The sequence below is a fragment of the Mesorhizobium sp. GW821-FHT07A06 genome, from assembly GCF_059419085.1.
Genome location: NZ_JBWKRC010000016.1, coordinates 115,344 through 166,772 on the forward strand (window position 1 = coordinate 115,344; position 51,429 = coordinate 166,772).

A 51,429-nucleotide genomic window follows, 5' to 3' on the forward strand; every position below is an offset into this window, starting at 1 on the left:
GCGGATGCCCATTCCGGCCTCGTGCTGATGGCGTTCCAGCCCAAGCCGGTGCGTGACCGGATGATCGCCGAATGCCTGATGCTGATGCGCGAGCCGCCGGACCCGACGACGCTCGCCGCCGAACTCGACGCGGTGCGGGAGCGCGGCGCCATCATCCATGAGAGCCGCGACATCATCGGCGTGACCGACGTCGTCTGTCCGATCATCGCCGGCGACGGGCGCGCCGTGGCCTGCGTGACGGTGGCGGCGGTCAGCCGGCGCAGCGCCGCGCCCAATTTCGAGGCCATGCTGGCGCGGCTGAAGCTCGCTTGCGCCGAGATCGCGCATGAGCTTGGAGGGTAGGGGGCTCAGCCCGCGACGATGATGTCGCGCGGCGTGCGCGACAGCACCTGCGCACCGGTCGCGGTGACAAGCACATTGTCGATGATGCGGGCGCCAAGGCCCTCGGCGCCGATATAGACCGGCGGCTCGATGGTGACCACCATGCCGGCCTTCAGAATATGCGGGCTGTCGCCGATCATGTGCAGCGGCTCGGCCCAGCTCGGCGGAAAGCCCGGCCCCAGCGCATAGCCGGACGTGTGGACGCGGCAGGCTTCGAGCCCGGCCTCGCCGATGACGGCGCGAGCCGCCTGGTGCGGCACGGTTGCCGGCACGCCGTCGCGAATGGCCGCGATCATGGCGTCGCCGGCGCGCAGCACGATGTCGTGCAGTTCGGCCATGCGCGGCGTCGGCTTGCCCAGCGCGAAATTGCGGCCGATGGTGGCTGTGTAGCGGTTGAAGGTGGCGCCGAATTCGATGTTGCCGAAATCGCCATGTTCAAGCCGGCGCGCGGTCGGCGCGCCGTGGCTGTAGGCGGAGCGCGGGCCGGAGACGAGGTTGATCGGGCTGGCGGCGATGCCGCTGCCGTTGCGCAGCAAGGTCTCGTGGATGCCGCCGGCCAGCGCCAGTTCCGACAGGCCCGCCGCGAGCTCGCCGGCAAAATGCTCCATGCCAAGGTCGGCAAGGGCCGCCGCGCGCCTGATATAGCCGATCTCGACCGACGACTTCACCAGCTTCAGGCCGGCGATCAGTTCGGTCGCCTCGGTGAGCAGTGCATCGCCGATGACGGCGCGAAGGCCGAGATAATGATGTGGGTGAAGATAGTAGGCTGGCACTTCAAGGCCGACGCGCCTGCCGAGCACGCCGTGGCGCCGCGCCATGCCGGCGAAGGCCGCGACCGGATCCTCGTTCTCGCCGCCGCCATAGCCTTGTACCTCGCCGGCAAGGGCGTCCGTCTCGAATTCATGCACCTCGCCCTGGCGTGTCAGCACGACGAGCGGCTCGTCACGCGCGCCGACCAGCAGGCATTGGAATTCCTGGTAGCTCTTGGCGTCGCTGCCGGTCAGCCAATGGATGGAGGCGGGGTGGACGGCAACCAGCCAGTCGAGGTCGCGTGCGGCCATGGCGGCGCGCACGCGCGCCAGCCGGTCGGCGAATTCGGCGGCGGTGAAATCGTGTTTCGACATCAGTCTCGCGTCACCGCCATCGCCTCGATCTCGATCAGCAGGTTCTCGAAGGCAAAGCCGGCGACGCGGATCGCGGTCACCGCCGGACCAGGCTCGGGGTAGAATTCGCGCTGCACGCGGGCAATCACCGCGCGCGTCGCCTCGATCCCGGCCCAGCTGCCTTCGGCATGATAGTAGATATAGAGCTTGGCGACGTCGCTTTCGTCGAGCCTGCCTTCGGCCAGCGTGCGGCGGATGAACTCGAAGACGTTGCGGGTCTGCGTCTCCATGTCGTCGCCGACGGCCTGCGCCTTGTCGTCGGCCGAGATCTGGCCGCCGATGAAGGCGAGCCCGCCGATCTTCCAGCCTTGCGTGAACTGGGTGTTGGGAATGCTCCAGTCCCAATGGTTGGCCGGCTGCAGGCGCTGCTTGTCGTCGCCGAGCATGCCGATGCCCTCGACCTGGATCAGTTCGTCGGGATCGCCCATGCCCTGGACGCGCAGTCCGGCACCGGCCGCCGAAGGCACCGACATGTAGCGGCGGCGCACATTGGTCATCTTCTCCCAGTAGTCGGTGACCTCGCGGCCCTCGCCGAAAAAGCGGAAATAGGTGTTCTGGCGCATCAGGCTGTGGCGATCGCCGCCGCCCGACCGCAGCATGGTGTCGAGGTTGCGGAAGGCCTCGTCGGTCTGCACCTCGATATCGCCGAGCCCGAGCACATTGCCTTCGGCATCGAGCGAGCGCTGGCCGCCGACAAACAGCATGTCGCCGACCTTCCAGCCATGGACGAAGGGCAGCTCTCTGCGCCAGCGCCAGTGACCCGGCGGGTCGAGCTGTTCGCGCTTGCCGCCGACCACCACCCAGGCGTCGACCATCAGCAGCGCGCCCTCGCGGTCGAGGCTGCAGCGGATTTCCGTGGTGGTCGGGCCGGGGGCGGCGAAACAGCCGGCGCGCACGGCATCGAGTTCGTCGAGGAAGGCGCCGACGGCATCGGCCTCGCAACTGAAATAGATGTTGTGCTTGACCACATCGGCCATGCCGGCGCCGGCCTGGGCGAGAAGGGCCGCCAGCCGGTCGAAAATGACGCGCGCCTGACCCGTTATGCCGGTTGCAACGATATTGCCGCTGGCGTCCGTCGCCATCAGCCCGCCGATGAAGACCAGATCACCGGCGCGGACGGCCTGCGGCGCCGATCCCTCGATATCGCTGAATGTCTGCATCCGCACCACGTATCCTCCCGCCGATTTTCTACTTACTTACCTGCAAGTCAGTATTCCGTCAAATGCTGGGGATGCCGCAAAGCTTCGGCGTCCAAGGCCAACGCATTTGGCTATGATGGAAGGCATGGACGAGACCGACACCAGACAGGCGATCAAGGATACGGCGCTGGAGCTTCTGGTGCGCCACGGCTATCGCGGCACCAGCTTCGGGGATATTTCGGCGGCGCTCGGCACGACCCGCGCCAACATCCACTATCATTTCGGCAACAAGCAGGCGCTCGTCGACGAGGTGCTTGGCGACTACATGCAGGAGACGCTGAGCGGCTTGCGCGCGGTCTGGTCGGCGCAAGGATCCAGCCTCTCGGATCAGGTCGAGGCGATGATCGCCTACAGCCGCGCGCGTTTCAGCCATTTCAATCCGACCGGCACCGAAGGGCGCGGCTGGAGCCTGATCTCGCGGCTGCGCCAGGATGCCGATCTGCTGGGCGACCGCGGCCGGCAGATGCTCGGCCATTTCGGCGTCGAGCTCTCGGCGCTGTTCGCGGAGGCGCTGTCATCGGCGGGTCGGCGCGGCGAGCTTGCGCCCAATGTGGTGCCGGCCGACGCCGCGCTGCTGTTCGCGGTGATAGCCGACAATGCCGCGCCGATCACGCTTGCCGAGGGCGGTTTCGAGCGGCTGGAGCGGACCTATCGCAGCTTGCGGCAGATGATCGAGAACCGGCCCTGAACGATTCAAGGTACGGCTCTATCCGCTTGTTTATCCCCAGCTAATCTCGCCCGACTCGAGACGGGTGCGAAATTCCTCCAGCTCGGCATCGGCAATGCCGGCGATCTCGGCCTCGGCCGGGTAGCTGCCGGCGGCGACCTCCTTGCGAAAGCCTGACAGCGCCGCGACGCGGGCTTCGCGGACGGCCTTGTGGAGGGCGGCCAGATTGCCCCAGGCGCGGGCGTGGCGGGGCAGGCGGGCGCTTTCGCCTGATATGTCCGAGGTGAACAGGAACACCACATCGGCTGATGGACCGGACCCCAGCGAGACCGTGACCAGCCCGGTGCGGCGGTTGATCTCGGCCATGACCTCGGCTGGAATGATCTCGCATTCGACGGCGAAGGCGCCGGCATCTTCCAGCCGGCGGAAGCGGTCCCACAATTCGAGCGCCTCGGTGGCGGTCTTGCCGACGGCGCGGATGCCGCCGACCCAGGTCGATTTGCGCGGCACGAAGCCGAGATGGCCCATCACCGGGATCTGCTCGTTGGCGAGCATGCGCACGGTCTCATGGCCGCGTCCGGTGATGACGGCGTCGGCGCCGGTCGTGATCGCGCTGAAAGCGGTGCGCAGGATCTCGTCCGATGTCACCGCGTCGGCGAAGCCGAGGGCGGCGGTGACGAAGACACGGCGCGAGCCTTCACGCACGCGCGCCACATTGGCGGCACGGCAGACGACCATCTCGATGCCGGCGGCCTCCGCCGCCGCGGCCTCGTCCGCCGTCTCGGCCGTCACCTGCGCGACGTGCCCGCCGCTGCCCTTCAGCGCCCGCAGGCTGGCGACGGTTGCGGAGCGCTCGACCTCGCGGCCGCCGAAGTCGAAGATGCGGGGCATGTCAGCCTTTCAGCTTCTTCGCGTAGTAGTCGGGCGCGACAACGCCGGGCTTGGAGAACCAGGCCGGCACGTCGACGCCGGAATAGATGAGGATGTTGCCCCAGGGGTCGAAGGCGCCGGTGCGCACGATGACCTTGGCCTTTCTGGCCATCTCGCCGAGGATGGTCTCGTGCGTGGTCGTCTCGAAATCGGCGTCGGGAAACAGGCGCTTGAGCTTCGCCAGCAGCGGCGCGTTGTGCACCGGCAGCGTGTCGGCATAGCCGACGCGCTCGGCGATCAGGTTCGCCGCGATCGGGCCGAGCACCGTTTCCAGGTCCGGCACGTCGGGCGAGATGGCGAGATCGATGCGCCAGGCGCTCGACGGGATCGGAAAGCCCGCGTCGCAGACGATCATCAGATCGCCGTGGCCCATCGAGGCGATGGCGTGCGACAGTTCGGCGTTGAGCAGGCGGTTCCGGTTCATCTCTTTTCCTTCCGTGTTATTTCTGGGGCCATGTCGTCTTGAGGGCTTCGGCGAACAGCGCGTCGGCCTGACCACGTTCGGGCAGGCCGGGGATGACGCCGAGCCTTGTGCAGGCTATGCCGCCGCATACGACGCCGAAGCGCACGGCGTCGACAATGTCGCGGCCCTCGGCCAGCGCCACGGCGAAGCCTGAGTTGAACGCGTCGCCGGCGCCGGTGGTGTCGACCACCTCGACCGGCACGGCCGGCACCATGATGTCGAGTTCGTCGGTGAGGATGAGCGCGCCGCTGCGGCCGAGCGTCACCACGACGTTGCGCACGCCACGGCGTCGCAGTTCGCCGGCCAGTTCGCGTGACGAGCGCGGATCGTCGGCGGGCAGGCCAAGCAGGATGCGCAATTCGCTTTCGTTCGGGGTGAGATAGTCGACATTGGCGAAGATCGCGTCGGGAAGCTGGCGCGCGGGCGCGGGGTTGAGGATGGTGCGGGCGCCGTGCCTGCGGCCAAGCTCCATGGCGCGGGCGGCGGCCGCTATCGGCACTTCGAGCACGGTCATCACCACATCGCTCTGCGCAATGCGCTGTTCGGCGGTGTCGACGACCGCCGCGTCCATCAGCTCGTTGGCGCCCATGTCGAGGATGATGAAATTCTCGCCCTTGTCGTTGAGGATGATGAAGCCGACGCCGGTGGCGCGTTCCGTCCGTGTCGTCACAAAGCTCGCATCGACGCCCTCGGCGGCATAGAGGTCGGTGGCGATGCCGGCCAGCTTGTCGGTGCCGATGATGGCGACCAGCGAGGAGGCGGCGCCGAGCCTGGATGTCGCCACCGCCTGGTTCGAGCCCTTGCCGCCGGCGCCCATGTCGAAATCGGTGCCAAGCATCGTTTCGCCGAAGATCGGCAGTTTCGGCGCCCGCATGGTCAGGCCGACAGCGAAGCTGCCGACGATGGTGATCCTTGGTGCGGTCTGGGGTTTGCTCATCAATCGCCTCGTTCAGGACGCCATGGCGCGCGCCAGGATCGCTTCCTCGTTGATGCCGGCTCCGGTCAGTTCACCCGAAACGCGGCCATTGCGCAGCACCAGAACGCGTTCGGCGTTCATGATCAATTCGGGAATCTCCGACGAGATCATCACCACCGCCACGCCTTCGCCGGCGATGCCGCGCAATATGGCGTAGATCTCGGCCTTGGCGCCGACATCGACGCCGCGCGTCGGCTCGTGCAGCACCAGCACGCGCGGATTGGTGACGAGGCTGCGGCCAAGGATGATCTTCTGCTGGTTGCCGCCGGACAGCGTGGCTAGCTTCTGGCCGAGATGTGAAATGCGCGCATCGAGCCGGGCGACCTGCGCGCGCGCCTCGCGGCGCACGGCACCACGCCGCATGAAGCCGGCCAGCGAAAAGCGCGGCAGCGAGGCCGAGACGACATTGTTGGCGACGCTCATGCTCAGCAGCGCGCCGGCGCCGCGCCGGTCGGCCGGCACCAGCGCCATGCCGTTGCGGATCGAGGCCCGCGGGTCGGCGGCGCGCAATTCCGTGCCGTCGATGGTGACGCGCCCGCGCCGGGCGCAGAGGCCAAACAGGGCTTCGCCGAGCATGTCCTTGCCGGAATCCGGCAGGCCGCCAATGCCGAGGATCTCGCCGGCGCGGGCATGGAAGCTCAGCTCGTCCAGGCTCGGCGCGGTCAGCTTTTCGACGGCGAGCACGATCGGCGCCTCATGCGAGCGCGCCTCGGCTTGCAGCGACCACTGCGCCGCCGTGTCGAGTTCGCGGCCGACCATGGCGCGGATCAACCGGTCCTCCGACAGGCCGTCATTGTCCATGGTCTCGATGGTGCGGCCGTCTCGCATCACGGTTATGCGGTCGGCAAGGTCGAGCACTTCCTTCAAATGATGCGAGACGTAGATGACGGTGACGCCTTCGCCGCGCAACTGTTTGACGATCTCGAACAGGCGGTCGCTCTCTCGCTTGGAGAGCGCCGAATTGGGTTCGTCCAGCACCAGCACGCGGGCGCGCTGGCGGATGGCGCCGGCGATCTCGACCAGTTGCATCTCGGCCACCGACAGGCGCGAGACCCTGGTGTCGGGATCGAGCGTGCCCATGCCGAGCCGGGTCAGCGCCGCGCGCGCCTCGCGCCGCATCTCGTCGCGCGGCACCAGCGACACGACGGAGCGCGTCGCCATGTCCGACATCATGATGTTCTCGGCGATGGTCAGGGTCGGGCAGAGCGCCAGCTCCTGGTAGACCACGGTGATGCCGGCGGCGCGGCTGGCGAGCGGCGAGGCGATAATCGCCGGCTTGCCGTCGATGCGGATCTCGCCGCCATCGGGCTGCAGGTCGCCGGCCAGCATGTTCATCAGCGTCGATTTGCCGGCGCCGTTCTCGCCGATCACGGCATGCACCTCGCCGGCGCGGAAGGCGACGGAAATGCGGTCAAGCGCCAGCACGCCGGGGAACCGCTTGGTCAGGCCGGAGATTTCGACGATCGGGGCAGGGGTCTGGGTGTCTGTCATGAACCTGCTGGCTTGGGGCTGGCTGAATGCGTGCAAGCGGCCGCCGGTCCACTGGGATCGGCGGCCGTGCGGGCTGTCGATTACTTCTTCTTGGCGACTTCGGCGATGTTCTCCTTGGTGTAGATGCCGACGCCGGTATCGACATTGTCGATCGGCTGGCCCTTGAGGAACTTCACCAGCAGGTCGACGGCGGCAAAGCCCTGCTTTTCCGGCGCCTGGTCGATCGTGGCATCGACATTGCCGTCCTGCACGAGCTGCACTGTCTGGTCTAGCAGGTCGAAGCCGACCACCTTGACCTTGTCGGTGGCCTTGTTGCGTTCCACCCAGGTGCCGGCGGCCGGTGTCGAGCAGCATTCGAGCGACAGCACGCCCGAGATCGACGGGTTGGCGAGCATGGCGTTCTCGATCGCCGAATAGATCTTCTGCGGGTCGGTGCCGGTGTTGAGCGTGTTGACAACTTCGATGCCGGGCTCGGCCTTGAGCGCTTCGCGAGCGCCTTTCTCGCGGTCGAGCGACCATTGCGCGGCGGCGTCGATGGTGGTGATCATCACCTTGCCCTTGCCGCCCAGCACCTTGGACATCAGCTTGCCCGCCTCGCGGCCGGACTGGACGAGGTCCTGGCCGGCGAAGGCGAGGCGCTTGCTCTGGGGATTGTCGGTGTTGAAGGTGACGACCGGGATGCCAGCGGCAATGACGCGGTCGATCACCGGCGCCAGCGCGTCGGTTGAGACCGAGGAGATCGCCAGGCCGTCCATCTTGCCCATCAGCGTCTCGATCTCCGAGATCTGGCCGTCGGCATCGGCGCCGACCGGGCCGATGAACTGAGCGCCGACCTTGTCCTCCTTGGCGGCGCGCTCGACGCCCGCCTTCATGAACGGCGCGAATTCGTTGGAGACGTCATGGTAGGAGACGTAGAAGTCGAGCGGCTGGCCGGCATCGATCTTGGCCTTGATGCGGGGCGCAAGCTGGAAATCGGCGAGCTTGGATTCGGCATGGGCCGAGAGCGGAAGAAGGCCGATCGCTGCCGCGAGAATGACGTGTCTGATGTTCATGGATAGTCCTCCCTTTTTGGTTCTGGTTGCTTCTGTCTTCTGCGATTAACCCGCTCGGCGCGTGCTCCATTTGTCGATGCCGACCGCGATGATGATGACCAGGCCGATCATCAGTTCCTGCACGAAGGGCGACACGCCGAGCAGCACAAGGCCATTGCGCATGACGCCGATGATGAGCACGCCCAGTATGGTGCCGAGGATCGTGCCTTCGCCGCCCGACAGCGAGGCGCCGCCGACAATGGTGGCGGCGATGACGTCGAGCTCGAGGCCAAGGCCGGTGCGTCCGGCCTGGCTGGACGGCAGGAAGGCGAGGCCCAGAATGCCGGCGAAGGCGGCAAGCACGCCCATCAGGATGAAGGCCGATATCTTGACCTTGTTGACGGAGATGCCGGAAACGCGCGCCGCCTTGGCGCTGCCGCCGACGGCATAGACCCGGAAGCCGAAATTGGAGAAGGACAGGACAAGCCAGGCCAGCACAGCGACGATGACCAGGAACACCAGCTGCATGGGAATGATGGTGAAGAGGTAGCCCTGGCCCATGAAGGAGAAGGCCTGCAGCACATCGGGCAGCGCGCCATTGCGGGCGTTGACCGTCACCGGCTGGCCATTGGTCAGGATCAGCGCCGCACCACGCACGATGGACAGCATGCCGAGCGTGGCGATCAGGGAGGGCAGGCGGCCATAGGTGGAGAGCACGCCGTTGATGAGGCCGATGACGACGCCGGTGGCGAGGCCGACGCAGATCGCCGGCAGCAACCCCCAGCCGGCGATGATCAGCATGCCGGTGGCGAGGCCCGAGAACGCATAGGTCGAACCGACCGAGAGGTCGACCTCGCCCGCGATCAGCACGAACGTCATGCCGACCGCCATGATTCCGAGCAAGGAAATCTGGCGCCCGACATTGAGCAGGTTGAGCGATGTCAGGAATCCATCGGTGGCGAAGGACAAGAACAGGCACAGCACGAGCAGGGCGATGAACACGCCTGCCTCGCGCGCCCGCAAAAGCCGCGCCAGCGTGAATCGGTCCGTGGCTGGCGCGCGCGCGCCGGTCCTGACCGCATGGGCCATACAGCATCCTCCCTCAGCGTGATCGGCCGGTCCTCACCAGCGTGACCACTCTTCCATTCCATCGATCCGAGCCGAGCTCGTGCGCGGGCCGATGCATTCGTGCCGATCCCAAACTGATTCAGGGTCGGGCTCTATCCCCCTGTTCGGCCATGATCTTTCGAAAAGGGATCATGGCCATGGCGTGGGCGTCGCCGCCCATGCCGCTATTCTCGCCGCGTCAGGACGCCTGGCGGAACGAACCGGCCGGCACCTTGCGCAGCTCGTCGAAATTCCCGTATTCGCGAACCTTCTTGAACGGCGCGTTCTCGACGGCGTTGTAGGAGCAGATGTAGCCCCAGCGATAGGTGTCGGACCGGTTGGCATCGGAGCGGTGCAGGAGATTGCCGTCGAAGATCAGCGCGTCGCCGGCTTCCATCTCGACATAGATGTGCTCGTAGCGCTTGAGTGCTGCTTCCAGATGTTCCTGCTCGACATTGGTCTGGTCGTTCTCGCGGATATGGTTGAGGCGGCCGAGCTTGTGCGTACCCTTCAGCACCTGCAGGCAGCCATTCTCCCGTGTTGCCTTGTCGAGCGCGACATAGATGCTCATCATCTCCGGCGCCAGGCAGCCGTAGTTGTACCAGTAGCCGAAATCCTGGTGCCATTCCCAGGCGCCGCCCTCATTGGGCTGCTTCATCGTCATCTTGTGGCTGTAAAGGTAGATCGGCTTGCCGACGGCGTCTTCCGCCAGATCGACCATGCGCTCGTCGCGGGCGAGCAGCCCGTATTTGTCGTCCTCGGCCTTGGTCCACATCTTCAGAAGGGTGGTCTTGCCCTCCTTGTCGCCCTTGGCCATCACGGCGCCATTCTTGTTTTCCGCTTCCAGCTGCGCACGGGCATGGTCGCGAAAATCCTCCACTTCCGCCACGCTGAGCAGTCCCCTGCGGATAATATAGCCATCACGGGCGTAGTCTTCCGCCTCTTTCCTCGTCATCGCCAGCATCGTCTTGCCTCCCTGGACTGTCGGGCCGCCAGCGGCGCAAGGCGCCGGGAAAGCCCGTGAAACTGGGGTTCTCGGTAAAAGCCCGCAGAAATCCCCGACCTCATGCGAGCAACCATAGCGACGCTGGCGGCGAACAAAATGGACAGCAAGACGCTTGTTTTGTATAAAACGCGCATATGAACAAGACGGATGTTTTCGAGAGTTTCCACTATGTGCCGGCCGCCGGCTGGACGCGCACGGCCTTCAGCGTGCTGCGCGCCGGCAAGGTGGCGGCGGCGCGCGATTACCGCATAGAACGGCCGGTCTATCCCGGCCAGGACATCCTCTACTGCCTGTCGGGGAGGGGCCATGTCGAGACGCTTGGGCAGCGGCTGGACGTGCGTGCTCACCAGCTGGTGTGGATGGCCAACGAGGCGCCGCATGTGCATTGCGCCGATCCGGACGAGCCGTGGACGCTGCTGTGGTTTCGGCTCGACGGCCCGGACCCGGCGATCCTGCGGCGCAAGCTGTTCGGCGAGGGCGTGTTGCGCACCGGCTTCACGGAAGCGACCAGCCCGGCGCCATGGTTCGAGCGGCTGTTTTCGGCGCTGCGCCGGCGCGACGCCGGCCTCGACCTGCGGCTGAACCAGCTGGTCGCCGAGTTCCTGCTCCTGGTCGATCGCGCGGTGAACGGCGCCGGCAATGACGATCTGCCGAAGCCGCTTGCCTCGGCGCTCGACGCCATGCGCGCCGAACCCGGCTTTGCGTGGGCGGCATCCGACCTTGCCACCGTCACCGGGCTCGGCGCCTCGCAGGTACGGCGGCTGTTCCAGAAACATCTGCGCACCAGCCCGCATCAATGGCTGATGCGCGAGCGGCTGATGCAGGCGCAATCGCTGCTGGTGCAGGGTGATCAGCCGCTGGCCGAAGTGGCGGAAGCCTGCGGCTTCTGCGACGTCTACCATTTCGGGCGCGAGTTCAAACGCTCCGTGGGCATTTCGCCGGCCGCCTGGCGGCGCAGCGAGTTGAGTGCCGCGCCGGGGCGGTAGGAGAGCAGAGTCTTTTCAGGGGCTTGGGCGTGTGTGCTCAGATTTTGAATCGGCGCGGTCGCTTCCGATCGCCAGCGTCAGCGCCGCCCCTCATTGCCCTGCCGGGCATTTCTCCCCGTATAGGGACGGGGAGAAATGGGCTGGCCGCGATGCCGCGCTCTTCTTGCAAACGTCGGTGATTGGCGAAGGCGGCGATGACAGCGCCCCTCTCCCCGTCCCTATACGGAGAGAGGATGCCGGCAGGCAGGTGAGGGGCGGCGCTGACGTCTGTTGAATGTCACAGCCGAACTCGAAACCGAAAGAGATTGCCCGGCGGCTTGCCCTTGAGAATCCGTCTGCCTTCAGCAACATGACGAACATGCACAAGCCGACTTCCACCCCACCGCGCAAATCGCAAATGGCGCTGACCGAGGAACTCGTCGCGCGCACCATGCGCGTGGTCGAGGATGCCGGGCCGACGCCGGGCATGGTCTATATGCTGGATGCCGACTATGCGCGGTTTCGCGACGAGATCCTGGCCTCCGCGCCGCCTGGACCGCTGAAGCTGTTTGCCTATGGCTCGTTGCTGTGGAAGCCGGCCGGCGAGGTGCGGGGTGGCGAACGGGCGGTGGCGCGGGGCTGGCACCGGTCGTTCTGCTTCACGGTGCAGCGCTTTCGCGGCACGCTTGAGCAGCCCGGCCTGATGATGGCGCTCGACCGCGGCGGCCAGTGCCAGGGCATGGTGTTCGAGATCGCCGAGCCGGTCGCGGCCAATCTGGAGGCGCTGCTGCGCCGCGAAATGACCATCCTGCCCGCCGTCAACGTGCCGCGCTGGCTGCGGGTCAGCACGGAAGGCGGGGCGAGCCGGGCGCTGGGCTTCGTCGTCGATCCGGCCAATCCGCGCTATGCCGGCAAGCTGGACAAGGCCGCGGTGGCGGCGACTTTGGCCAGGGCCGTCGGCCATTGGGGCTCAGGCGCGCAATATCTGTTCGAGACGATCCGCCACCTCGACGCCTGCGGCATACGCGATCGCAATCTGTGGCAGCTGCAGGAACTGGTGGCGCAGGAGATCGGGCGTACCCAAGCGGCTCTCTAGCCGCCCGCGGGACTTGCGGGGGCCACGCGAACCAGGAAATCCCGAAAGCTTTCCGGCGGCTTGCCGGTAAGCGCGGTGAAATCGCTGGAGATATGGCCGGTGGCTCCGGTGACGAGGATCATTCCTGCCGCTCCAATCTCGCTCTTGACGAACATATATCCCTGCGGTTATACGTCAACCAATAGCCAACGGGTTATCGATCCGACATGCCGGACGCTCATGACATGCTCTTCAGGACACTCGCCGATCCGACCAGGCGGGCGATTTTCGAACGACTGTGCCGCAAGGGCGAGCAGACGGTGGGGGCGCTGACGAGCCAGTCCGGGGTCTCGCAGCCGGCGGTGTCGAAGCATCTCGGCGTGCTCAAGCAGGCCGGTCTGGTGCGCGACCGCCATGAGGGCCGCCAGACGCATTACAGTGCGCAGCTTGGCGCGCTGGCGCCGCTGATGGACTGGACACGTGAGATGGCCGGGTTCTGGGAAAGCCGGTTCGACGATCTCGAGGATTTGCTCAAAAGGATGGACCAGTGAACGATAGGGCCCAGGAGACCCGCACTGTCGTCGTCGAGCGGCAGATTTCCCATCCGCCGGAAAAGCTCTGGCGCGCGCTGACGCAACCGCATCTGATCGAGGAGTGGCTGATGAGGAACGATTTCAAGCCCGCTGTCGGCCACCGCTTCAACATCAGCGCCGATTGGGGCGGCGTGCTGGATTGCGAGGTGCTGGCCATCGAACCGAACAAGACGCTGTCCTACAGCTGGAACCTCGTGCATCAGGATCCGGCGTTCGATCTCAGGAGCGTGGTGACCTTCACGCTCACCCCTACGCCAACGGGAACGCATCTGCGCATGGAACAATCCGGCTTCCGGCCCGAGCAGCGGCGCGCCTATGGCGGCGCAAGAACCGGCTGGCCGCAATTCTTCGAGAAGCTGGAGCAGCTTCTCGACCGGACGGACTGAGCTTCGGCCGAACGAACCCAACACCTGACTTCACCGGGCGGCCTGGCCGCCAGCAAAGCCTATGGAGGAAGACGATGAAGATCAAACTGACCAGCATCCATGTCGACGACCAGGACAAGGCGCTTGCCTTCTACACCGGCGTGCTCGGCCTGGCCAAGAAGGCCGATTTCAGCAATGGGCCGTTCCGCTGGCTGACGGTCGCCTCGCCGGATGAGCCCGAAGGCACCGAGCTGCAGCTGGCCCTCAACAACCAACCGGCCGCCAAGGCCTACCAGCAGGCGATGTTCGAGCAGAGCCAGCCGGCGGTGATGTTCTTCACCGATGACATCAAGGCTGACCACCAGCGCATCACGGCCAATGGCGGCACGTTCGCCATGGCGCCGACCGAGGTGACCGGCTCGACCATCGCCAAGCTCAACGATGGCTGCGGCAATCTCATCCAGATCACACAGCTGGCGCGTTGGTAGCCGCGCACGGTTTCACGCGTTTTCACGGGAGGTAAGATTGGACTGGAGCAAGTGGATCAGGCAGGCGCATCGCTGGCTGTCGATCATCTTCACGGCGACCGTCGTCGCCAATTTCGTCACCATGGCGTTTGGACAGCCGCCCGCCTGGGTGGTCTATTCGCCACTGCCGCCGCTTTTCCTTATGCTGTTCAGCGGCCTCTATATGTTCGTGCTGCCCTATGTCGGGAAAGGACGCGGGATAGGAAGGGAAGGGTATGGCCAAGTCGACCGGCATCAAGCCTGAGCCGAAGCTGCTTTCCGGCGGCAACCCACAGATCGCCAAGGGCCATGGCGATGCCCCGGTGCAGGCCTATATCGCGGCCATGCCGGGCTGGAAGCGCGCAATGGGCGGTCGCCTCGACACACTCATCGAGCGCGCCGTGCCCGGCGTGCACAAGGCGGTGAAATGGAATTCGCCGTTCTATGGCATCGAAGGCGAGGGCTGGTTCCTCAGCTTCCATTGCTTCACCAGGTATATCAAGGTGGCCTTCTTTCGCGGCATGTCGCTGGATCCGGTGCCGCCGGGCGAATCCCGGAGCCGTGACACGCGCTACCTCGACATCCGTGAGGACGAGCCGTTCGACGAGGCGCAATTCAGCGCCTGGGTGAAGCAGGCCAGCCAATTGCCTGGCGAGCGCATGTGAGTGCTATTGTTCATTTTTTGAGGAGAACGGCATGACCGGATCGCAGGAGAGCAAATCCCCCTCCGAACTGATCGACGGCAGGATCACGGAACTCGGCGACTGGCGCGGCGAGATGCTCGGCCGGCTGCGCGCGCTCATCCACCAGGCCGATCCCGATGTGGTCGAGACGTGGAAATGGCGCGGGGTTCCGGTGTGGGAGCATGACGGCATGATCTGCACCGGCGAGACCTACAAGAGCGTCGTCAAGCTGACCTTCGCCAAGGGCGCGGCACTGCCCGATCCCGCGGCCCTGTTCAACTCCAGCCTCGAAGGCAACACGAGGCGGGCTATTGATTTTCAGAAGGGCGAGGAGGTCGACGAAGAGGCCTTCAAGGCGCTGGTGCGGGCTGCGGTGGCGCTGAACAAGTCGAAGGGCAGAAAGTAGCTGCGTCGCAGATTGTTATCGATCTTCCGACGTCAGCGCTGCCCCTCACTGTCCTGCCGGACACCTCTCCCCGTATAGTGACAGGGAGAGGGAGGCTGTTATCGGTGATTTCGCCAATCTCCAACGCCGCAAGAAAAGCGCCGACAGCGCGTCAAGCCCTCTCTCCCCGTCACTATACGGGGAGAGATGTCCGGCAGGACAGTGAGGGGCAGCGCCGACGCCGGAAGATTGGGCCGCCAGCCACTCCACAAAACCAGCCGCGTTTACGATCTGGGAAGCTTGATGGTGCTAGACATCTCGGAATGATGGCTGGCCGCCTTGGCCGGCCCCGGATGGATTTGCCATGAACAGCCCGATGCGCATGCCGTGGGTGGACACGGCCAAAGGCCTCTCGATCATCCTCGTGGTCATGATGTATTCCGCCTACAACACCGGCGAGTACACGGGCGGCGTCGGCTTCCTGCACTATGTCATCGGCTTCGCGACGCCGTTCCGCATGCCGGAATTCTTCCTGATCTCCGGACTGTTCCTGTCGCAGGTGATCGACCGGCCGTGGCGGCGCTATGTCGACCGGCGCGTCGTCCATTATCTCTATTTCTACGTGCTGTGGGCGATCATCTCGATCGGGCTGAAGATCGGCATCTTCAGCCGGGATCCCGGCGGCATGCTGCACGATCTCGCAATGGCCGTCGTCCAGCCCTATGGCGTGCTGTGGTTCATCTACATGCTGGCGGTGTTCGGCCTCGTCGCGAAGCTTTTGCGGCAATTCCGCGTGCCGGCCTGGATCGTCATCCCGGCCGCTGCCGGCCTGCAGATGTGGGCGCCGCATCCCGACAGCTACGCGCTTGAACAATTCGCGGCCTATTTCGTGTTCTTCTATCTCGGCTTCGTGCTGGCGCCGTTGATTTTCCGCCTCGTCGAGTGGACGCAACCGCGCCCAATGCTGGCCGTCGGCGGCCTGCTCTTGTGGGCTGTCGTCAACGGGCTGCTCGTCTATTCGCCGGGCTATGCCATGCAGCCGGTCGGCATGCAGATGGGCCTGGCGGCATGGCCGCCGCTGCATCTCACTCTGGCCGTCGCGGGCGCCGTGGCGCTTTGCGTGCTCGGCGGCTTCCTGTCGCAATTTGCCGCCATGGAGTGGCTGCGCTGGCTCGGCGAACATTCGCTGGTCGTCTACGTCGCCTTCACCATCCCGATGTCACTCTTCCGCGGCGCCGCACTCGCGAGCGGCCTGCTGACCGACACCGGCATGCTCAGCCTGGCGGTGCTTTTGGTCTCGATCATCAGCCCTGTCGTGCTCTACCTCATCATCCAGCGCGTCGGCTTCGGCATGTTCCTGTTCGAGCGGCCGGCCTGGGCGCATGTCGACAACAGCGCGCCGCAAGCGGCATCGAAGGCGGCTCTGCCTGCCGCCGCCGCCCAATCAAGCCGGCCATAGTCGAGCAACGGGAGGCCAGCCTCAGCCGTTCCGCAGCCACACCAGCATCTCGCTGGGTTCGCGAAATGAGGCTCGGCGCACGGCCAAGCCCGATCGACGATGGGTTCCACTATGCCATGCACGCATCTTCGGTGACTGGCGGGACTGATCGGTGCGAGGCTTGATTGCCACGTGGTTCCCCCGATCCGTCGATGCTTCGCAGCGCCACCTTTCCCCCTTCGGAGGGAAAGGAAGGGAGCTTTGCCGGACGAGCGTTGATGACGGAAGGCCTGGGGCCTTTCCTCTACCCCGTCGATCGGGGGGCCGAAGGACGGGCGAGACCCGTGGCTCGCCCCGGCTAGGTGGCTCGGCGAAGGCGAGACGGAGTTGGGGGTCGACCAGCGCAGCCATTGCCACTCTCGTGGAGGCGAGGACGGCTTGTCAGCGAAGTTTTAAGGGCTGTTGCGCCATGGTGGTCGCCCGCCAGGAGTTTCTCCATGCCCGATCCATCATACAGCCCGAAAGGCCCGGCCTCGCAGCCCGGCAAGCGGTTGGGGCAGGGCAGCGCCGACCAACGGCGCCGCGATGCCGCAACCATCGCCAGGCTCAAGGCGGACCTCGCCGCGAAGGCCGCGCTGATCGCCACGCAGCAGGTTTCGCTGGCCCACAGCCGCAAGATCTTCGACCGGGCGTCGGTCGCGGCGCGCATCGGGGTTTGGGAATGCAGCCTGCCCGACGAGCGGCTGACCTGGACCGATGTGATCTATGATCTGTTCGATCTGCCGCGCGGCGCGGCGCTCGATCGACGCGAAATCATCAAGTGCTATCCGGCGGAATCGCGCAAGGCGCTGGACAGTCTGCGCAGCCACGCCATTGCCGAACGCAGCGGTTTTACCCTCGACGCGGAGATCACCACTTTCGCGGGGCATAGCCGCTGGATCCGTATCACCGCGAGCGTCGAGTGCGAAGCCGGTGTGCCGGTGCGCATCTTCGGCATGAAGCAGGACATCACCGAGGAAAAGATCCTTTCGGACCGGATGCGCTATCTCGCCGAATTCGACGCCATGACCGGGCTTGCCAACCGCGCCCGCTTCCAGGCGCGGCTGGCGCATGCGGATGAAGCCCGTCCGCTCGGCGCGCTGCTTTTGATCGACCTCGACGGCTTCAAGGCGGTCAATGACACGTTCGGCCACGTCATCGGCGACGAGTGCCTCAAGGCGGCGGCCGAGCGCCTTGCCGGCGGGTGCGGCGAGGCGGAACTGGTGGCGCGTGTCGGTGGCGACGAATTCGCGGTGCTGGTCGGGTCGCATCTCGACCGCGGTGCCGTCTCCGGCGTGGCGCGCGACATCATCGAGGCGATGAGCAGGCCGGTCGCGATCCGCGGCCAGTCGCTGAGGCTCGGCGCCTCGGTCGGGATCGCGTTTGCCGGGGCAGGCTTGCCTTGCGACCTGTTCGCGCAGGCCGACACCGCGCTCTATGCGGCCAAGGCGGCGGGCCGCAACACGTTCCGCATCTTCAAGGCGGAAACCGGCGCGAAAGGCCGCAGTGCCGCTGCGTGAGGGGCAAGCTGCAGCCGCCTGCCAGAGCCGCGTTTTCTTTTGTCATGCGGGTGCTCGCGAAAAGGATGCGTTGGCAGGGATGCAAATATCGTGCGCGGATTGTCGCTGCTGCCGGTGATGACGACCCGGGAAGGCATTTTGCAACGTGCCGACAGAACGCGCTCCACGCTTAACTTTTCCGCAAGCATTTGCCGGTTAGGTCGACCGCGATGGCCTCGTGGCGGAGCGGCGACGCTGGAGACTGCAAATCTCTGAAGCCTCGGTTCGATCCCGAGGCGAGGCCTCCAAAAAACCAGCCAATATCGCGTTCTGCGGCCTCATCCAGAGGCCAGATAACAGGGCATGACGAGTTGGAGATGCGTCGTCCCATGCATTGCGAGGGGCGAGCCCGTGGCCTACATTCTTGTATAGGGTAGGGGGGTATGCTACAGACTGGGAATGACACATACCATTCGTGAAAAGCAGAAGCTTTTGGCGCGCGTGCGCCGCATCAGGGGGCAGGTCGAGGCCATCGAGCGGGCTCTCGACAGCGAGGCCGGCTGCGAGGCGGTCATGCATCTCATTGCCGGGGCGCGTGGCGCGATGACCGGGCTGATGGGCGAGGTGGTCGAGGATCACGTGCGCACGCATCTCGTCGATTCCGAGCGCTACCCAGGCGCGCTAGACAACGAAGCGGTCGACCAACTGCTCGATGTCATCCGCACCTATGTAAAGTGAGTTCCGCCATGTCCGCAGCCAACAGTGCCGTCCACAGCCACATGTTCCTTGGCGAGGAACACCAGAAGAGCGAGCGCAGGACCTGGGCCGTGATCTGGCTCTGCGCGATCATGATGGTGGCTGAGATCGTCGGCGGCCTTTTGTTCGGCTCGATCGCCCTTGTCGCCGACGGGCTGCATATGAGCACGCATGCCGGTGCGCTGCTGCTCGCTGCACTTGCCTATACCTATGCGCGCCGACACGCCGGCGACCAGCGCTTCACGTTCGGCACCGGCAAGCTCGGCGACCTCGCCGGATTCACCAGCGCCATCATCCTGGCCATGATCGCGCTGCTGATTGGCTACGAATCCGTCACGCGCCTCTATGCGCCCGTGCCGATCCATTTCGCCGAGGCCATCCTGGTCGCCTGCCTTGGCCTTGCCGTCAACATTGCCAGCGCATGGGTGCTCGGCGGTGGAGATCATGGGCATAGTCATGGCCACGGCCATGCGGCGGAGCATGGGCATGACGACACGCATCGGATCGCCACGACGGATGACGAGCTGGTGCTCGATGTGTTCGAGGACGGCGTGCCGCCGCGCTTCCGACTGCACGCCGAATCCGGAAGGGCTCTGGCTTCATCATCCGTCTCGATAGAAACCGTGCGGCCGGATGGCGCGCGGCAGATTTTCGCATTCAGGGATTTGGACAATGGTCTGGAATCCCTCGAGGAGATTCCCGAGCCGCATGCCTTCGAGGCTATTCTCACGATCGGCGGGCAGACCTATCCGGTCCTGTTTGAAGAGCATGAGCATGCGCACGGCAAGGCGACGCATGACAACAACATGCGCGCCGCCGTCGTGCATGTCGTCGCCGATGCGGCGGTGTCCGTGCTTGTCATCATAGGTCTGCTCCTGGCCCGCGCCTTCGGCTGGCTGTGGATGGATCCGCTCGCCGGCATTGTCGGTGCGTTGGTTATCGCCAGCTGGGCACTCGGGCTGATCCGCGATACCGGCGCAGTCCTGCTCGACATGAATCCCGATCGCAGCATGGCGGAGAATCTGCGCAAGACGATCGAGAGCGAAGGCGATGAGCTTGCCGATTTGCACTTGTGGCGGCTTGGGCCGGGACATCTCGGCGCCATCGTCTCGGTGGTGACACCGACGCGCCGGCAAGAGGACTATTATCGCAGCCGACTTGCGCGGTTCCGGTCATTGTCGCACCTGACGATTGAAGTCAGGAAGGCGGCCTAAGACTGTCGTCAAAGCTGCGTATCTGCATTTGGCATGCAGGGCGCTGGCGAAAAGCGTGCTATGCAAGGGCGCGAGCGTGCTCGCTCCAATTTTTCCCCGACATTCGAGGTCGTTTTCGTGCGTGAACCGTCGCTGCTGCCCGTGTTTGGAAAACTTGGCACCAAGCTGTCCGTCGCGGTCAAGGCGACGCCGGCCGCTTCGGCGGGGATCGTGTCGCGCTTGCGCGAGGCGATGGCCACGCATGGCGGCATGGCGCTGAAGCTGTCGGTGATTGCCTGGACGATATTGGTCCTGGGCACGGTGTTTTTCATGATGCAGGGCTGACCAGCATGGCAAATCGATACGCACTGCGCATGGACTTGCCCCAGAGTTGGGCCATCATCGATGTCTTCACCGGCCAGCCGGTCGAGGTCAGGCAAAGAGTCATGGTCGGCATGAACCCGCGCGACGCCCACGCCATGCTCGATCAGATGAATGTCCGCGACATCAAGCGCCGGGAGAGGGCCGAGCGCAAGCCCTGACCTCTGGCCGTCCCGGGCCATCTGGACCGTTGCAGCTTCAGCCGAAGTCGGCGGCCGTCAACACATACATGCTCTTGCGGGTGCGGTCGTAAGCCTTCGACGCCACGTCGCGGATGGTGCTGCTTTGCGTGTCGAATGTGGCGAGGTAGCCTGCCTCGTTGGCGGCGGTCGCCGGTTGCATCCGGGTCATCGCATCGGCCGCGACCGAGAAGGAAATCTGGAACATGCCGTCATGGCCGACGAAACGGATGCGCTTGCCGGCTTCGTCATAGCTGCGGCTGCGATTGGGGAAGGTGAGGCTCATGTCTTGACCTCCGTTGCGGCGGCCTTCTTGGTCGCCCGCTTCTTCTTCGGCGTCGGGTTCAGGGCTTCGGCGACGCGGTCGGCTTCTTCCTTGGCCAGCCGCAATTCCCGCAGCCTTGCCGTCTTGATCTCCCTTGCCCTTGCCTCGGACATATATTCGGCGGTTGCCTTGTTGCGCTCGGCCGTCTTCTTCTGCTTGTCGACAAAGCGGGCTTCAGCTTTTTCCATGATCGTCTGATTGCCATCGGCCATAGAGCAAATCTCCCTAGTGTGTGAAATCGTGAAAATGAACTTGTCCGATAAATAGGCACTCGACCGGCAAAATTCAATTTTTTGAATTATTTATGCCATGGGCGATATCACGAAACGGCTTCCCGAAATAATACTTTTAAATATTTCATCGGCTCGCGAATAATTTTTGGCACTCCTATCTATCGAGTGCCAAAGCGCCTATAGCAGAGCAGCGGCCGCCTATGCCGGCCCCAGAAAGAAGTTTTCATGAAATTTCGGCCACTCCACGACCGCGTCGTCATCCGGCGCGCCGAAGGCGATACCAAATCGAAGGGCGGCATCATCATTCCTGACAATGCCAAGGAAAAGCCGCAGGAAGGCGAAGTCATCGCCGTCGGCCCCGGCGCGCGCGACGAAAACGGCGCGCTTGTGCCGCTCGATGTCAAGGCCGGCGACCTGATCCTGTTCGGCAAATGGTCCGGCACCGAGGTCAAGATCGACGGGGAGGACCTGCTGATCATGAAGGAAGCCGACATCATGGGCGTGATCGAGAAGAGCGTCGAAGCCAAGAAGGCCGCCTGACTGGAGCGCCGCGCGTTCCGCGCGGGGTTCGTCCACTCCAAATTCGAACGGGATTGAAAAAATGTCTGCCAAGGAAATCAAATTCGCCACCGACGCGCGCGACCGCATGCTGCGCGGCGTCGAGATCCTCACCAATGCGGTGAAGGTCACGCTCGGCCCCAAGGGCCGCAATGTCATCATCGACAAGGCCTATGGCGCGCCGCGCGTCACCAAGGACGGCGTCACCGTCGCCAAGGAGATCGAGCTTGCCGACAAGTTCGAGAACATGGGCGCGCAGATGGTGCGCGAAGTGGCCTCCAAGACCAATGACCTCGCCGGAGACGGCACCACCACCGCCACGGTGCTGGCCGCCTCGATCCTGCGCGAAGGCGCCAAGCTGGTCGCCGCCGGCATGAACCCGATGGACTTGAAGCGCGGCATCGACCAGGCGGTTGCCGCCGTCGTCGGGGAAATCAAGGCCAAGGCCAAGAAGGTCAAGTCGTCGGCCGAGATCGCGCAGGTCGGCACCATCGCCGCCAATGGCGACGCTACCGTCGGCGAGATGATCGCCAAGGCGATGGACAAGGTCGGCAATGACGGCGTTATCACCGTCGAGGAGGCCAAGACCGCCGAAACGGAGCTCGACGTCGTCGAGGGCATGCAGTTCGACCGCGGCTATCTCAGCCCGTATTTCGTCACCAATGCCGACAAGATGCGCGCGGAACTGGAAGAGCCCTACATCCTTATCCACGAGAAGAAGCTCGGCAATCTGCAGGCGATGCTGCCGATCCTCGAAGCGGTGGTGCAGAGCGGCAGGCCGCTGCTGATCATTTCGGAAGATGTCGAAGGCGAGGCGCTGGCCACGCTGGTCGTCAACAAATTGCGCGGCGGCCTCAAGGTCGCGGCGGTCAAGGCGCCGGGCTTCGGCGATCGCCGCAAGGCAATGCTCGAAGACATCGCCGTGCTCACATCGGGCCAGATGATCTCGGAGGATCTCGGCATCAAGCTCGAGAACGTCACCATCGAGATGCTCGGCCGCGCCAAGCGCGTGCTGATCGAGAAGGACACCACGACGATCATCGACGGCGCCGGCACCAAGGCGACCATCCAGGCGCGCGTCGCCCAGATCAAGGGCCAGATCGAGGAGACCACCTCCGACTACGACAAGGAAAAGCTGCAGGAGCGGCTGGCCAAGCTGTCGGGCGGCGTTGCCGTCATCCGCGTCGGCGGCGTCACCGAGTCGGAAGTCAAGGAGAAGAAGGACCGCATCGACGACGCGCTGAACGCGACGCGCGCGGCGGTCGAGGAAGGCATCGTGCCCGGCGGCGGCGTGGCATTGCTGCGTGCCAGGTCGGCGCTATCAGGCCTGACCGGCGCCAATGACGATGTCACCGCCGGCATTTCGATCGTGCTGCGCGCACTCGAGGCGCCGATCCGCCAGATCGCCGAGAATTCCGGCGTCGAAGGCTCCATCGTCGTCGGCAAGCTCACCGACAGCAAGGACCACAATCAGGGCTTTGATGCCCAGAACGAGACCTATGTCGACATGATCAAGGCCGGCATCGTCGACCCGGCGAAAGTGGTGCGCACCGCCCTGCAGGACGCCGGCTCGATCGCGGCGTTGCTGATCACCGCCGAAGCCATGATCACCGACATCCCGGCCAAGGATGCCGCGCCTGCGGGTGGTAATGGCGGTGGCATGGGCGGCTACTAAGGCTCAGCTGGCCGAAAGGCGGCTTCATGGAAGCCGCCTTTCGACCTGAATCTCGCCAAGTCGGCTCTTCTGTGAGCCGGAAGACTACCGCCGGGGGATTGCCTCCCGGCGCACAGGCCTCTAGCCCAGGAGATCGATCCATGATCGTGTTCGCGCAGAAGCCACAGACGGTCGTCACGACCGAAACCACCGAGGAAAGCCGCTTCGACCGCATCCGCAGGATTGCCGCCGACAAGCACAAGAAATCCGATTCCGATACGGCAACGCCACAAAAGGGCGAACCGAAGCGCCCGATGTAAGGCTGCGCCACGGCGCTGCCGGCCGTTCAACCTCAAAGACCACATCGCGGGTCAACGGCGCGGGTTCGATCGTCGCGGGCCGAGCGTGGTCCAGCCAGACACCGTCCTGCCGGCGGTGTCGGCGTGTCCGGTATTGTCATTATATTAGCTTAAGCGCATATTTATCCGGCGGTGTGCCCTTGGCCGCCAACGCGTCGAAGGGCGCCTGCAATTGTTCCGAAAAATAAATCGCTCCGTGACGCTCGAACTGTCGAGCAGCACGAGACATGACATTTGGAGGAAATACCCATGAAAGTGACTATCCTGGCAAACTATGCGCCCCATGCCGCCAAAGGATTGATGCAAGGCTCGGACAGGCAGGCCGCGGTCAAGGCGCTTTTTGAAAGCGTTGGCGGCAAGGTGACCAGCGTGATGTTCACGCGCGGCATCTATGACGTCGTTGTCAATGGCGAGGTGCCGGACCAGTCAGCTGGGATTGGCATGTCCCTTGCGGTGCGGGCGAGCGGCTCGCTGACCGAGATGGTCGTGCTGGAAGAACTCGACATGAAGGCAGTGCTCGCGGCCGCCAAAAAGGCTGCCGGCGCGTACAAACCCGCCGGCTGATGGACTTGCCTTCCTGATCAAGGCAGCACGGCTCGATGCCGTGCTGCCGAGCACCGGACAGGGCATCTTGTTTCGACTTCGCGGCGACGTGAATTCAAGCTAGTATCGCCCGGTGGTCGTTTGGTGCACAGAGCTTGCGGAAACGGAACCGCGATTCTCAGTTCGGAGACAAGCCATGTTTGCGGCCAAGGCCATCGACACCACGGACAAGGCCGCGTTCTACCGCGACCTCGCCGTTCAACTGAAGGCGCTGCTCGAAGGCGAAAGTGATTCGATCGCCAATGCCGCCAACACCGCGGCGCTGATCTTCCAGATGGTGCCCGACCTCAACTGGGCCGGCTTCTATTTCCTGGCCTCGGACGAGGAACTGGTGCTGGGACCATTCCAGGGCAAGCCGGCCTGCGTGCGCATAGCCGTCGGCAAGGGTGTGTGCGGAACGGCGGTCGAACTCGGCACCTCGATGCTGATCAAGGACGTGAACGATTTCCCAGGCCACATTGCCTGTGACGCCGATTCACGCTCGGAACTGGTCGTTCTTCTGGAAGACGAGGAAGGTGTGTTCGGCGTGCTCGATCTCGACAGCCCGCTGCCCGGCCGCTTCGACACGGCCGACCAGGCCGGCATCGAGAAGCTCGCGGCGATCTATGCCGCGTCGAGTTCCTTCGAGGATTAGTCCGCGCCCTGACCGGCCCTTGGTATCGGCCATTGGAAACGGCGAGGGTTGGCGGATGGCCATAGCTTTGGCAGGCCGTGCCCGCCAGTTATGAGCGCCGAAATCGCAGGAAACAGCGAATCTCAAGCCTTTTTTGCCGGCGGCTCCAACTTGATAAGGTTGGCTTTAGCAGTTGGATCACCTTGATCAGCGGCCTTGCGAAATAAGATAAGAGCTTGGGCGGTGTCCTGCTTTACACCACGGCCTTCGAGGTATGCTACTCCGAGGCTATTCTCAGCTTTAGCGTATCCTTGCTCGGCAGCCTTTCTTACCCAGGCCACGGCCTGCACATAGTCTACAGGAACCCCTAGCCCCTTAAAGTACGAAATACCAAGGTCGTACTGAGCACCTGCATCTCCTTGGTCCGCTGCCTTCTGGAACCACGAGTCGGCTTGGGCATAGTCGAGCGTAACGCCGAGACCCTCCCCATAGGCCACACCAAGATCATGCTCGGCGAGGGCATTCCCTTGCTCCGCTGCTTTGCGATACCATGCGATTGCATCAGGATAATCCTGGGCGACACCTTGACCTTTGAAATAAGCCAAACCCAGAAAGTACTGGGCAACGGATGTTCCTTGTTCAGCGGCCTCACGGAACCAAGTGGCGGCTTCTCGATAGTCCTGCGGGACGCCCCTTCCATCTCTGTACAGCAACCCGAGATTGGTTTGAGCGTCCGCTAGTCCTTGACTAGCCGCTTTGCGATACCAAATTTCAGCCTCGGCATAGTCCTGCTTGACGCCCAGCCCACGGTCGTAGAGGTAGGCGAGATTGTGCTCTGCCTGAGCATCACCCTGGTCCGCTGCCTTACGGTACCAAGCGGCAGCTTGAACGTAATCCTCTGTAACACCGTGGCCTTCGGCGTAGGCGGTGCCAAGATTGTCCTGCGCTTTGGGGTCACCGGTGTTAGCAAGGACGCGCCACAACAAGACAGCCGCTGCGTAGTCTCCTCTCTTATAGGCCCGTTCCGCTTGCCCAGCATTGGCGACGCCGGCCACCAGCATGCCGGAGATGAAACAAAGCAACTTGGACAAGCTCTGCACGGTGGCCTCCGATTAAGCGACGAAGTCCGGATTAAGGTCTGACTTTTTGCCACGGTCAACTCTGGGCTAATTGGGCGCGCTATCATCTCTATGCGGCCAGCCGGTGGCTGACTGCCTGATACAGCAATTTTGGCTGGCGCCCCGTCGGCAGGGTGGAGGTGTCCGGACGATGTTCGACGTAATGAAGAGGCCGCTATAGCAAGCTGAAATTAGACCAACTTCACCAGCATCAGGCTGAAGCCGCCGATGAACAGGAAGGCGCAGAAGGCGAGCGCCAGCGGGCGCAGGCCGCGCGAGCGCAGTTGCGAGATGTCGGCCTGCAGGCCCATGGCGGCGAGCCCCATGGTCAGCATGATGGTGGTGGCGAGCGCCACCGCCGACTTCACTTCGGCGGGCACGGTGACCAGGCTGTTCAGCGCCACGATGGCGACGAAAGCGGCGACGAACCATGGCATTGGCGGGCGCGCCCCGGATTGATCGCCTGGCTGGCTGCTGCTCGTCTTGCGGCGCGCCATCAGGCCGAGCGCGATGACCATCGGCGCCAGCATGGCAACGCGCGTCAGCTTCGCCACAGTGGCGATCTCGCCGGACTGGGTGCCGTTCTGGAAGCCGGCGCCGATGACCTGCGCCACCTCATGGATGGACGCGCCGGCCCACAGGCCGAAAGCGTGCTGGTCGAGGCCGAGCAGCGGCGCCAAAAGCGGGAAGCCGAGCATGGCGACGGTGCCGAACAGCGTGATCGAGGCGACGGCGTAGGTCACGTCCTCATCGCGTGCATCGGTGACGATGTTGGTGGCGACGATGGCCGAGGCGCCGCAGATCGAGGTGCCGGCGGCGATCAACTGCGCCAGCTTGCGGTCGACGCCGATCAGCCGGCCGAGCGTGGTGGTGAAGACGAACGTGGCGCCAAGGGTCAGGGCAACGATGCCGACGCCGCTGGCGCCGATCGAGACGACCTGGCCGAGCGTCAGCTGGAAGCCGAGCAGCACGATGGCGAAGCGCAGCAGGCGCTTTTGCGAGAAGGCGATGCCGGCCTTGGCATGGGCGGGCGTGCCGAGCACGTTGGAATAGATCATGCCGGCGACGACGGCCAGGATCATCGGGCTGAACAGGGCAAGCCGGAGACATTGTGCGCCGAGAAGGCGACCGCCGTGATCATCGCCACCAGCACGATGCCGGGGATGATGCCGTTCGACATCGAATCGAGGCGCTTGCGGCCGGCGGCCAGGTCGGCGGAAATCGTGGTTTTCGGAATATCGTTCGCGATGCGGGCGGCGGAAGACAATGCAATTCTCCAGGCGGGTATGCCGGAGGAATGCCATTTCACAATCGATCTTTCCAACGAATTGTTGTGGTTAGAATGATCGATTTTTACGAACGATCGTAGTGGGGGACCAAGTCCGGCTACAACAATTCCTGCCACCGACGCGCGCCATGAACCACGCGCACGATCTCCGCGCCGTCGTCAATCTGGCGATAGAGGATCAGGTAATTTCCTGCAGGGTGCGCAAGCCCCGCCGCACGTCCGGCCGGGCAACACCCATTCCCGGCATGTCGGCGATCCGCTGGCAATGGGCATGGATTTCGTCATACCAGCGCAGTGCCGCCGAGGGACTATGCTCGGCGATATAGAGCGCGATGGCTTCGATATCCGCTTCGGCTTCCGGCCGTAGGCGCAGCGTCATCGCGACGTGCGCTCGGCGATCCTGGCGTCGAGCTTGCTTTTGATCCGGGCGAAGGCTTCGCCACCGTCGACGGCGTTGCCGCTTGCCATGCCTTCATCCCAAAGCCGGCCCAACTCGTCGACAGCCTGATCACGCTGCATCCGGCGAAATTTCCATTCGCGCAGCGCCTCACGCATGACTTCGCTCGCCGAGGCGTATTCGCCCGCCGCAACGACCTGGCGCATCATGCGTGCCATTTCAGGGGTGAGGGCAACGCTCACTTTCTCGACATTGGCCATCTGTGTGTCTCCTGCGACGCAAGGTAGGCAAGTTTACCACCAGCTGCGAGGAGAGACATTCATCGCACCTGAAATCAGAGCTGCGCTTCGATCGCCGCCTTGTCGATGACCGACCAGACGTTCCTGATCCGGTCGTTGAGAAATTCATAAAACACGTTCTCGCTGAAGGAGACCTTTTTGCCGTTGATGGGCAAGCCGAAAAAGGTCCCCTTCGGCGTGCAGTTGAACCGAAGGCGGCTGGCGATGAACGGTGGCTCGGCAATCAGCAGCTGGACGTTGAAATAGAGATCCGGGATTTCCCGGAAATCCCGTTCCAGCATGGCGCGGTAGCCCGAAAGGCCGACCCGGTCGCCATTATAGTGCACCTCGTCATGGACGAAGCGATGCAGCCTTTGCCAATCCTGGTTGTTGAGGCAGTCGATATAGCCTCGATAGAGGTCGGTTTGGGTCACGGCAACGGCTCCGGGTTCGTCAGATCCGGCAAAGATAGAACGACCGTGGAGACAGTCCAGATGGAGCGGGACTATTCCCTGTGCCGCAGCGCGTCGACCAGCAGCGAGAAGGCCGGCGTCGCCTGGCGGCGGCTGGGGTAATAAAGGTGGTAGCCGGGGAAGGGCGGGCACCAGTCGGCCAGCACCCGCACCAGTCGGCCGTCGGTCAATTGCGCCTTCACCTGGTCCTCCGGCAGGTAGGCAAGGCCGAGGCCTGCCAGCACGGCATTCATGCGCAGCCCCGCCGTGTTGAAGATCAACTGTCCCTCGACGCGCACTTTCAGCTCGCGCCCGGCCTTTTCGAATTCCCAGGCATAGAGCCCGCCATAGGTCGGCAAACGCAAATTGATGCAATTGTGAGTGGTCAGGTCCTGCGGCGTGCGGGGCTTTGGGCGCCGGGCGAAGTAGGCCGGCGAGCCGACCACGGCCATGCGCATGTCGGGACCGATGCGAACCGCGATCATGTCGTGCGCCACCTGTTCGCCAAGCCGCACGCCGGCATCGTAGCGCTCGGCGACGATGTCGGTCAGGCCGTAGTCGACGATGATCTCGACCCTGATGTCGGGATAGTCGGGCAAAAGCCTTGATATCGCCGGCCACAACACGGCGTCGGCCGCGTGCTCGCCGGCGGTGACGCGGATGGTGCCGGCGGGCTTTTCACGCAAGGCGCTCAAGGCGGCAAGTTCGGTCTCGATCTCGTCAAGCCTCGGCCCGACGGAGCGCACCAGGCGCTCGCCGGCCTCGGTGGGCGACACGCTGCGCGTGGTGCGGGTGAGCAACCGCACGCCCAGCCGCTCCTCCAGCGCGCGCACCGTGTGGCTGAGCGCCGATTGCGACACGCCAAGCTGTGCCGCCGCCCTGGTGAAGCTTTTTTCGCGCGCAACCGCAAGGAAGGCGGTGAGCTCGTTGAGGTTGTCTCGCGGCATTGATGAGTCTGTCTCATAAGTACATGCCGGATATAGCACCTAATCCAGGCCAATCGCAGCCGCTAAATAAGCGCCATCACAATCGGCTGCCTGAGACCGGCGGGCTTGAAGGCCGCCAGCAGTGTCCTGACCGGTATCGAGAAAGGGGAAACCATGGATATCAAGCGAAGCGGCTCGCAAGCCTCCGGCAAGGGCCCGGGCGACTGGTTCACCGGCACGGTGCGCATCGATCCGCTGTTTGCGGCCATCGCGCCTGCCCGCGCGGCCGGCAATGCCGTTACCTTCGAGCCCGGCGCGCGCACGGCGTGGCACACCCATCCGCTCGGGCAGTTGCTGATCGTCACCGCCGGCTGCGGCCGCGTGCAGCGCGAGGGCGGGCCAGTCGAGGAGATCCGGCCCGGTGATGTGGTCCGCTTCGAGCCCGGCGAAAAGCACTGGCACGGCGCGGCGCCCACCACCGCCATGACCCATATCGCCATCCAGGAGGCGCTCGACGGCAAGGCCGTCGACTGGATGGAGCACGTCAGCGACGCGCAGTACCAGGCCTGAACAAAGGAGCAAGACAATGCAAAAGCGCACACTTGGAACAAGCGGCCTCGAAGTCTCGGCCATCGGGCTCGGCTGCATGGGCATGAGCCAGTCCTACGGGGCACCGATGGCGACGCCGGATGCCGTCCGCCTGATCCGTTCCGCGTTCGAGCGCGGCATCACCTTCTTCGACACCGCGGAGGTCTATGGACCTTTCACCAACGAGGAGGTCGTCGGCGAGGCGCTGCGGCCGATCCGCGACCAGGTGGTGATCGCCACCAAATTCGGCATCGACATCGCCGGCACTGCCGGACATGAAGGCATGGACAGCCGGCCGCGGCATATTCGCGACGTCGTCGAGGCCTCGCTCAAGCGGCTGAGGACAGACCGCATCGATCTCCTCTATCAGCACCGCGTCGATCCGGTCGTGCCGATCGAGGAGGTGGCGGGCACGGTCAAGGACCTGATCAGCCAAGGCAAGGTGAAGCATTTCGGCCTCTCAGAGGCGGGTGCGCGCACCATCCGGCGCGCCCATGCGGTGCAGCCGGTCGCGGCCCTGCAAAGCGAATACTCGCTCTGGTGGCGCGAACCCGAGGAGGCGATCCTGCCGGTGCTCGAGGAACTGGGCATCGGCTTCGTGCCGTTCAGCCCGCTGGGCAAGGGTTTCCTCACCGGCGCCATCAACGCCAGCACGACCTTCGACAGCAGCGACTTCCGCAACACCGTGCCGCGCTTCGCGGAAGAGGCCCGCAAGGCCAACCAGGCGCTGGTCGACGCGATCGTCGCGATCGCGGGCGAAAAGAAGGTGACCCCGGCACAGGTCGCGCTCGCCTGGCTGCTGGCGCAAAAGCCATGGATCGTTCCGATCCCCGGCACGACGAAGCTCAATCGTCTCGAGGAGAACATCGGATCGTGCGGCGTCGCGCTGACGGCGGACGATCTTGCCGGCATCGAAAACGCGGTCTCGGCGATTGCGGTGCAGGGAGAGCGCTATTCGCCGCAACAGGCGGCCAGGATCGATCGCTGAGGCGGAACAGGAAGGAAAATTATCATGACCGAGAACATCAAGGGCAAGGTCGTCGTCATCACCGGCGCCAGCAGCGGGCTGGGTGAAGCCGCCGCGCGGCTGCTGGCGAAAGAGGGTGCCAAGCTGGTGCTGGGCGCGCGCCGCCTCGACCGGCTCGAGGCACTGGCTGGCGAGTTGTCGCTCGGCAAGGATGCCGTCCTGGCAACCGACGTGACCGATGTCGGCCAGGTCCGGCGGCTCGTCGACCAGGCGGTGAAGACGCATGGCCGCGTCGACGTCATCATCAACAATGCCGGCCTGATGCCGCACTCGCCGCTGGAGCGCGGCAAGGTCGAGGACTGGGACCGCATGATCGATGTCAACATCAAGGGCGTGCTCTACGGCATAGCCGCCGCCTTGCCGCATATGAAGACGCAGAAGAGCGGCCATATCATCAACGTGTCTTCCGTGGCAGGCCACAAGGTCGGGCCGGGCGGTGCGGTCTATGCCGCCACCAAGCACGCGGTGCGCATCATCTCCGAAGGGCTGCGGCAGGAGGTAAAACCCTACAACATCCGCACCACCATCATCTCGCCCGGTGCCGTGGCGACGGAGCTGCCCGACAGCGTCACCGAGGCCGATGTCGCGGCGGGCGTGCGCGCGCTCTATGACCGGGTGGCCATCCCCGCCGATTCGTTCGCCAGGACGGTGGTGTTCGCCATGAGCCAGCCCGACGAGGTCGACATCAACGAGATCCTGTTCAGGCCGACGGCGCAGGAGTATTAGGGCGCGGCAGGGATGTTTGACGCTCGCTCGCATTGAAGCGCCGCACGCCTTCGGTGATTGGCGCAAACGTCCAACACTTCGTCATCCTCGGGTCTGCGCCGCGTCGCTTCGCTCCTTGCTCCGCCCGTGGATGACGAAGTGTTGGGGGCGTTGCAAATTTCCAAACCTTGACAGCAATGCCTTTCCTGCTCCAGCTTGGCGCCATGTTCACCCTCGCGCCCACCAACACCAACCGACGCCGCCGCCCTGCACGGAGCGGCAAGCTGAGTGCGCGACGACGAAGGCCGGCAGGATAGATCCGGTTCGTTCGTTTCCAGCCCCGCCCGCGACAACGCCGGCGGGGTTTTTCATGCCTGGAGCCTTGTGATGACAAACAATTCCATCCGGTTTCGGCCGGCCGAAACCGCCGACGCCGCCGCGATCCGGGACATCGTGCGCGCAGCCTATGCGAAATGGGTGCCGGTGATCGGCCGCGAGCCGCTGCCGATGCGCGCCGACTACGACAAGGCCGTGGCCGAGCATCCGTTCGATCTTGCAATCGCGGACGGCCGCGTCGTGGGCATGATCGAAACCGTGCTGGCCGACGACCACCTGTGGATCGAGAATGTCTGCGTGGCGCCGCAGGCGCAGGGCAGGGGCATCGGGCGGCTGTTGCTGGAGCGGGCTGAACAGAAGGCGCTCGAAGCCGGTCGCCCGGAGCTGCGCCTGCTGACCAACGGTGCTTTCGCCGCCAATGTGTCGCTGTACAAATGGCACGGCTATGTGATCGACCGGGAGGAGCCGTTCATGGGCGGCATGACGGTCTATATGAGCAAGAAACTGGCGCGATAGCGGGCAAGCGGAGGAAACGACGGTGGCTGCCAGGGTCAAATTGAAGCAACTTCCCGGGCTGTACGCGATTTCACGGCTCGGGGCGGGCGACGGGATTCCCGGCTGGGCGGACGGGCCGGGCTTCGTCAGCATCACCAGGACCGATGACGAGCTTTCGGTCACGTGCCTGCAGGATCGCGTTCCCGGCACGGTCAAGCACGATCGCGACTGGGTCGCCTTCAAATTGCAGGGGCCCTTTGCTTTCGACGAAACCGGCATCGTGTTGTCGGTCATCCAGCCGCTGTCTGAGAACGGACTGGGCATCTTCCTGGTATCCACCTTCGACGGCGATCATCTGCTGGTGAAAGGGGCGGATCAGGAAGCGGCGAGGCGGCTGTTGGGCGAGGCGGGACATACGCTTGCAATTTGAGCGCATACTGGCGTGATGCAGGTAGCCGTCGAGCCGCTACATGGCCCGACGTCTGTGGCTCAATCACTGGCGTGCTGGCTCAACCACTTCGGGGGTTGCGTTTGACACCGGCGTTTGTGCATCGTTATCTCTAGCTGGATATCACGGCGGGAACGGCCCCGCGGCCCCCCCAAGGAGAAAACCATGTCACACAATCTGCAGTTCTATATCGATGGCGCGTGGGTCGATCCTGTTGTGCCCAACACGCTCGATGTCATCGATCCCTCGAACGAGGATGCCTTCGCGCAGATCTCGCTCGGCTCCAAGGCCGATGTCGACAAGGCGGTGGCCGCCGCCAAGCGCGCCTTCAATACGTTCGGTTTCACCTCGGTGGAAGAGCGCCTCGATATCCTCAACCGCGTCATCGAGGTCTACAAGAAGCGCAGCTCCGATCTGGCTCTTGCCGTATCGCGCGAAATGGGCGCGCCGCGCCAATTCGCGCTCGACAGCCAGGTCGGCGTTGGCCTCGCGCATCTGCAGAAGATGGCCGAGACGCTGAAGACGTTCCAGTTCCGCCACGTCAAGGGCAGCGCGCTGATCGTCAAGGAGCCGATCGGCGTCGTCGGCCTGATCACCCCGTGGAACTGGCCGCTGAACCAGATCACCTGCAAGGTCGGTCCGGCACTCGCCGCAGGCTGCACCATGGTGCTGAAGCCGTCTGAGATCGCGCCGCTCGACGCCATCATCTTCGCCGAGATCATCGACGAGGCCGGCGTGCCGAAGGGCGTGTTCAACCTCGTCAATGGCGACGGCCCAGGCGTCGGCCAGGCGCTGTCCAGCCACCCCGACGTGGACATGATGTCGTTCACCGGTTCGACCCGGGCCGGCATCCTGGTGGCCAAGGCCGCCGCCGACACGGTCAAGCGGGTGCATCAGGAGCTTGGCGGCAAGTCGGCCAACATCCTGTTCCCGGATGTCGACCTCGCCACCGCCGTCTCCAAGGGAGTCGCCGGCTGCTTCGGCAACTCAGGCCAGTCCTGCAACGCGCCGACGCGCATGTTCGTGCCGCGCGATCGCCATGACGAGGCCGCTGCTCACGCCAAGGCGGCAGCGGAAAAGTTCGTGGTCGGCCCGGCCGACGGCGCCAACACCAAGCTTGGCCCTGTCGTCAGCCAGGTCCAGTTCGACAAGATCCAGGACCTGATCCAGAGCGGCATCGACGAGGGTGCGACGCTGGTCGCCGGCGGCCCCGGCCGCCCGGCCGAGCTGAACCGCGGCTATTACATCAGGCCGACCGTGTTCGCCGACGTCACCCATGACATGCGCATCGCGCGCGAGGAGATCTTCGGGCCGGTGCTGGCGATCCTGCCCTATGACACGGTCGAACAGGCGGTCGAGCAGGCCAACGACACCGTCTACGGCCTTGCCTCCTACATCCAGGCCAAGGACATCCAGAAGGCGCGCGACGTCGCGGCACGCATGCGCTCCGGCAATGTCTACATCAACTACCCGACCTGGGACGCCGGCCTGCCCTTCGGCGGCTACAAGCAGTCCGGCAACGGCCGCGAATACGCCGAATATGGCCTTGAGGATTTCCTCGAGATCAAGGGCATCGCGGGGTATGAGGCGGCTGAGTAAGGACCGATAGAGCCCCTACAGGCGGCGCGCGACTTTGTGGGACTTGGGCAATCGCCCGAGGCCGGCGCTGCCCCTCACCTGCCTGCCGGCATCCTCCCCGTATAGTGACGGGGAGAGGGGTGCTGTCATAGCCGGTTTCGCCAATCACCAGCGTTGCAAAGGTGGACGCCAGCGTTGCGGCCAGCCCCTTCTCCCCGTCACTATACGGGGAGAAGTGCCCGGCAGGGCGATGAGGGCGGCGCCAGCTTCGGCGATGGGTGGCCTTCATCACAAGCCAAAGCGATCGTTGATCCGGAGCAATCGCCTTTTGAGCTCCGCTAGCCGTTTCTTGCCAATTGGCAAATACATGCTATATGTATGCCAATAGCAGGGTGAGCAAATGCAGCTTCAATCGATCGTCACGACGCCGGCCACGGTCGACAGCGCCATCTCGGATGAGGAGGCGGGGGCGCTTGCGCGCACCACGGTCAATTTGTTCAAGGCGTGGGGCCTCACCGACCTCGAGGCCTGCATCCTGCTCGGCGGCATGTCGGCGCGCACCTGGGCGCGGTGGAAGGAGGGCGGCATCGGGCGGATCGACCGCGATTTGCGCACCCGCATGGCGCATCTGATGGGCATCCACAAGGGCCTGCGCTATCTCTTCACCGAGCCGGCGCGCGGCTATGCCTGGATCCGCAAGCCCAATGCCACTTTCGGCGGCCAGTCGGCGCTCGACCTGATGCTGCGCGGCGAAATCTCCGATCTTGCCGCCATGCGCGAATGGCTCGATGCGGAGCGTGGTGCATGGTGAGTGGACTCGCGGTCCGGCGCCGCGTCCACTGGCCCCAGACCTATCGCATCATCCGTTCCATCCATCCGCCGATCGACCTGTTCGAGGACATCGCCGATCCGCGCGACTGGGAGGCGCTGGCCTCGGTCGAGGAGAAGACCAATCCGCGGATCCGGCTTGAGATCGGCGACCTCGGCAAGGTGGCGGCGGCAAGGCGGGTGTCCGGCCCCGGCGCCAGCTTCGTCATGGCGCCCTTCGTGCATTGTTCGACGCTGCGGCCCGGGCGCTTCTCGGATGGCAGCTACGGCCTCTATTATGCCGGCGACAGCGAGGATGTGGCGCTGGCCGAAACCATCCACCATCACCAGAATTTCATGCGCGCCACCAAGGAAGATCCGGGCTGGACGGCTGACTTTCGCGTGCTGATCGGCAGCGTCGACCGCGACCTCGATGACGTCAACGCCGTGCCCGGCGTGCTCGACCCGGACGATTACACCGCCTCGCAGGCGGAAGGGCAGGCGCTGCGGGCGCAAGGCAGCGACGGGCTGGTGTGGAACAGCGTGCGCATGCCTGGGGGGCAATGCATCGGCATCTTCTGGCCTGATGTCATCCCTGTTCCGGTGCAGGGCCGGCATTACAGCTACCACTGGGACGGTGCGCGCGTCGACTTCGTGCGCCAGCACGATACCGGCAAGGTGCTGGCGGTCGTGTGACTGCATGGCGGCGCGTTTCGCCGCTGGCGGCGGCAATTCCGGTTCGTGCCCTGGCCGGAGATCAATATGCCGTGATTGCCGCAAATAAGGGCATGGATTTCCTGCCATATCGCCTCCGCCCGATCTATATATCGATCGAGATCGATGCGGGTGAAGATGGAACATGACATCATATTGAAGGCGCTGGCGCATCCGGTTCGGCGCGATGTCCTGGCGTGGCTGAAGGAGCCTGAAAAGCACTTCACCGCGCAGGAGCATCCGCTCGAAATGGGCGTCTGCGCCAGCCAGTTCGAACGTTGCGGCCTGGCGCAGTCCACCGTGTCGGCGCATCTGGCGACGCTTGCGTCGGCCGGCCTCGTCACCACGCGGCGGGTCGGCCAATGGGTGTTCTACAAGCGCAACGAAGAAACCATCGCCGCCTTTCAGGCCGCCTTGTCCGATCTCTGACGATCCTCCCCGCTTCCTCCCCCGAATGCATGAAAGGCATTTCTCATGGCTACCCTTTTTGATCCCCTGCGGGTCGGCGACCTGGCGCTGGCGAACCGCATCGTCATGGCGCCGCTGACGCGCAATCGCTCACCCAATGCGGTGCCCGGCGACCTGTCGGTGACTTATTACAGCCAGCGCGCCACGGCCGGGCTGATCGTGACGGAGGCCACCGCCATCAGCCATCAGGGCCAGGGCTACGCCGACGTGCCCGGTCTCTATGGCGCGGATCAGCTTGCCGGCTGGAAGCGCGTCACCGACGCCGTCCATAAAGCCGGCGGCAAGATCGTGGTCCAGCTCTGGCATGTCGGGCGCATCTCGCACACCGCGTTGCAGCCCGGCGGCGGCAAGCCGGTGGCGCCGTCCGCGATCAGGGCGAACTCCAAGACTTTCCTGGTCAAGCCCGATGGCAGCGGTGAGTTCGTCGAGACCTCCGAGCCGCGCGCGCTCGATGCGGCCGAACTCCCCGGCATCGTCGATGATTTTCGCCGCGCCGCCAAGGCGGCGATCGAGGTGGCGGGTTTTGACGGCGTCGAGATCCATGGCGCCAACGGCTATCTCATCGACCAGTTCCTGCGTTCCGGCACCAACCATCGCACCGATGATTATGGCGGCTCCATCGAGAACCGGACGCGATTCCTGTTCGAGGTGGTCGACGCGGTGACGGGCGCTGTCGGTGCCGGCAGGACCGGGATCAGGCTGTCGCCGGTGACGCCCGCCAACGACACTTCGGATGCCGATCCGCAGCCGCTTTTCAACCACGCGGTGGCAGGCCTGGGCGGCCGCGGCCTGGCCTATGTCCATATCGTCGAAGGCGCGACCGGCGGCGCGCGCGATTTCAGCCAGGGCGACAAGCCGTTCGACTACGAAGAACTCAAGGCCAGCTATCGCAAGGCCGGCGGCACAGGTGCCTGGCTGGTGAACAATGGCTACGACAAGGAGTTGGCCGAAAAGGCTGTCGCCGACGGCTATGCGGACCTTGTCGCGTTCGGCAAGCTGTTCATCGCCAATCCCGACCTCGTCAGCCGGCTGAAGCGCAATGCCGACCTGAACACCCCGGACAAGGCGACGTTCTATGGCGGTGATGCCAAGGGCTATACGGACTATCCGACGGCGGCCTGAGCCGCCCATCGGAACGGCCGGCTCTCGATGGGGAGCCGGCCGCCATCGCGCTGATGCGCGGCCGGATTTGGCCGAGACGCGCGGGCATTGAACTGGCCTGACTTGACCGGATTTCTTTTCCACGGTGACTTGCGGCGATAGGGAATTTGCCTGATCAAGTCGACATGGGGCTCTATCGCATTTGACCGGAGAAGCATGCTTGATCCCTGTGACGAGGAAGGGGGCAATGGCGGACCACCTCGTCGGCGACTGGAGAGTCCGCCGCACCATGATCGATTTCCTGACCGGCGCGACCCATTGCTTCGCCGGTGACGCCGTCGTCACGGCCGATGCCTTCACCGAGTATGGAACCATGCGCATCGGATCCCAGGAAATGCCGGCAAGCCGGCGCTACCGGCTCGAGCCGGGCGAGCGCTCGGTGCGCATCCTTCATGCCGACGGCCGCGACTTCATCGAGCTAGGGCCGGAGCCGGCGCAGACCGTCCGCCATCTCTGTGGCGCCGATCTCTATGTCGGGCGTTTCTTCTTTCGCGGCCGGGACGAATGGGTGGAGGCGTGGCGGGTCAAGGGGCCGCGCAAGAACTATGCGAGCCTTGGGTGGTTTCGCCGACAGGCCGATTCATCGTCCCGCTTGGGCGAAGGGCATAGGGCAAAAGTCCATGCCTTGCAGAACGCTCTCATTGCCTGAGAATCATTCGCCATGGAGATGTGCGATGAGTGACAAGACCTCGGGCCGGCCCGGCATCCTTGAAAGCGCGGCGATCGTGCTGGCGGTCGCGGTGGCCTCGCCTGCCGTGGCGCGGGCGCAGCCTGGTTTGCGGGAATGCACGGCATCGGCCGTTGCCGTCAGCCGCGATGCCGCGCCAAGACTCAGCTCTGATGCCGACGCGACGGACATGCTGCAGCATGACTGATCCCGCGGAGAAGGTGCGGTCGTGCTGAGCGCCGGCGTCATCGCGTGGATCGGCGGCGTTTTTCTGGCCGCCGGCTTCGTCAAGGGCGTCGTCGGCATGGGGTTGCCGACCGTGGCGATAGGGCTGCTGGCGGTGACGATGCCGCCGGCCGAGGCCGCCGCGCTGCTGCTGATTCCGTCGCTGGTCACCAATCTCTGGCAGTTGTTCACCGGCCCTTCCTTCGGTGGGCTCATCAGGCGGCTGTGGACGATGATGGCCGGCATCATGCTGGGCACCGTCGCCGGGGCAGGGGTGCTCACCGGCGCGCATTCGGGCGCTGCCTCGGCAGGGCTCGGCGCGGCGCTGGTGCTCTATGCCTTGCTCGGCCTGTTCAAGTCTGGCTTCACCATGGCGGCGCGCCACGAGGCCTTGATGTCACCGCTGGTCGGTGTGGCGACAGGGCTGGTCACCGGCGCCACCGGTGTCTTCGTCATCCCGGCGGTGCCCTATCTGCAATCGCTGCGGCTGGAGAAGGAGGACCTGATCCAGGCGCTCGGCCTGTCCTTCACCATATCGACGGTCGCGCTCGCCATCGGCCTGCTGCGGACAGGCGCCCTGGCGTCGCCGGCGACGCAACTGACGGGATCGGTCCTGGCGCTGGCGCCGGCGCTGGCCGGCATGTTCATCGGCCAGGCACTGCGACGGACCATGGGCGTCGAGACGTTTCGCACGGTGTTCCTGATCGGCCTGCTGGTGCTGGGCGCCTACCTCGCGGGGGAGGCGCTGCACTAGCCGGAAATCGCTTGTGCGCCTTCGATGAGTTGGCGGGCGATCTCCGGAACCTTGTCCTGCACGAGGTCGCCGACGGGCACGACGACGACCAGACTGCCCAGGATGCGCTTTTCCGAGTTGAAGATCGGCGCGGCGATGCCGGCGTTGCGGCTGTCGACTTCGCCCGCCGAGAAGGAATAGCCCTGCTGGCGGATGGCCTTCAGCGTCTTGCGGAAACTTGCCCAGTCATTGCCGAGGCCGGCGGCGGCGATCTCCGCCGCATTGGCCAGCATCAGGCTGCGCAGCCGGTGGTCGGGCAAATGCGCCAGGATCGCCTTGCCGGCGGCGCCACGCAACAGCGGCATCGGCCTGCCGCGATCGTAGCTGGTCAGCACGGTGCGGTCGGGCCAGGCCTGGGCGATGCAAACGACGTTCTTGCCGTAATAGGCGCAGACCATGAGGTTGCCCTTCAGCCGGGTGACCATCTCGTCCATTACGTCGCCGGCGCGGTGCAGCAGCGGGTCGTTGAGGCGGATCTGGCGGTCGAGCTGGATGATGCGGGCGCCCAGTGTAAAGCCGCGCTGTATGTCGGGCGCGATCAGGCCGGCGGAGCTCAGCGTCTTCAGGTAGCGATAGGCGGTGGGCACCGAACAGTTCAGCTCGGCGGCGATCTCCTCCACGGTCAACGCCGTGCGGTCGCCGTCAAACAGGTCGAAAATGGCGACCATGCGCGTAAGGCTGTCCATGCGAAGACCGAACTCCTGTCTGGCAATCGTGACAGTGTATGAAAGCACCGCCACGAAGCGTCAACCATGCGGGCTAAAGCGCGTCGTGTCGAAACGGATTCATACGCCGCGCTTCAGGCCCTTGTTTTCATGCATGCCGCGGTCCCAGGACCGAGGTCACTTTTGGCGGACATGCATCAGTGGATGTGCATGCCGCCATTGATGTCGATGGCGCTGCCGGTGATGTAGCCGGACAGGGGCGAGGCGAGAAACAGGCAGACATCGGCGACATCCTGCGGCGCGCCGAAGCGGCCGAGCGGAATGCCCTCAATGAAGCGGCGCTGCGTCGGTTCGTCGAATGCGGTGGCGTTCATCTGGGTGATGATGATGCCGGGGTTGACGCAGTTGACCCTGATGTTGCGGGGGCCAAGCTCGCGCGCCATGCTCTTGGCCAGCGCCAGAACGCCGCCTTTCGAGGCCGCGTAATGCGGGCCGCCGAGCAGCCCGCCGCCGCGCTGCGCGGCGATCGAAGCCAGGCAGATGATGGCGCCGCCATCCTCCATCGCGGGGATCGCCGCCTGCGCCATGTTCAGCATGCCGCGCAGATTGATGTCGAGCGTCGCCGCCCAATCCTCGTCCGATATATCAAGCAGCTTGCGCGCCTGGGCGATGCCGGCATTGTTGACGATGATGTCGAGCCGGCCGAACAGGGCCTTGGCCTGACCGACGATATCACGCAGCGCCGCCTTGTCGCGAACGTCGGCCGCCATGCCGATGGCGCGGGGCAGGCCCTTGCCAGGCACCTCGGCGGAGATGGATGCCGCCGCCTGTTCGCAGTCGCCCTGATCGAGGTCGACGATCACGACATGGGCGCCGGAGGCGGCGAATGTCCGCGCCGCCGCGAATCCGATGCCGGCCGGATGCGCCGCACCGGTGACGATTGCTACTTTTCCGTCGAGCATTTTATCTCCTGTAATTTATCATAATACGATAATTCCTTGAATTATGCGCTGTCAAGCGCGGGCATGCCGGCATCGTGAAGGCCCGGAAATTGCTGCCAATCTGATTCTGTCAAATTAAGTAACTCACTGAAATATATAATTTCCTGTGAGTGCCGCTGATGGCCTGCCACTCTGGTCACGAAGGCGGACATTAGCGGCTTTCCATGGTATCGCTTGACAATCAAAAAAATTATGAATTATCGTAATATGAGAATTAATTGAAATTCTTACAACCGGGAGGAAACCTGATGAGCGACAAGGAACTGAACATGCTTGCGACCCTGCATGCGCTGGAGGACGGCGTGGGGCGCCGCGCCTTCATGAAGCTGATGGGGGCCGCCGGCATTTCGCTGGCGATGACGCCGGCGGTGACACGCATGGCGCAAGCCGCCACCGTCATTCGCGGCAAGATCGCCAACCAGGTGTCCACGCCGTCCAACGACTACTGGTCGGTGTGGACGCGCGCCTTTGGCGCGGCGGCGGAGTCGCTCGGCCTCGAAAAGCAGGAGCTGTTCCACCAGAACGACACCGCGCGCCAGCTGTCGCAGGTGCGCAGCCTGCCGGCGAGTTCCGCCAAGATGCTGATCGGCTGCGTCGAGCCGGCCGGTTCGCTGCCGACGGTGGCGAAATTCTGCCAGGACAATTCCATCCACTACGTGCCGAGCTGGGAATCGCCGGCCTGGTTCACGCCGCCCGATATCGGCGATTTCTATGTGTCCTTTGTCACGCCGAACTCGGTCGAGGGCGCCTATGAGGTGGCCAAGGCGTTGTTCCAGAGCGTCGGCGGCGAGGGCAAGATCGTCCACATTGCGGGTTTGGCGACGCCGACCGATTCCTACCGCACGGCGGGCCTGATGCAGGCGGCGGCCGAATTCCCCGGCATCAAGATCGTCGGCGGGCTGCATGCCGACTGGGACCGCGAGCAGGCGCGCAAGGTGATGCTGTCCATGGTCACCGCGCATCCCGACATGAAGGGCGTGTTCGCACAGAACGACAACATGGCGCTGGGCGTGCTCTCGGTGCTGCGTGAGCGCAATCTCAAGAACGTCAAGGTGTCGGGCGTCGACGGCCTGCCGGAAGGCCTGCGCGAAGTGGCCAAGGGTGAGCAGATGGTCGCCACCCACACCTCGCTGCCGCCCTACGGCGCGGGCTTCACGGCCGTGCTTGCCTTCGACGCGCTGAATGGCTGGAAGCCGACGCTGGGCGAGCGGCTGCTGTTCACCGGCTCGGCTTTGGCCACGGCCGAGAATTCGGGGCGCATCGAGAAGGCGATCTATGGCGAAGGCTCCAAGCCGTTCGACTGGGCGCTGATGAGCCGTACGCTCAACCCCGAGACCTGGGATCCGCAGAACAAGATCACGGCCATCGAGCCCGAGACCTATTGGGGTCCGTTCCCGGACGGCAAGGAGCGCCTCAACGCTGCCTATGCCGGCGCCAGGGACAAGGGCGAGTTCTCCAAGGTCGATGCGCTCTATGCCGCGCATTACAAGACCGGGCCGGTCAAGGCCTGATCGACGCCGGGATTGAAGCCAGTCATGAACACGTCTGTTCCGGCACTCGCGCTGCGCGGTGTCAGCAAGCACTATGGCCAGGTCGCGGCACTGCGCGCCGTCGACCTGACCTTGGCGCGGCACGGCGTGCTGGGGCTGGTCGGCGAGAACGGCGCCGGCAAGTCGACGCTGATCTCGATCATCAACGGAACCGTCCTCCCGACGGACGGCGAACTCAGGGTCAACGGCGCCATCGTTGTCCCGGGTTCGCCGTTGGCCGCCGCGCGCGCGGGCATCGCCACCGTGTTCCAGGAGCAGGGGCTGATCGCCAACCTGCGCGTCTACGAAAACATGCTGCTTGGGCGCGAGCGAGGTTTCGCGCGGGCGGGTGTCCTGGGTAGTGCCGCGATGTCGGCACTTGCCCGGGACGTCCTTGCCGATCTCGGCATCGCCATCGACCCGATGGCGGTGACCGGCGATCTCGCCTTCGGCGAGCGGCAATTGGTGGAGATCGCCAAGGCCTTCGCGCTTGGCCGCATCTATCCGGTGGAGCCGATCGTGCTGCTCGACGAACCGACCAGCGCGCTGTCGGAAAAGGAAACGCAGATCCTGTTCAACTCCATCCGGCGCTGGCGCGACAAGGCCTCGATCATCCTGGTCTCGCACCGGCTGTCGGATGTGTTCGCCGTCTGCGACCATGTCACGGCGCTGAAGGACGGTGCGGTGAATGGCCACTGGCGGGTGGCCGAGGCGACGCCCGACATGCTGCATGAGGCGATTGTCGGACGTCCGCGTTCGGCCGGTTACTACAAGGAGGCCGAGCAGCGTGAGGATCTTGGCGAGATCGTGCTGGATGTCCGCGCGCTCAACGTGTCGGGACAGCTTCACAATGTCTCTTTGTCGGTGCAGGCGGGCGAGATCGTCGGCATCGCCGGCGTGCTCGGCTCCGGCAAGACGGTGCTGGGCAATGCCATCACCGGCGCCATACGGCCGGCGAGCGGCGAGATCACGGTTGGGGCCAAGCGGCTGAGGCCAGGCTCCCGGGCCGATGCGCTGTCGGCCGATGTCGGCTTCGTGCCGGCCGAACGCAATGTCGCCGGCGTCATTGGCATGCATTCGATCGAGTGGAACCTGACATTGCCGTCGATCCGCTCGTTTCGCATCGGCAAATGGCCGGTGCTTTCCGGACGCCGCCAGGCCGAAGTCACCGACAGCTGGATCGAAAGGCTACGCGTGCGCACGCCCGGACGTGCCGTGCAGATCCGCAATCTGTCGGGCGGCAATGCGCAGAAGGTGGTGTTCGCCAAATGGCTGGCGCGCGGCATCAAGGTGTTCGTGCTCGACGATCCCGGCCGGGGCCTCGATGTCGGCGCCAAGGAGGAGATCTACATCCTTTTGCGCGAACTGGCCAAACAGGGCGTTGCCATCGTGCTGATCTCCGACAATCTGCCGGAGATCATCGGCCTGTCCAACCGCATCATTACGCTGAGATCGGGTTCGATCTCGGCCGAGATCAACGCGCCCGCGCATGACAAGCCGGCGGAGACGGCCGTCGTGCCGCACATGGTGTGAACCAGATGGAAGCCAAAGTGTCCCAACCCACAATCGCGGCAGCACCGCCGGCATGGCGCCAATGGATCGCCAGGAATGCAATCGCGCTCTATCCGGTGCTGGTCATCCTGGCGCTGGTGATCTTCTTTGCCGTGCAGAATCCCAACTTCGCCACTTTCGACAATGCGGTGAATATCGGCCGCCAGTCCTCGGTGCTGCTCCTTGTGGCGCTGGCCGGAACCATGGTGATCATGATCGGCTCGATCGACCTCTCGGTCGGCTCGATCGTGACGTTGTCCGGCATTGTCGCCGCACTCACGATCGACGCCGCCGGCCCGGTGGTGGCGATCGCGGCCGGCATCGGCACCGGCATTGTCGTCGGGCTGATCAATGGCGTGACGCTGATCTCGCTGAAAGTGCCGTCGTTCCTGGTCACGCTCGGCATGCTGTCGATCCTGTCGGGCATCGCCAACATGATCTGCGGCGGCTCGTCGATCATGTTCATGGACCTCAGCCTTACCGACTTCGTCAATTCGGAGCTGATCCCCGGCCTGCCGACCATCATCCTGGTGGCGCTGTGCAGCGCGGCGGCCCTTGCCTTCATCGCCTTCAAGACGGTGCTCGGGCGCTATCTCTTCGCCATTGGCGGCGGCGAGATGGTGGCCGCCAATTCCGGAGTGCCGGTCAACCGCTACAAGGTCTATGCCTTCATGCTGTCGGGGGCGCTGTGCGGCATGGCGGGCGTGCTGCTCACCGCACAGGTCGGCGCCGGCACGCCGGCCGCGGGCGCCAACATGCTGCTCGATTCCATCGCCGCAATCGTCATGGGCGGCACCGCGCTGTCGGGCGGCATCGGCGGGCCGCAACGCACCATCCTGGGCGTGCTGGTCATCGCCATCCTGTCCAACGGCATGGATGTCACCGAGGTCAGCAGCTTCACGCAGGAGATCGTCAAGGGTCTCGTCATCATCCTGGCGGTGGCCTCGACCATCGACCGCAAGAAATACCCCTTCATCAAGTGATCCATCGCACCAAGATACAGGAGCAGCCATGAGCGCCAAGCTTGTCCCCGTCGTCACCCGCAAGGACCAGGAGCATGCCGGCACCGGCCAGTCAGGCGGCGCGGTGCGCATTTCGGGTGTTAGTCCGCAGCACACGCCGGCGACGAAGATCTGGTTCGGCAAGGTGTCGAACAAGCCGGGCTACCGTTCCGTGCCGCACCATCACGGCGAAGCCGAGACCGGCGGCTATGTGCTGCAGGGCAAGGGCCGCATCTATTTCGGCGACGCCTATGCCGAATATCTCGACATGGACGAAGGCGACTTCGTCTTCGTGCCGCCGCACATGCCGCATGTCGAGGTCAATATGAGCACGACCGAGGACCTGGTCTGGCTCACCACGCGCACGCCCGACAACATCGTGGTCAACCTGACCGACGTCGACGACGCCACCCTGGTTGGCTATAGGCGCGCCTGACAAACCCCTCGGGAGGAAATGATGACCGACATCCGTCTCTACATGTTCGATACCGGCATCCTCAAATGCAAGTATCACGACGTCTATCTGAACCAGGGCGGGGACGCCGATCTCGAAATCCCGGTGCCGTTCTATTTCATCACCCATCCAAGGGGGAACGTGATCATCGACGGCGGTACGCCGGTGGAATGCGCCACCGACGCCAAGGGACATTGGGGCAAGGTGGCGGAGTTCTTCACTCCCGTGCTAACCCCCGAGCAGGGCTGCGTGGCGCAGATCGAGAAGCTCGGTTTCTCGGTCGACAGCGTCAAGCATGTCGTGCTTTCGCACCTGCATCTCGACCATGTCGGCGCCGTCGGCCGCTTCCCGAACGCCACCCATGTCGTGCAGCGCATCGAGTATGAATATGCCTTCACGCCGGACTGGTTCGCGGTGCTTGCCTATGTGCGCAAGGATTTCGACAGGCCCGACCTGAAGTGGCTGATCCTCGAGGATGCCTGGGGCGATTTCTACGACCTCTATGGCGACGGCTCGATCATCCTGATCCGCTCGCCCGGCCACACGATCGGGCACCAGTCGATCCTGGTGCGAACCTCCAATGGCCAGTCGGTGCTGCTGGCTGTCGATGCCGCCGACACGCTCGACCATTGGGAAGAGCGCGCGCTGCCGGGCGCGCTGCATTCGACCATCGATTCCGTGCGCTCGGTGAAGAAGCTGCGCGCCGTGCAGGCCAAGACCGGTGCGCTGGTGGTGGCCGGTCATGACGGGCCGCAATGGGCGACGCTGAAGAAGGCGCCCGACTTCTACTGACAGGCTTTGCGCGGCGGGCCGAAGGGCCCGTCCGATATCGAGGACATGACATGAAGCTTCTGCGTTTTGGCCCGGCCGGCCAGGAAAAACCGGCGCTGCTCGACGGGCAGGGCCGGTTGCGCGACCTTTCCGGCGTGATCGACGACATTGCCGGCGATGCGCTGGGCGACGATGCGCTGGCACGGCTCGGCGCGATCGACCCGGCGGCGCTGCCTCTGGTGGAGGGTAATCCCCGCATCGGCGCCTGCGTCGGCAAGGTCGGCAAGATGATCTGCGTCGGGCTGAACTATGCCGATCACGCCAGGGAGACCGGCAAGGAACCGCCGGCCGAGCCGATCCTGTTCATGAAGGCGACGACGGCGCTGTGCGGCCCCAACGACGACATCGAGATTCCGAGGGGCTCGCGGAAAACCGACTGGGAAGTCGAACTCGGCGTCGTCATCGGCAAGCGGGCAAAATATGTCGATGAGGCCGAGGCGCTCGGCCATGTCGCCGGCTATTGCGTGGTCAACGACGTGTCCGAGCGCGCCTTCCAGTCGGAACGCGGCGGCCAGTGGACCAAGGGCAAGAGCCACGACACGTTCGGTCCGATCGGCCCATGGCTGGTAACGCGCGACGAGATCGCCGATCCGCAGGCGATCGATTTGTGGCTGGAGGTGGACGGCGTGAGCCGGCAGAACGGCTCGACCAAAACCATGATCTTCGGCGTCGCCCACCTCGTCAGCTATATCAGCCAGTTCATGACACTGGAACCCGGCGACATCATCGCCACCGGTACGCCGCCCGGCGTCGGGCTCGGCCAGAAGCCGCCGCTGTTCCTGAAGGTCGGCCAGACCATGCGGCTCGGCGTCGCCGGGCTGGGTATCCAGACGCAGCGCACCATCGCGGCGCGGGCCTGACCCGCGCCATCCCTCTTGACGCAATTCCCGTGGGAAAACCGCCTCACACCTTTCCGGGAACTGCCTCGCCCGACACCAGGAAAACGCAGATGAGAAGTCTTGAAGGTCGCGTCGCCATCGTCACCGGCGCCAGCCGTGGGCAAGGGGAAGCGGAGGCGCGGCTGCTGGCGCAAGCCGGCGCCGCCGTGCTGGTCTGTGACGTGCTGCAAGCGGAAGGCGAAGCGCTCGTGCAAGCGCTCAAGGCCGATGGCCACGAGGCGCGCTTCCTGGTGCTCGACGTGTCCAGCAAGGAGGCCTGGGCCGATGCCATCGCGGCGGTGCGCGGCTGGAAGAGCCGGCTCGACATTCTGATCAACAATGCCGGGATCATCAACCGCAAGTCGCTCAACGACACGCCGCTGGAGGCTTGGGAACGGCTGATCGGCATCAATCTCACCGGCACGTTCCTCGGCATCCAGGCGGCGGCACCGTTGATGCGCGAAAACGGCGGCGGCAGCATCGTCAACATCTCGTCGAACAGCGCCTTCTCGGGCCATTACGACCCGGCCTATACGGCGAGCAAATGGGGCGTGCGCGGCCTGACCCGCACGGCGGCGATGGAATATGTCGGCTGGGGCATCCGCGTGAACAGCGTCTGCCCGGGCCTCATCGTCACCGGGCTCAACGCCGACGCGCCGCATCTGAAGCCGATGATCGACCTGACGCCGATGAAGCGCAGCGGCACGCCTGAAGAGGTGGCAAGGCTGGTGCTGTTCCTGGCCAGCGAGGAGTCCAGCTTCATCACCGGCGAGGATTTCCTCATCGACGGCGGTTTCACCTCGGGAGCCGCCTACAGGCGCGTCGCGGTGGAAAGCGGGCTCTACGAAAGCTGAAGCGCGGCGCGCCGGTTCATATCCCAGCCGGCGATCGATCGAACGACCCGCGCTCTATCGAACGACCAGCACCGGGATTGCGGTGTAGGACAGCACTTCCGCCGTTTGGCTGCCCAGAAGCAGCTTGCCCAGTCCGCGGCGGCCATGCGAGGCCATCACGATCAGGTCGCAGCCCAGCGCCTGCGACAGGTCCAGGATCGCCTCGGCGGGCCTTTTGTCCTCGACATGGACCACCTCGGCGGAGACGCCGGCCGCATCGGCCGAAGCCTTGCACTTGGCCAGAACCTCCTTGCCGTATTTGCGCGATTCTTCCTGGTAGACGGCCAGTTCATCGCCGGCGGCATAGCCGGCCATGGCTCCGCCCCAGGCGAAGATCGGGAATTGTTCCGAGACGGTGACGAAGGTGACTGTGGCGCCGATGCCCTTGGCCAATGTGAGGCCATGGGCGACGCCCTTGTCCGCCAGTTCCGATCCGTCGGTGGCGATGAGCAGATGTTTGTACATGGTGATCTGACCTGTTGTGCAAGGGCCGATGCCCTTGGGGTGGCGGGAGCCTTGGAACGGCTTGGCCTAATATAGTTGCGCGGCGGGCCTCCTCACAGGGCCAGCTTCATGTGGATCAGGGCCAGGCGAGGAGGGCCTGAAACCAGCGTCAGGCCGGTCCGATGCAGCCTGCCATTGGCGATGCGGTCGCCTTTGCGCAAACAATGCCGGGTCGCAAACAATTGGCCGCCGGGCAGGCCCGGCGGCCAATGTGAAACCGCATGATCCCGCTCCAGGCCTAGAACGGCGTCGCCGGCAGTCCCTGGGTGCCTTCGAGCTTCACGGCCTGGAGCTCGTTCGGGTCATAGCCAAGGGCCCGCAGGATGGTGGGCGCCACCTGCGTCGTCTGCACCAGGGCTGGCACCGACCTCGGCTTGAGCGAAGGACCGCTGATGAGGAGCGCCACGTTGCGATCGTTCGCATTGGCGCCGCCATGCTCGGCAATCTTCGAACCAGATGTGTAAACCACACCCGGATTGACCGTGGCTATGAAGTCCGGCGTACGGCTGTCGGTGGCTGGATCCTGATAGGCGAGAGCCAGCGCATTCGGCGGCTGGATCTGGGCGATGCCTTCAGCCTTGCTCGATTTCTCGAGATAATCCTGCGCCGCCGCCAGGTTCTTCACCCTGTCTTGCGGCTTGAGCCAGATCAGCGCGGCGTCGTCGGCGATGTGGAAGGCATAGCCCGGTGTCTTCGTGTATGGATCATCGTCCAGTGGCTGGAACGTCGCCGGGTCGATTGGCGACTGGCCATGCTTCGAGGCCAGTATGATCAGGGTCGAGTCGGCGAGATGATTGCCCTTGAGCGCGGCCATCAGTTCGCCGAGGGCGCCGTCGACATAGGCGAGCTGCCCCGCAAGACCACTGCCCGGCGCGCCGCTGGCATCGACATAGCCGCCGACCAGACCGGCCTGGTCGCCGGGACCGGCCTTGGGAAGCTTCTGCCCCACGCTTACCGCCTGGAAATTCATGCCGAAAAGCGCGGGAACCGCAACGTGATGCGCGCCGGTGCTGTCGAGGCCCTTGATTTCGTTGATCACCGCCTGGACCCGCGCTTCGTCAAAGTCACGTTCGGCCTTGAAGCTGCCCGTCGTCTTGACCTTCGTACCGGGGATCAGGCTGTCCTGTTCCAACGCGTAGAGGTCGTCGACGCCTTTGCCCGAAGGTCCGTTCAGCCATTCGTAGGCCGGGTGCTTGTCGGACCAGGCTGTGCGGCCACCATGGGCTTTCACGATCTCGAAGACGTTGTTGACCCGCACGAAATCATGCGGATAGACCACCGAGCACTTGCCTTTGACCAGCGTCATCGGCAACTTTGCCGGGTCGATCTGGCTGCGGAAATCGCCCGGCCTGCCGCCACCATCAAGGCGCGTCGGATCGACGTCGATATTCTCGGCGAAGGCCACTTCGGCACCCGGCTCGCCCTTGCAATCCGAAGCCGGGGCGAAATAGGTGCGGTCGTAGCTGTCGTCGTAGAACACGCCCGTCGATTTGGGCGTGCCGCCGGTCACCTGTGCGACAAAACCGGGGAACGAGTCGGACGGGGCGCTGGTCAGCGCGTTGGGATAGAAAATCCCCGTATGGGCGAGCGTGGCGAACGAGCTTGTCGGATTCGCGGCGACATAGTTTGCCAGATCGAGCGCATGGAGCCCGTCGATACTGATGAGCAGTACGTGCTTGTAGGGTGCGGCGACGGCGCTGGAATCAGACAGCGCGCCAGCGAACGCCGCCGTCAGCGTGCCCGCCGCCAGCGCCAGAGATAGCATTTTCATTGAAGTGTCCCTCGTCTCGCAGCCTCGCGATGGATCAAGGATAGGCGCGTTGATATGACAGGTTCATGAAAACGCGCTGGCGAGGACCTTACGGATTTGTAAGCCAGCGGTGATGCAGCGCAAAGATTGCCCCGGCCAGCGCCGCCATTGCCGCCGGGTCTTTCGCTGTGCCGTACGGACCGCTACAGCTTGGCCCGACATCCACGAAAGGCCGAGCGTATGAGCAGCGCGTTTCCGCAAATCCATCTGGTCCGGCATGGCGAGACGGCGTGGAGCCTTTCGGGGCAGCATACCGGCCGCACCGACATGCCGCTGACGCCGGCCGGCGAGGCGGCCGCGCGGGGCGTGGCGGAGCGGCTCAAGGGCCTTTCGTTCTCGGCGGTGTGGTCGAGCCCGTCGCAGCGCGCCTACAACACCAGCGTGCTGGCCGGCTTCGGCGCGCGGAGCGTCAAGATGGATGACCTGCAGGAGTGGGACTACGGCGCCTATGAAGGACGCACCACCAAGGACATCCTGGCCGAGCGGCCGGGCTGGACCGTCTTTCGCGACGGCTGCCCGCAAGGCGAGACGGCGGCCGATGTCGGCGTCCGCGCCGACAGGATCATCAGGCGGCTTCGCGACGCCGGCGGCTCGATCCTGATCTTTTCCAGCGCGCATTTCCTGCGCGTGCTTGCCGCCCGCTGGCTCGGCCTGCCGCCAGAAGGCGGCGCGCTGTTCGTGCTCGATACGGCCAGCATCAGCGTGCTCGGTTACGAGCATGACCTCAGCGAGCCTGTCGTGCGCAAGTGGAACTTGAAGTAGCGGCAGCGGCGCAGGCTCGGCGCGGACGCCTCCTCGCGTTCGTCATCCCAGGGTCTCCGCGACGGAGCTGCGCTCCTGCTTCGCCCTAGGATTGTTTGAGAAGGATCGCGTAGTCTGGCGGCCGGGACTGCGGCCCATCACAGCCAGCAGTCCCGGCGGCAGGCGACCGCCCTTAGGACCGGGTAACACCCGACGTCATCATGGTCCCTGCCGTCTTTGTCCGCCATCGCTTGGAGAGTTGATTGGCCGCTGGCTCGCGCCAC

63 protein-coding genes, 1 tRNA gene and 2 pseudogenes (1 of these 66 cut by a window edge) are annotated in these 51,429 nt (G+C 64.6%); 44 read left to right on the forward strand and 22 right to left on the reverse strand.

The window, feature by feature from the left end; genetic code table 11:
• Nucleotides 1-342 carry the 3' end of an IclR family transcriptional regulator gene (locus AC07SZ_RS32370; RefSeq protein ID WP_172349324.1) on the forward strand. 420 nt of this gene lie to the left of the window's left edge, so 342 of the gene's 762 nt are visible here — the last part of the coding sequence; its start codon lies off the left edge, out of view; its stop codon occupies nucleotides 340-342.
• Nucleotides 343-347: 5 nt separating this feature from the next.
• On the opposite strand, the gene AC07SZ_RS32375 is transcribed toward AC07SZ_RS32370, so the two are convergent.
• Both AC07SZ_RS32375 and AC07SZ_RS32380 read right to left on the reverse strand, forming a co-directional pair.
• Entirely contained in the window at nucleotides 348-1,505 is a 1,158-nt protein-coding gene (locus AC07SZ_RS32375; protein WP_494917517.1) for a M24 family metallopeptidase, read from the reverse strand.
• The gene (locus AC07SZ_RS32380) at nucleotides 1,505-2,704 is read right to left on the reverse strand and encodes a RidA family protein (protein ID WP_494917518.1); all 1,200 of its coding nucleotides are present in this window, start codon (nucleotides 2,702-2,704) and stop codon (nucleotides 1,505-1,507) included. Before AC07SZ_RS32380 ends, AC07SZ_RS32375 begins: the two co-directional genes overlap by 1 nt.
• A 124-nt stretch (nucleotides 2,705-2,828) precedes the next feature.
• Between AC07SZ_RS32380 and AC07SZ_RS32385 the strand changes: the two genes are divergently transcribed.
• Entirely contained in the window at nucleotides 2,829-3,431 is a 603-nt protein-coding gene (locus AC07SZ_RS32385; protein ID WP_494917519.1) for a TetR/AcrR family transcriptional regulator, read from the forward strand.
• Between the two features lie 30 nt (nucleotides 3,432-3,461).
• Here the strand turns inward: AC07SZ_RS32385 and AC07SZ_RS32390 are convergent, their stop codons facing one another.
• The 7 genes from AC07SZ_RS32390 to AC07SZ_RS32420 form a co-directional block, all read right to left on the reverse strand.
• A complete protein-coding gene (locus AC07SZ_RS32390) occupies nucleotides 3,462-4,301 on the reverse strand; it encodes a 3-methyl-2-oxobutanoate hydroxymethyltransferase (protein WP_494917520.1) in 840 nt (279 codons plus the stop codon).
• Nucleotide 4,302: 1 nt separating this feature from the next.
• A complete protein-coding gene (gene rbsD, locus AC07SZ_RS32395; RefSeq protein WP_065005267.1) occupies nucleotides 4,303-4,764 on the reverse strand; it encodes a D-ribose pyranase in 462 nt (153 codons plus the stop codon).
• Between the two features lie 16 nt (nucleotides 4,765-4,780).
• The gene (locus tag AC07SZ_RS32400) at nucleotides 4,781-5,740 is read right to left on the reverse strand and encodes a ribokinase (protein WP_244494062.1); all 960 of its coding nucleotides are present in this window, start codon (nucleotides 5,738-5,740) and stop codon (nucleotides 4,781-4,783) included.
• A 12-nt stretch (nucleotides 5,741-5,752) separates the two neighbouring features.
• Nucleotides 5,753-7,270 carry a sugar ABC transporter ATP-binding protein gene (locus tag AC07SZ_RS32405; RefSeq protein WP_056570917.1) on the reverse strand — a complete coding sequence of 506 codons (1,518 nt, stop codon included), beginning with the start codon at nucleotides 7,268-7,270 and terminating at the stop codon, nucleotides 5,753-5,755.
• An 80-nt stretch (nucleotides 7,271-7,350) separates the two neighbouring features.
• Nucleotides 7,351-8,322: a sugar ABC transporter substrate-binding protein gene (locus tag AC07SZ_RS32410; RefSeq protein ID WP_494917521.1), complete on the reverse strand. Its 972-nt coding sequence runs from the start codon at nucleotides 8,320-8,322 to the stop codon at nucleotides 7,351-7,353.
• Nucleotides 8,323-8,367: 45 nt separating this feature from the next.
• The gene (locus AC07SZ_RS32415) at nucleotides 8,368-9,390 is read right to left on the reverse strand and encodes an ABC transporter permease (protein ID WP_494917522.1); all 1,023 of its coding nucleotides are present in this window, start codon (nucleotides 9,388-9,390) and stop codon (nucleotides 8,368-8,370) included.
• Between the two features lie 217 nt (nucleotides 9,391-9,607).
• Nucleotides 9,608-10,372, reverse strand: a complete 765-nt coding sequence (locus AC07SZ_RS32420; protein WP_056570923.1) for a phytanoyl-CoA dioxygenase family protein — start codon at nucleotides 10,370-10,372, stop codon at nucleotides 9,608-9,610.
• A 176-nt stretch (nucleotides 10,373-10,548) separates the two neighbouring features.
• On the opposite strand from AC07SZ_RS32420, the gene AC07SZ_RS32425 reads away from it, so the two are divergent.
• Both AC07SZ_RS32425 and AC07SZ_RS32430 read left to right on the forward strand, forming a co-directional pair.
• Nucleotides 10,549-11,400 (forward strand): AraC family transcriptional regulator, encoded by an 852-nt coding sequence (locus AC07SZ_RS32425; protein ID WP_244494063.1) that lies wholly within the window; start codon nucleotides 10,549-10,551, stop codon nucleotides 11,398-11,400.
• A 349-nt stretch (nucleotides 11,401-11,749) separates the two neighbouring features.
• Nucleotides 11,750-12,475, forward strand: a complete 726-nt coding sequence (locus tag AC07SZ_RS32430) for a gamma-glutamylcyclotransferase (protein WP_081294852.1) — start codon at nucleotides 11,750-11,752, stop codon at nucleotides 12,473-12,475.
• On the opposite strand, the gene AC07SZ_RS32435 is transcribed toward AC07SZ_RS32430, so the two are convergent.
• Complete coding sequence (locus AC07SZ_RS32435) at nucleotides 12,472-12,597, reverse strand: hypothetical protein (RefSeq protein WP_494917523.1); 126 nt, start codon at nucleotides 12,595-12,597, stop codon at nucleotides 12,472-12,474. The genes AC07SZ_RS32430 and AC07SZ_RS32435 overlap by 4 nt on opposite strands.
• An 84-nt stretch (nucleotides 12,598-12,681) precedes the next feature.
• On the opposite strand from AC07SZ_RS32435, the gene AC07SZ_RS32440 reads away from it, so the two are divergent.
• The 13 genes from AC07SZ_RS32440 (at nucleotide 12,682) to AC07SZ_RS32500 (ending at nucleotide 20,453) form a co-directional block, all read left to right on the forward strand.
• On the forward strand, nucleotides 12,682-13,005 hold the full coding sequence (locus AC07SZ_RS32440; RefSeq protein WP_494917524.1) for an ArsR/SmtB family transcription factor: 324 nt from the start codon (nucleotides 12,682-12,684) through the stop codon (nucleotides 13,003-13,005).
• Nucleotides 13,002-13,433 carry an SRPBCC family protein gene (locus tag AC07SZ_RS32445; RefSeq protein ID WP_494917525.1) on the forward strand — a complete coding sequence of 144 codons (432 nt, stop codon included), beginning with the start codon at nucleotides 13,002-13,004 and terminating at the stop codon, nucleotides 13,431-13,433. The genes AC07SZ_RS32440 and AC07SZ_RS32445 overlap by 4 nt, the downstream gene beginning before the upstream one ends.
• Nucleotides 13,434-13,507: 74 nt before the next feature.
• Entirely contained in the window at nucleotides 13,508-13,900 is a 393-nt protein-coding gene (locus AC07SZ_RS32450) for a VOC family protein (protein WP_056570929.1), read from the forward strand.
• Between the two features lie 37 nt (nucleotides 13,901-13,937).
• On the forward strand, nucleotides 13,938-14,183 hold the full coding sequence (locus AC07SZ_RS32455; protein WP_056570931.1) for a hypothetical protein: 246 nt from the start codon (nucleotides 13,938-13,940) through the stop codon (nucleotides 14,181-14,183).
• Complete coding sequence (locus AC07SZ_RS32460; protein ID WP_056570933.1) at nucleotides 14,155-14,583, forward strand: DUF1801 domain-containing protein; 429 nt, start codon at nucleotides 14,155-14,157, stop codon at nucleotides 14,581-14,583. Before AC07SZ_RS32455 ends, AC07SZ_RS32460 begins: the two co-directional genes overlap by 29 nt.
• 31 nt (nucleotides 14,584-14,614) lie before the next feature.
• Nucleotides 14,615-15,007 (forward strand): DUF1801 domain-containing protein, encoded by a 393-nt coding sequence (locus AC07SZ_RS32465; RefSeq protein WP_056570935.1) that lies wholly within the window; start codon nucleotides 14,615-14,617, stop codon nucleotides 15,005-15,007.
• Nucleotides 15,008-15,350: 343 nt separating this feature from the next.
• Nucleotides 15,351-16,445, forward strand: a complete 1,095-nt coding sequence (locus AC07SZ_RS32470; RefSeq protein WP_494917526.1) for an acyltransferase family protein — start codon at nucleotides 15,351-15,353, stop codon at nucleotides 16,443-16,445.
• A 476-nt stretch (nucleotides 16,446-16,921) separates the two neighbouring features.
• On the forward strand, nucleotides 16,922-17,983 hold the full coding sequence (locus AC07SZ_RS32475; RefSeq protein ID WP_494917527.1) for a diguanylate cyclase domain-containing protein: 1,062 nt from the start codon (nucleotides 16,922-16,924) through the stop codon (nucleotides 17,981-17,983).
• 211 nt (nucleotides 17,984-18,194) lie between these two features.
• Nucleotides 18,195-18,270, forward strand: a tRNA-Cys gene (locus AC07SZ_RS32480).
• Between the two features lie 151 nt (nucleotides 18,271-18,421).
• Nucleotides 18,422-18,700: a metal/formaldehyde-sensitive transcriptional repressor gene (locus AC07SZ_RS32485; RefSeq protein WP_494917528.1), complete on the forward strand. Its 279-nt coding sequence runs from the start codon at nucleotides 18,422-18,424 to the stop codon at nucleotides 18,698-18,700.
• An 8-nt stretch (nucleotides 18,701-18,708) separates the two neighbouring features.
• The gene (gene dmeF / locus AC07SZ_RS32490; RefSeq protein WP_494917529.1) at nucleotides 18,709-19,932 is read left to right on the forward strand and encodes a CDF family Co(II)/Ni(II) efflux transporter DmeF; all 1,224 of its coding nucleotides are present in this window, start codon (nucleotides 18,709-18,711) and stop codon (nucleotides 19,930-19,932) included.
• 117 nt (nucleotides 19,933-20,049) lie between these two features.
• The gene (locus AC07SZ_RS32495; RefSeq protein WP_494917530.1) at nucleotides 20,050-20,256 is read left to right on the forward strand and encodes a hypothetical protein; all 207 of its coding nucleotides are present in this window, start codon (nucleotides 20,050-20,052) and stop codon (nucleotides 20,254-20,256) included.
• A gap of 5 nt (nucleotides 20,257-20,261) precedes the next feature.
• A complete protein-coding gene (locus tag AC07SZ_RS32500; RefSeq protein WP_056570941.1) occupies nucleotides 20,262-20,453 on the forward strand; it encodes a hypothetical protein in 192 nt (63 codons plus the stop codon).
• 37 nt (nucleotides 20,454-20,490) lie between these two features.
• Here AC07SZ_RS32500 and AC07SZ_RS32505 read toward each other — a convergent pair whose 3' ends face one another.
• The gene (locus AC07SZ_RS32505; protein ID WP_056570943.1) at nucleotides 20,491-20,757 is read right to left on the reverse strand and encodes a DUF1488 family protein; all 267 of its coding nucleotides are present in this window, start codon (nucleotides 20,755-20,757) and stop codon (nucleotides 20,491-20,493) included.
• On the reverse strand, nucleotides 20,754-21,008 hold the full coding sequence (locus AC07SZ_RS32510; protein ID WP_056570945.1) for a hypothetical protein: 255 nt from the start codon (nucleotides 21,006-21,008) through the stop codon (nucleotides 20,754-20,756). The genes AC07SZ_RS32505 and AC07SZ_RS32510 overlap by 4 nt, the downstream gene beginning before the upstream one ends.
• Nucleotides 21,009-21,254: 246 nt before the next feature.
• Here AC07SZ_RS32510 and AC07SZ_RS32515 point away from each other — a divergent pair, with 246 nt between their 5' ends.
• The 5 genes from AC07SZ_RS32515 (at nucleotide 21,255) to AC07SZ_RS32535 (ending at nucleotide 24,837) form a co-directional block, all read left to right on the forward strand.
• Nucleotides 21,255-21,569: a co-chaperone GroES gene (locus AC07SZ_RS32515; RefSeq protein WP_019859661.1), complete on the forward strand. Its 315-nt coding sequence runs from the start codon at nucleotides 21,255-21,257 to the stop codon at nucleotides 21,567-21,569.
• 61 nt (nucleotides 21,570-21,630) lie between these two features.
• On the forward strand, nucleotides 21,631-23,262 hold the full coding sequence (groL, locus tag AC07SZ_RS32520) for a chaperonin GroEL (RefSeq protein ID WP_494917531.1): 1,632 nt from the start codon (nucleotides 21,631-21,633) through the stop codon (nucleotides 23,260-23,262).
• Between the two features lie 140 nt (nucleotides 23,263-23,402).
• Nucleotides 23,403-23,561 (forward strand): hypothetical protein, encoded by a 159-nt coding sequence (locus AC07SZ_RS32525; RefSeq protein ID WP_019859659.1) that lies wholly within the window; start codon nucleotides 23,403-23,405, stop codon nucleotides 23,559-23,561.
• Nucleotides 23,562-23,849: 288 nt separating this feature from the next.
• Complete coding sequence (locus AC07SZ_RS32530; RefSeq protein WP_056570949.1) at nucleotides 23,850-24,164, forward strand: GYD domain-containing protein; 315 nt, start codon at nucleotides 23,850-23,852, stop codon at nucleotides 24,162-24,164.
• A 175-nt stretch (nucleotides 24,165-24,339) separates the two neighbouring features.
• Nucleotides 24,340-24,837, forward strand: a complete 498-nt coding sequence (locus AC07SZ_RS32535; RefSeq protein WP_494917532.1) for a GAF domain-containing protein — start codon at nucleotides 24,340-24,342, stop codon at nucleotides 24,835-24,837.
• Nucleotides 24,838-24,959: 122 nt separating this feature from the next.
• Here AC07SZ_RS32535 and AC07SZ_RS32540 read toward each other — a convergent pair whose 3' ends face one another.
• The 6 genes and pseudogenes from AC07SZ_RS32540 to AC07SZ_RS32565 all read right to left on the reverse strand — a co-directional run bounded on the left by AC07SZ_RS32540 (nucleotide 24,960) and on the right by AC07SZ_RS32565 (nucleotide 29,296).
• Nucleotides 24,960-25,916, reverse strand: coding sequence for an SEL1-like repeat protein (locus AC07SZ_RS32540; protein ID WP_056570953.1), 957 nt, complete (start codon nucleotides 25,914-25,916; stop codon nucleotides 24,960-24,962).
• Between the two features lie 209 nt (nucleotides 25,917-26,125).
• Nucleotides 26,126-27,114 (reverse strand): annotated as a pseudogene (locus tag AC07SZ_RS32545) (YeiH family protein).
• Between the two features lie 206 nt (nucleotides 27,115-27,320).
• Nucleotides 27,321-27,601: pseudogene (locus tag AC07SZ_RS32550) on the reverse strand (type II toxin-antitoxin system RelE/ParE family toxin).
• The gene (locus tag AC07SZ_RS32555) at nucleotides 27,598-27,879 is read right to left on the reverse strand and encodes a type II toxin-antitoxin system ParD family antitoxin (RefSeq protein WP_056570957.1); all 282 of its coding nucleotides are present in this window, start codon (nucleotides 27,877-27,879) and stop codon (nucleotides 27,598-27,600) included. The pseudogene AC07SZ_RS32550 and the gene AC07SZ_RS32555 overlap by 4 nt, the downstream one beginning before the upstream one ends.
• Nucleotides 27,880-27,953: 74 nt before the next feature.
• Nucleotides 27,954-28,331, reverse strand: coding sequence for an ester cyclase (locus tag AC07SZ_RS32560; RefSeq protein WP_494917533.1), 378 nt, complete (start codon nucleotides 28,329-28,331; stop codon nucleotides 27,954-27,956).
• A 71-nt stretch (nucleotides 28,332-28,402) separates the two neighbouring features.
• Entirely contained in the window at nucleotides 28,403-29,296 is an 894-nt protein-coding gene (locus AC07SZ_RS32565) for a LysR family transcriptional regulator (protein ID WP_494917534.1), read from the reverse strand.
• A 153-nt stretch (nucleotides 29,297-29,449) separates the two neighbouring features.
• On the opposite strand from AC07SZ_RS32565, the gene AC07SZ_RS32570 reads away from it, so the two are divergent.
• From AC07SZ_RS32570 to AC07SZ_RS32635, 14 genes are all read left to right on the forward strand, one after another.
• Entirely contained in the window at nucleotides 29,450-29,845 is a 396-nt protein-coding gene (locus tag AC07SZ_RS32570; RefSeq protein ID WP_115142549.1) for a (R)-mandelonitrile lyase, read from the forward strand.
• Between the two features lie 16 nt (nucleotides 29,846-29,861).
• A complete protein-coding gene (locus AC07SZ_RS32575) occupies nucleotides 29,862-30,851 on the forward strand; it encodes an aldo/keto reductase (protein WP_494917535.1) in 990 nt (329 codons plus the stop codon).
• Between the two features lie 24 nt (nucleotides 30,852-30,875).
• On the forward strand, nucleotides 30,876-31,616 hold the full coding sequence (locus AC07SZ_RS32580; protein ID WP_056570968.1) for an SDR family oxidoreductase: 741 nt from the start codon (nucleotides 30,876-30,878) through the stop codon (nucleotides 31,614-31,616).
• 363 nt (nucleotides 31,617-31,979) lie between these two features.
• Nucleotides 31,980-32,447, forward strand: a complete 468-nt coding sequence (locus tag AC07SZ_RS32585; RefSeq protein ID WP_162258923.1) for a GNAT family N-acetyltransferase — start codon at nucleotides 31,980-31,982, stop codon at nucleotides 32,445-32,447.
• 22 nt (nucleotides 32,448-32,469) lie between these two features.
• Nucleotides 32,470-32,856: an ACT domain-containing protein gene (locus tag AC07SZ_RS32590; RefSeq protein ID WP_494917536.1), complete on the forward strand. Its 387-nt coding sequence runs from the start codon at nucleotides 32,470-32,472 to the stop codon at nucleotides 32,854-32,856.
• 183 nt (nucleotides 32,857-33,039) lie between these two features.
• Nucleotides 33,040-34,473 carry an aldehyde dehydrogenase family protein gene (locus AC07SZ_RS32595; protein ID WP_494917537.1) on the forward strand — a complete coding sequence of 478 codons (1,434 nt, stop codon included), beginning with the start codon at nucleotides 33,040-33,042 and terminating at the stop codon, nucleotides 34,471-34,473.
• 379 nt (nucleotides 34,474-34,852) lie between these two features.
• Nucleotides 34,853-35,263 carry an antitoxin Xre/MbcA/ParS toxin-binding domain-containing protein gene (locus AC07SZ_RS32600; protein ID WP_494917538.1) on the forward strand — a complete coding sequence of 137 codons (411 nt, stop codon included), beginning with the start codon at nucleotides 34,853-34,855 and terminating at the stop codon, nucleotides 35,261-35,263.
• Nucleotides 35,257-35,955: an RES family NAD+ phosphorylase gene (locus AC07SZ_RS32605; RefSeq protein ID WP_056570978.1), complete on the forward strand. Its 699-nt coding sequence runs from the start codon at nucleotides 35,257-35,259 to the stop codon at nucleotides 35,953-35,955. Before AC07SZ_RS32600 ends, AC07SZ_RS32605 begins: the two co-directional genes overlap by 7 nt.
• Nucleotides 35,952-36,122, forward strand: a complete 171-nt coding sequence (locus tag AC07SZ_RS32610; protein ID WP_155772433.1) for a hypothetical protein — start codon at nucleotides 35,952-35,954, stop codon at nucleotides 36,120-36,122. The genes AC07SZ_RS32605 and AC07SZ_RS32610 overlap by 4 nt, the downstream gene beginning before the upstream one ends.
• Nucleotides 36,112-36,402, forward strand: coding sequence for an ArsR/SmtB family transcription factor (locus tag AC07SZ_RS32615; RefSeq protein WP_056570980.1), 291 nt, complete (start codon nucleotides 36,112-36,114; stop codon nucleotides 36,400-36,402). Before AC07SZ_RS32610 ends, AC07SZ_RS32615 begins: the two co-directional genes overlap by 11 nt.
• Before the next feature lie 45 nt (nucleotides 36,403-36,447).
• Nucleotides 36,448-37,563 (forward strand): alkene reductase, encoded by a 1,116-nt coding sequence (locus AC07SZ_RS32620; RefSeq protein ID WP_056570983.1) that lies wholly within the window; start codon nucleotides 36,448-36,450, stop codon nucleotides 37,561-37,563.
• Nucleotides 37,564-37,789: 226 nt separating this feature from the next.
• A complete protein-coding gene (locus AC07SZ_RS32625) occupies nucleotides 37,790-38,251 on the forward strand; it encodes a DUF6314 family protein (protein WP_056570985.1) in 462 nt (153 codons plus the stop codon).
• A 25-nt stretch (nucleotides 38,252-38,276) separates the two neighbouring features.
• Nucleotides 38,277-38,477, forward strand: coding sequence for a hypothetical protein (locus tag AC07SZ_RS32630; RefSeq protein WP_494917539.1), 201 nt, complete (start codon nucleotides 38,277-38,279; stop codon nucleotides 38,475-38,477).
• A gap of 21 nt (nucleotides 38,478-38,498) precedes the next feature.
• Nucleotides 38,499-39,248 (forward strand): sulfite exporter TauE/SafE family protein, encoded by a 750-nt coding sequence (locus tag AC07SZ_RS32635; RefSeq protein ID WP_494917540.1) that lies wholly within the window; start codon nucleotides 38,499-38,501, stop codon nucleotides 39,246-39,248.
• Here AC07SZ_RS32635 and AC07SZ_RS32640 read toward each other — a convergent pair.
• Together AC07SZ_RS32640 and AC07SZ_RS32645 are read right to left on the reverse strand one after the other, a co-directional pair.
• Nucleotides 39,245-39,973 carry an IclR family transcriptional regulator gene (locus AC07SZ_RS32640; protein ID WP_494917541.1) on the reverse strand — a complete coding sequence of 243 codons (729 nt, stop codon included), beginning with the start codon at nucleotides 39,971-39,973 and terminating at the stop codon, nucleotides 39,245-39,247. The two genes, AC07SZ_RS32635 and AC07SZ_RS32640, sit on opposite strands and share 4 nt — an antisense overlap.
• 176 nt (nucleotides 39,974-40,149) lie before the next feature.
• Nucleotides 40,150-40,914 carry an SDR family NAD(P)-dependent oxidoreductase gene (locus tag AC07SZ_RS32645; RefSeq protein WP_494917542.1) on the reverse strand — a complete coding sequence of 255 codons (765 nt, stop codon included), beginning with the start codon at nucleotides 40,912-40,914 and terminating at the stop codon, nucleotides 40,150-40,152.
• Between the two features lie 287 nt (nucleotides 40,915-41,201).
• Here AC07SZ_RS32645 and AC07SZ_RS32650 point away from each other — a divergent pair, with 287 nt between their 5' ends.
• The 7 genes from AC07SZ_RS32650 (at nucleotide 41,202) to AC07SZ_RS32680 (ending at nucleotide 48,051) form a co-directional block, all read left to right on the forward strand.
• The gene (locus tag AC07SZ_RS32650; RefSeq protein WP_494917543.1) at nucleotides 41,202-42,464 is read left to right on the forward strand and encodes a sugar ABC transporter substrate-binding protein; all 1,263 of its coding nucleotides are present in this window, start codon (nucleotides 41,202-41,204) and stop codon (nucleotides 42,462-42,464) included.
• A gap of 24 nt (nucleotides 42,465-42,488) precedes the next feature.
• Nucleotides 42,489-44,015, forward strand: a complete 1,527-nt coding sequence (locus AC07SZ_RS32655) for a sugar ABC transporter ATP-binding protein (protein WP_494917544.1) — start codon at nucleotides 42,489-42,491, stop codon at nucleotides 44,013-44,015.
• A gap of 17 nt (nucleotides 44,016-44,032) precedes the next feature.
• A complete protein-coding gene (locus tag AC07SZ_RS32660) occupies nucleotides 44,033-45,016 on the forward strand; it encodes an ABC transporter permease (protein WP_494917545.1) in 984 nt (327 codons plus the stop codon).
• A 28-nt stretch (nucleotides 45,017-45,044) separates the two neighbouring features.
• Nucleotides 45,045-45,470 (forward strand): cupin domain-containing protein, encoded by a 426-nt coding sequence (locus tag AC07SZ_RS32665; protein ID WP_494917546.1) that lies wholly within the window; start codon nucleotides 45,045-45,047, stop codon nucleotides 45,468-45,470.
• A 21-nt stretch (nucleotides 45,471-45,491) separates the two neighbouring features.
• Entirely contained in the window at nucleotides 45,492-46,280 is a 789-nt protein-coding gene (attM, locus tag AC07SZ_RS32670) for an AttM family quorum-quenching N-acyl homoserine lactonase (RefSeq protein WP_494917547.1), read from the forward strand.
• 50 nt (nucleotides 46,281-46,330) lie between these two features.
• Nucleotides 46,331-47,179 (forward strand): fumarylacetoacetate hydrolase family protein, encoded by an 849-nt coding sequence (locus tag AC07SZ_RS32675; RefSeq protein WP_494917548.1) that lies wholly within the window; start codon nucleotides 46,331-46,333, stop codon nucleotides 47,177-47,179.
• 89 nt (nucleotides 47,180-47,268) lie between these two features.
• Nucleotides 47,269-48,051, forward strand: coding sequence for an SDR family NAD(P)-dependent oxidoreductase (locus AC07SZ_RS32680; protein ID WP_494917549.1), 783 nt, complete (start codon nucleotides 47,269-47,271; stop codon nucleotides 48,049-48,051).
• Between the two features lie 54 nt (nucleotides 48,052-48,105).
• Here AC07SZ_RS32680 and AC07SZ_RS32685 read toward each other — a convergent pair whose 3' ends face one another.
• Entirely contained in the window at nucleotides 48,106-48,555 is a 450-nt protein-coding gene (locus AC07SZ_RS32685; RefSeq protein ID WP_172372730.1) for a universal stress protein, read from the reverse strand.
• Between the two features lie 277 nt (nucleotides 48,556-48,832).
• Nucleotides 48,833-50,365: an alkaline phosphatase family protein gene (locus tag AC07SZ_RS32690; protein WP_494917550.1), complete on the reverse strand. Its 1,533-nt coding sequence runs from the start codon at nucleotides 50,363-50,365 to the stop codon at nucleotides 48,833-48,835.
• A gap of 219 nt (nucleotides 50,366-50,584) precedes the next feature.
• Here AC07SZ_RS32690 and AC07SZ_RS32695 point away from each other — a divergent pair, with 219 nt between their 5' ends.
• Entirely contained in the window at nucleotides 50,585-51,166 is a 582-nt protein-coding gene (locus AC07SZ_RS32695; RefSeq protein ID WP_056570996.1) for a histidine phosphatase family protein, read from the forward strand.
• The last annotated feature ends 263 nt before the right edge of the window (nucleotides 51,167-51,429 follow it).

Coding starts and splice junctions, on each gene's coding strand:
- AC07SZ_RS32375 (WP_494917517.1), bottom strand. CDS start 1,505: ATGTCGAAACACGATTTCACCGCCGCCGAATTCGCCGACCGGCTGGCG.
- AC07SZ_RS32380 (WP_494917518.1), bottom strand. CDS start 2,704: ATGCAGACATTCAGCGATATCGAGGGATCGGCGCCGCAGGCCGTCCGC.
- AC07SZ_RS32385 (WP_494917519.1), top strand. CDS start 2,829: ATGGACGAGACCGACACCAGACAGGCGATCAAGGATACGGCGCTGGAG.
- AC07SZ_RS32390 (WP_494917520.1), bottom strand. CDS start 4,301: ATGCCCCGCATCTTCGACTTCGGCGGCCGCGAGGTCGAGCGCTCCGCA.
- rbsD (WP_065005267.1), bottom strand. CDS start 4,764: ATGAACCGGAACCGCCTGCTCAACGCCGAACTGTCGCACGCCATCGCC.
- AC07SZ_RS32400 (WP_244494062.1), bottom strand. CDS start 5,740: ATGAGCAAACCCCAGACCGCACCAAGGATCACCATCGTCGGCAGCTTC.
- AC07SZ_RS32405 (WP_056570917.1), bottom strand. CDS start 7,270: ATGACAGACACCCAGACCCCTGCCCCGATCGTCGAAATCTCCGGCCTG.
- AC07SZ_RS32410 (WP_494917521.1), bottom strand. CDS start 8,322: ATGAACATCAGACACGTCATTCTCGCGGCAGCGATCGGCCTTCTTCCG.
- AC07SZ_RS32415 (WP_494917522.1), bottom strand. CDS start 9,390: ATGGCCCATGCGGTCAGGACCGGCGCGCGCGCGCCAGCCACGGACCGA.
- AC07SZ_RS32420 (WP_056570923.1), bottom strand. CDS start 10,372: ATGCTGGCGATGACGAGGAAAGAGGCGGAAGACTACGCCCGTGATGGC.
- AC07SZ_RS32425 (WP_244494063.1), top strand. CDS start 10,549: ATGAACAAGACGGATGTTTTCGAGAGTTTCCACTATGTGCCGGCCGCC.
- AC07SZ_RS32430 (WP_081294852.1), top strand. CDS start 11,750: ATGACGAACATGCACAAGCCGACTTCCACCCCACCGCGCAAATCGCAA.
- AC07SZ_RS32435 (WP_494917523.1), bottom strand. CDS start 12,597: ATGATCCTCGTCACCGGAGCCACCGGCCATATCTCCAGCGATTTCACC.
- AC07SZ_RS32440 (WP_494917524.1), top strand. CDS start 12,682: ATGCCGGACGCTCATGACATGCTCTTCAGGACACTCGCCGATCCGACC.
- AC07SZ_RS32450 (WP_056570929.1), top strand. CDS start 13,508: ATGAAGATCAAACTGACCAGCATCCATGTCGACGACCAGGACAAGGCG.
- AC07SZ_RS32460 (WP_056570933.1), top strand. CDS start 14,155: ATGGCCAAGTCGACCGGCATCAAGCCTGAGCCGAAGCTGCTTTCCGGC.
- AC07SZ_RS32465 (WP_056570935.1), top strand. CDS start 14,615: ATGACCGGATCGCAGGAGAGCAAATCCCCCTCCGAACTGATCGACGGC.
- AC07SZ_RS32470 (WP_494917526.1), top strand. CDS start 15,351: ATGAACAGCCCGATGCGCATGCCGTGGGTGGACACGGCCAAAGGCCTC.
- AC07SZ_RS32475 (WP_494917527.1), top strand. CDS start 16,922: ATGCCCGATCCATCATACAGCCCGAAAGGCCCGGCCTCGCAGCCCGGC.
- AC07SZ_RS32485 (WP_494917528.1), top strand. CDS start 18,422: ATGACACATACCATTCGTGAAAAGCAGAAGCTTTTGGCGCGCGTGCGC.
- dmeF (WP_494917529.1), top strand. CDS start 18,709: ATGTCCGCAGCCAACAGTGCCGTCCACAGCCACATGTTCCTTGGCGAG.
- AC07SZ_RS32500 (WP_056570941.1), top strand. CDS start 20,262: ATGGCAAATCGATACGCACTGCGCATGGACTTGCCCCAGAGTTGGGCC.
- AC07SZ_RS32505 (WP_056570943.1), bottom strand. CDS start 20,757: ATGAGCCTCACCTTCCCCAATCGCAGCCGCAGCTATGACGAAGCCGGC.
- AC07SZ_RS32510 (WP_056570945.1), bottom strand. CDS start 21,008: ATGGCCGATGGCAATCAGACGATCATGGAAAAAGCTGAAGCCCGCTTT.
- AC07SZ_RS32515 (WP_019859661.1), top strand. CDS start 21,255: ATGAAATTTCGGCCACTCCACGACCGCGTCGTCATCCGGCGCGCCGAA.
- groL (WP_494917531.1), top strand. CDS start 21,631: ATGTCTGCCAAGGAAATCAAATTCGCCACCGACGCGCGCGACCGCATG.
- AC07SZ_RS32525 (WP_019859659.1), top strand. CDS start 23,403: ATGATCGTGTTCGCGCAGAAGCCACAGACGGTCGTCACGACCGAAACC.
- AC07SZ_RS32530 (WP_056570949.1), top strand. CDS start 23,850: ATGAAAGTGACTATCCTGGCAAACTATGCGCCCCATGCCGCCAAAGGA.
- AC07SZ_RS32535 (WP_494917532.1), top strand. CDS start 24,340: ATGTTTGCGGCCAAGGCCATCGACACCACGGACAAGGCCGCGTTCTAC.
- AC07SZ_RS32555 (WP_056570957.1), bottom strand. CDS start 27,879: ATGGCCAATGTCGAGAAAGTGAGCGTTGCCCTCACCCCTGAAATGGCA.
- AC07SZ_RS32565 (WP_494917534.1), bottom strand. CDS start 29,296: ATGCCGCGAGACAACCTCAACGAGCTCACCGCCTTCCTTGCGGTTGCG.
- AC07SZ_RS32570 (WP_115142549.1), top strand. CDS start 29,450: ATGGATATCAAGCGAAGCGGCTCGCAAGCCTCCGGCAAGGGCCCGGGC.
- AC07SZ_RS32575 (WP_494917535.1), top strand. CDS start 29,862: ATGCAAAAGCGCACACTTGGAACAAGCGGCCTCGAAGTCTCGGCCATC.
- AC07SZ_RS32580 (WP_056570968.1), top strand. CDS start 30,876: ATGACCGAGAACATCAAGGGCAAGGTCGTCGTCATCACCGGCGCCAGC.
- AC07SZ_RS32595 (WP_494917537.1), top strand. CDS start 33,040: ATGTCACACAATCTGCAGTTCTATATCGATGGCGCGTGGGTCGATCCT.
- AC07SZ_RS32600 (WP_494917538.1), top strand. CDS start 34,853: ATGCAGCTTCAATCGATCGTCACGACGCCGGCCACGGTCGACAGCGCC.
- AC07SZ_RS32605 (WP_056570978.1), top strand. CDS start 35,257: ATGGTGAGTGGACTCGCGGTCCGGCGCCGCGTCCACTGGCCCCAGACC.
- AC07SZ_RS32615 (WP_056570980.1), top strand. CDS start 36,112: ATGGAACATGACATCATATTGAAGGCGCTGGCGCATCCGGTTCGGCGC.
- AC07SZ_RS32620 (WP_056570983.1), top strand. CDS start 36,448: ATGGCTACCCTTTTTGATCCCCTGCGGGTCGGCGACCTGGCGCTGGCG.
- AC07SZ_RS32625 (WP_056570985.1), top strand. CDS start 37,790: ATGGCGGACCACCTCGTCGGCGACTGGAGAGTCCGCCGCACCATGATC.
- AC07SZ_RS32630 (WP_494917539.1), top strand. CDS start 38,277: ATGAGTGACAAGACCTCGGGCCGGCCCGGCATCCTTGAAAGCGCGGCG.
- AC07SZ_RS32640 (WP_494917541.1), bottom strand. CDS start 39,973: ATGGACAGCCTTACGCGCATGGTCGCCATTTTCGACCTGTTTGACGGC.
- AC07SZ_RS32645 (WP_494917542.1), bottom strand. CDS start 40,914: ATGCTCGACGGAAAAGTAGCAATCGTCACCGGTGCGGCGCATCCGGCC.
- AC07SZ_RS32650 (WP_494917543.1), top strand. CDS start 41,202: ATGAGCGACAAGGAACTGAACATGCTTGCGACCCTGCATGCGCTGGAG.
- AC07SZ_RS32655 (WP_494917544.1), top strand. CDS start 42,489: ATGAACACGTCTGTTCCGGCACTCGCGCTGCGCGGTGTCAGCAAGCAC.
- AC07SZ_RS32665 (WP_494917546.1), top strand. CDS start 45,045: ATGAGCGCCAAGCTTGTCCCCGTCGTCACCCGCAAGGACCAGGAGCAT.
- attM (WP_494917547.1), top strand. CDS start 45,492: ATGACCGACATCCGTCTCTACATGTTCGATACCGGCATCCTCAAATGC.
- AC07SZ_RS32675 (WP_494917548.1), top strand. CDS start 46,331: ATGAAGCTTCTGCGTTTTGGCCCGGCCGGCCAGGAAAAACCGGCGCTG.
- AC07SZ_RS32680 (WP_494917549.1), top strand. CDS start 47,269: ATGAGAAGTCTTGAAGGTCGCGTCGCCATCGTCACCGGCGCCAGCCGT.
- AC07SZ_RS32685 (WP_172372730.1), bottom strand. CDS start 48,555: ATGTACAAACATCTGCTCATCGCCACCGACGGATCGGAACTGGCGGAC.
- AC07SZ_RS32690 (WP_494917550.1), bottom strand. CDS start 50,365: ATGAAAATGCTATCTCTGGCGCTGGCGGCGGGCACGCTGACGGCGGCG.
- AC07SZ_RS32695 (WP_056570996.1), top strand. CDS start 50,585: ATGAGCAGCGCGTTTCCGCAAATCCATCTGGTCCGGCATGGCGAGACG.